This window comes from Stenotrophomonas maltophilia group sp. RNC7, assembly GCF_030910085.1.
Classification (GTDB): Bacteria; Pseudomonadota; Gammaproteobacteria; order Xanthomonadales; family Xanthomonadaceae; genus Stenotrophomonas; species Stenotrophomonas sepilia.
Map to the genome: position 1 here is coordinate 1 of NZ_JAVFVN010000624.1, position 45,167 is coordinate 45,167.

The 45,167-nt window shown below is 68.0% G+C and carries 36 protein-coding genes and 1 pseudogene; 20 read left to right on the forward strand and 17 right to left on the reverse strand.

Features of this window, described 5'->3' with window-relative positions; all coding sequences use genetic code 11:
* Positions 1-225 precede the first annotated feature (225 nt).
* Together RCF13_RS11795 and RCF13_RS11800 are read right to left on the reverse strand one after the other, a co-directional pair.
* The gene (locus RCF13_RS11795; protein WP_308141214.1) at positions 226-1,440 is read right to left on the reverse strand and encodes an SGNH/GDSL hydrolase family protein; all 1,215 of its coding nucleotides are present in this window, start codon (positions 1,438-1,440) and stop codon (positions 226-228) included.
* A gap of 151 nt (positions 1,441-1,591) precedes the next feature.
* On the reverse strand, positions 1,592-1,915 hold the full coding sequence (locus RCF13_RS11800) for an I78 family peptidase inhibitor (protein WP_005421020.1): 324 nt from the start codon (positions 1,913-1,915) through the stop codon (positions 1,592-1,594).
* A 184-nt stretch (positions 1,916-2,099) separates the two neighbouring features.
* On the opposite strand from RCF13_RS11800, the gene RCF13_RS11805 reads away from it, so the two are divergent.
* Positions 2,100-2,651: a hypothetical protein gene (locus RCF13_RS11805; protein WP_134969465.1), complete on the forward strand. Its 552-nt coding sequence runs from the start codon at positions 2,100-2,102 to the stop codon at positions 2,649-2,651.
* A gap of 27 nt (positions 2,652-2,678) precedes the next feature.
* Here RCF13_RS11805 and RCF13_RS11810 read toward each other — a convergent pair.
* Positions 2,679-3,578, reverse strand: a pseudogene (locus tag RCF13_RS11810) (ribonuclease H-like domain-containing protein); the annotation flags it as partial.
* A 134-nt stretch (positions 3,579-3,712) separates the two neighbouring features.
* Complete coding sequence (locus RCF13_RS11815; RefSeq protein ID WP_134969401.1) at positions 3,713-6,208, reverse strand: DEAD/DEAH box helicase; 2,496 nt, start codon at positions 6,206-6,208, stop codon at positions 3,713-3,715.
* Positions 6,209-6,420: 212 nt separating this feature from the next.
* Between RCF13_RS11815 and RCF13_RS11820 the strand changes: the two genes are divergently transcribed.
* Complete coding sequence (locus RCF13_RS11820) at positions 6,421-6,939, forward strand: hypothetical protein (protein WP_061479909.1); 519 nt, start codon at positions 6,421-6,423, stop codon at positions 6,937-6,939.
* Between the two features lie 40 nt (positions 6,940-6,979).
* Positions 6,980-7,654, forward strand: coding sequence for a hypothetical protein (locus tag RCF13_RS11825; RefSeq protein WP_134969400.1), 675 nt, complete (start codon positions 6,980-6,982; stop codon positions 7,652-7,654).
* A 99-nt stretch (positions 7,655-7,753) separates the two neighbouring features.
* On the opposite strand, the gene RCF13_RS11830 is transcribed toward RCF13_RS11825, so the two are convergent.
* The 9 genes from RCF13_RS11830 to RCF13_RS11870 are packed head-to-tail and all read right to left on the reverse strand — an operon-like array spanning position 7,754 to position 20,104.
* Positions 7,754-9,562, reverse strand: coding sequence for a hypothetical protein (locus RCF13_RS11830; RefSeq protein WP_231352431.1), 1,809 nt, complete (start codon positions 9,560-9,562; stop codon positions 7,754-7,756).
* A complete protein-coding gene (locus tag RCF13_RS11835; protein ID WP_231352432.1) occupies positions 9,559-11,727 on the reverse strand; it encodes a hypothetical protein in 2,169 nt (722 codons plus the stop codon). Before RCF13_RS11835 ends, RCF13_RS11830 begins: the two co-directional genes overlap by 4 nt.
* Positions 11,724-12,845: a BatA domain-containing protein gene (locus RCF13_RS11840; protein WP_231352434.1), complete on the reverse strand. Its 1,122-nt coding sequence runs from the start codon at positions 12,843-12,845 to the stop codon at positions 11,724-11,726. The genes RCF13_RS11835 and RCF13_RS11840 overlap by 4 nt, the downstream gene beginning before the upstream one ends.
* On the reverse strand, positions 12,842-13,738 hold the full coding sequence (locus RCF13_RS11845; RefSeq protein WP_231352435.1) for a DUF58 domain-containing protein: 897 nt from the start codon (positions 13,736-13,738) through the stop codon (positions 12,842-12,844). The genes RCF13_RS11840 and RCF13_RS11845 overlap by 4 nt, the downstream gene beginning before the upstream one ends.
* Before the next feature lie 7 nt (positions 13,739-13,745).
* A complete protein-coding gene (locus RCF13_RS11850) occupies positions 13,746-14,729 on the reverse strand; it encodes a MoxR family ATPase (protein ID WP_180870082.1) in 984 nt (327 codons plus the stop codon).
* 16 nt (positions 14,730-14,745) lie between these two features.
* Complete coding sequence (locus RCF13_RS11855; protein ID WP_061479902.1) at positions 14,746-15,453, reverse strand: DUF4159 domain-containing protein; 708 nt, start codon at positions 15,451-15,453, stop codon at positions 14,746-14,748.
* Entirely contained in the window at positions 15,453-16,787 is a 1,335-nt protein-coding gene (locus RCF13_RS11860; RefSeq protein ID WP_061479901.1) for a TldD/PmbA family protein, read from the reverse strand. Before RCF13_RS11860 ends, RCF13_RS11855 begins: the two co-directional genes overlap by 1 nt.
* A 20-nt stretch (positions 16,788-16,807) precedes the next feature.
* Positions 16,808-18,442: a TldD/PmbA family protein gene (locus RCF13_RS11865; protein WP_061479900.1), complete on the reverse strand. Its 1,635-nt coding sequence runs from the start codon at positions 18,440-18,442 to the stop codon at positions 16,808-16,810.
* Positions 18,443-18,472: 30 nt separating this feature from the next.
* The gene (locus RCF13_RS11870) at positions 18,473-20,104 is read right to left on the reverse strand and encodes a TldD/PmbA family protein (RefSeq protein WP_181357858.1); all 1,632 of its coding nucleotides are present in this window, start codon (positions 20,102-20,104) and stop codon (positions 18,473-18,475) included.
* A gap of 677 nt (positions 20,105-20,781) precedes the next feature.
* Between RCF13_RS11870 and RCF13_RS11875 the strand changes: the two genes are divergently transcribed.
* The gene (locus RCF13_RS11875) at positions 20,782-21,396 is read left to right on the forward strand and encodes a DUF938 domain-containing protein (protein ID WP_061479391.1); all 615 of its coding nucleotides are present in this window, start codon (positions 20,782-20,784) and stop codon (positions 21,394-21,396) included.
* 72 nt (positions 21,397-21,468) lie between these two features.
* Here the strand turns inward: RCF13_RS11875 and RCF13_RS11880 are convergent, their stop codons facing one another.
* Positions 21,469-25,155 carry an indolepyruvate ferredoxin oxidoreductase family protein gene (locus RCF13_RS11880; protein WP_308141215.1) on the reverse strand — a complete coding sequence of 1,229 codons (3,687 nt, stop codon included), beginning with the start codon at positions 25,153-25,155 and terminating at the stop codon, positions 21,469-21,471.
* A 168-nt stretch (positions 25,156-25,323) separates the two neighbouring features.
* On the opposite strand from RCF13_RS11880, the gene RCF13_RS11885 reads away from it, so the two are divergent.
* Positions 25,324-25,959, forward strand: coding sequence for a tetratricopeptide repeat protein (locus RCF13_RS11885; RefSeq protein WP_061479389.1), 636 nt, complete (start codon positions 25,324-25,326; stop codon positions 25,957-25,959).
* Positions 25,960-26,138: 179 nt separating this feature from the next.
* On the opposite strand, the gene RCF13_RS11890 is transcribed toward RCF13_RS11885, so the two are convergent.
* Entirely contained in the window at positions 26,139-27,623 is a 1,485-nt protein-coding gene (locus RCF13_RS11890; RefSeq protein WP_005420987.1) for an AAA family ATPase, read from the reverse strand.
* Positions 27,624-27,746: 123 nt separating this feature from the next.
* Here RCF13_RS11890 and RCF13_RS11895 point away from each other — a divergent pair, with 123 nt between their 5' ends.
* The 9 genes from RCF13_RS11895 to RCF13_RS11935 all read left to right on the forward strand — a co-directional run bounded on the left by RCF13_RS11895 (position 27,747) and on the right by RCF13_RS11935 (position 36,720).
* Positions 27,747-28,376 carry a ParA family protein gene (locus RCF13_RS11895; RefSeq protein ID WP_005420986.1) on the forward strand — a complete coding sequence of 210 codons (630 nt, stop codon included), beginning with the start codon at positions 27,747-27,749 and terminating at the stop codon, positions 28,374-28,376.
* Positions 28,377-28,425: 49 nt separating this feature from the next.
* On the forward strand, positions 28,426-28,902 hold the full coding sequence (locus RCF13_RS11900) for a histidine phosphatase family protein (RefSeq protein ID WP_061479387.1): 477 nt from the start codon (positions 28,426-28,428) through the stop codon (positions 28,900-28,902).
* Positions 28,903-28,906: 4 nt separating this feature from the next.
* Positions 28,907-29,524, forward strand: a complete 618-nt coding sequence (locus RCF13_RS11905; RefSeq protein ID WP_005420984.1) for a YceI family protein — start codon at positions 28,907-28,909, stop codon at positions 29,522-29,524.
* Entirely contained in the window at positions 29,521-31,575 is a 2,055-nt protein-coding gene (locus RCF13_RS11910; RefSeq protein WP_088496480.1) for a phospholipase D family protein, read from the forward strand. Before RCF13_RS11905 ends, RCF13_RS11910 begins: the two co-directional genes overlap by 4 nt.
* A gap of 10 nt (positions 31,576-31,585) precedes the next feature.
* Positions 31,586-32,020: a hotdog fold thioesterase gene (locus RCF13_RS11915; RefSeq protein WP_061479385.1), complete on the forward strand. Its 435-nt coding sequence runs from the start codon at positions 31,586-31,588 to the stop codon at positions 32,018-32,020.
* Between the two features lie 118 nt (positions 32,021-32,138).
* Positions 32,139-32,930: a lysophospholipid acyltransferase family protein gene (locus RCF13_RS11920; protein ID WP_061479384.1), complete on the forward strand. Its 792-nt coding sequence runs from the start codon at positions 32,139-32,141 to the stop codon at positions 32,928-32,930.
* Positions 32,931-32,982: 52 nt separating this feature from the next.
* Positions 32,983-33,972, forward strand: coding sequence for an alpha/beta fold hydrolase (locus RCF13_RS11925; RefSeq protein ID WP_061479400.1), 990 nt, complete (start codon positions 32,983-32,985; stop codon positions 33,970-33,972).
* Between the two features lie 56 nt (positions 33,973-34,028).
* A complete protein-coding gene (locus tag RCF13_RS11930; RefSeq protein WP_072167383.1) occupies positions 34,029-36,098 on the forward strand; it encodes a tetratricopeptide repeat protein in 2,070 nt (689 codons plus the stop codon).
* A gap of 10 nt (positions 36,099-36,108) precedes the next feature.
* Complete coding sequence (locus RCF13_RS11935; protein ID WP_134968123.1) at positions 36,109-36,720, forward strand: YbhB/YbcL family Raf kinase inhibitor-like protein; 612 nt, start codon at positions 36,109-36,111, stop codon at positions 36,718-36,720.
* A gap of 130 nt (positions 36,721-36,850) precedes the next feature.
* On the opposite strand, the gene RCF13_RS11940 is transcribed toward RCF13_RS11935, so the two are convergent.
* A complete protein-coding gene (locus tag RCF13_RS11940; protein ID WP_134968124.1) occupies positions 36,851-37,678 on the reverse strand; it encodes an META and DUF4377 domain-containing protein in 828 nt (275 codons plus the stop codon).
* Positions 37,679-37,751: 73 nt separating this feature from the next.
* Complete coding sequence (locus tag RCF13_RS11945) at positions 37,752-38,546, reverse strand: undecaprenyl-diphosphate phosphatase (RefSeq protein ID WP_061479399.1); 795 nt, start codon at positions 38,544-38,546, stop codon at positions 37,752-37,754.
* 223 nt (positions 38,547-38,769) lie between these two features.
* Between RCF13_RS11945 and glnA the strand changes: the two genes are divergently transcribed.
* From glnA to RCF13_RS11975, 6 genes are all read left to right on the forward strand, one after another.
* Entirely contained in the window at positions 38,770-40,179 is a 1,410-nt protein-coding gene (gene glnA / locus RCF13_RS11950) for a type I glutamate--ammonia ligase (protein WP_005420964.1), read from the forward strand.
* Between the two features lie 320 nt (positions 40,180-40,499).
* Positions 40,500-40,838, forward strand: a complete 339-nt coding sequence (locus RCF13_RS11955) for a P-II family nitrogen regulator (protein ID WP_004134334.1) — start codon at positions 40,500-40,502, stop codon at positions 40,836-40,838.
* 22 nt (positions 40,839-40,860) lie between these two features.
* Complete coding sequence (gene amt / locus RCF13_RS11960) at positions 40,861-42,291, forward strand: ammonium transporter (RefSeq protein WP_134968126.1); 1,431 nt, start codon at positions 40,861-40,863, stop codon at positions 42,289-42,291.
* A 220-nt stretch (positions 42,292-42,511) separates the two neighbouring features.
* Positions 42,512-43,258 (forward strand): N-acetylmuramoyl-L-alanine amidase, encoded by a 747-nt coding sequence (locus RCF13_RS11965; RefSeq protein ID WP_134968127.1) that lies wholly within the window; start codon positions 42,512-42,514, stop codon positions 43,256-43,258.
* Between the two features lie 67 nt (positions 43,259-43,325).
* Entirely contained in the window at positions 43,326-44,492 is a 1,167-nt protein-coding gene (locus RCF13_RS11970) for an MltA domain-containing protein (RefSeq protein WP_134968128.1), read from the forward strand.
* 107 nt (positions 44,493-44,599) lie between these two features.
* The gene (locus tag RCF13_RS11975; protein ID WP_049435786.1) at positions 44,600-44,914 is read left to right on the forward strand and encodes a hypothetical protein; all 315 of its coding nucleotides are present in this window, start codon (positions 44,600-44,602) and stop codon (positions 44,912-44,914) included.
* The last annotated feature ends 253 nt before the right edge of the window (positions 44,915-45,167 follow it).

The following is a 45,167-nucleotide window of genomic DNA, read 5'->3' on the forward strand; positions in this document are numbered from 1 at the left end:
CTGGCTGCAGCACTGATTGCCCCAGGGTAGTGGCGGGGGCCGGGCGGGGCCCCCCCCCCCCCCCCCCCCCCCGGCGCCCCCCCACACCCCGGCGCCGGGGCGGGGCGCGGCGCCCCGGCGCCGCGCCCCCGCCCCGCCGCCCGCGCGCCCTTTGTGGTGGGTGCGGGGGGGCGGGGGCGGGGTCGGGGGGGGCCCCCCCCGCCCCCCGCCACTACCCTGGGGCAATCAGTGCTGCAGCCAGCGTATCGGGAACGCGTCCGCCATCGCTGCATAGCCGGCATCACTGGGATGCAGATGATCCCCGCTGTCATAGCTGGGAAGCAGATGGGTCGGGCGCTGTGGATCGCGCATGATGCGATCGAAGTCGATGACACCATCGACGCCCTGTGCTGCCCTGATCCAATCGTTCACGGCTTGCCGCTTGGTTTCTCCGGCGGCGTCGAAGTAGCCTGATCCTCCGTAGGGCAGCAACGTTCCAAGCATCACCCTGATCCCACGTTGCCGGGCTCGCTGCACCGACGTGCGCAGGGCGTCGATCAACTGCGCTGCAGACACCGCCTGCGGCGGATGCAGCTGGCCGATGCCGATATCGTTGATGCCCAGCAGCAGCACGGCATGGCTGGCACCGGACACCGCCAGCACATCGTGCCCGAAGCGCGACACGCCTGCTGGCCCGACTCCATCATGCAGCCAGCGATTGCCGGCAATGCCGCCATTGACCACGCTGACCTTGCGCAGGCCTGCACTGCGGACACGGTCATCGAGCAGGTTGGGCCAGCGGAAATTGCGATCCACTGTAGAGCCGGCACCATCGGTGATCGAGTCACCGAAGGCGACCATGACCACCGGCTTGCCGCCAGCTGCTGGTACCGCCGATGGCTGGTTTCCGGCAACGTCAATGGCGTCCAGCCAATAATAGGCCCGCATGGGGTCGGCGGAGCGCAGCAGGGCCGCGCCGACCTGGTTGCCGGGCGCGCGGTAGTTGGTCTGCAGGCCGACCGAATGCGTGGTGACCACCGGCGTCGGTGCCATGACGTACAGGCTGACGGACAGCTCCGTCTGGTCAGCCACATGCAGGTTGATCCGATCACTCCAGCGCTCTTCGCCGGGGGCGAGCGTCAAGCGTGCTGCACCACTGAAACGCAATGAGCGCTGCTTGTGGAGGACGACACCATCGGCGCCCATGCTTGGCGCAATACGGAGGTCCTCCAATGTGACCGGGGCCTTGCCGAACCGGTTGGAGAAGCGAACGCGCAGTGTTTCTCCGCCGCGCGAAAGACGTACGGTCATGCGTACGGTCTGGTCGGCCAGGGTGACGGGTGGGGGCGGGGGAACGATGTTGTCCGGAAAGGTAACGCCGTAGTCCTGCTGGGCGGCGAACCAGGTGGCGGACCATGGGGGCCGGCCCTCATGTGCCGCCAGCGGGGGGGCGGGGGCCACGCACAGCAGAGTGGCGAACAGACAGCCCAACCACCGTCGATACGGTTTCCTGTTGCGGAACCTCGGCATACAGCACTCCTTGCAGTGTGGCTGGAACCTTATCCCGCTGGCGCGGGTGGATACCCGGTGCCAGCGGGATCGGTAAGGAACATCAACCGCAGCTGGCGCGCTCGATGCGGTTCTGCGCATCCACCTGCACGGTCACGCGGTCCTGGCGGAAGTCCATGGTCACCGCCATGCCGGGTTTGACTACCCGTGCACCGCGCGCGCCGCTGTCAGCCACCAGTTTCTTGATCGTGGCTTCGTCGGCGGTTTTGCCGGTGAACGCTTCCAGCGCCTCGGGGCGGCATTCGTGCGGGCCATCGGAGACTTTGGCCGGCAGGCTGCCGGTATCGGCGGTGCCGTTGGCATCGGCATGGCTGCAGGCCGCGAGCGGCAGGATGCTGGCCAGCAGCAACAGGGTGGTAGGGCGCATGGGCACGGCTCCGGTGAAGGGACAGCGGGCAGTGTCGCCGCTGCGCGTCTCTGTGGTGTCAACGCGGCCTGAATCCGTGCCTGGCAAGCGCCACAGTGTGTGAAGTCGTCGAAGAGCAGCGGATTGATGCCTGTGCGGGCAGCGGTTAGTGTCTTGCACCCAGTCAACTCAAGGCGCATGTCCGATGGTTGAGCGCGTTCAACGCCTGATCAATGCGGTTTCGTCCATTCCAGGCGTGCGCACCGCTTCTGTGACCAAGCAGGATTTGTCGGAGCTGGCCGTAGACGAATTGTCGCTGTTGCCCTACGCGGATCTACCGCTGGCCGTATTGCGGCGTAGCGAAGGTGCTCTGTCGCATGAGGTGCTGATTGGGATCGAGTTTGAACTGGACGGCGGCCCGGCAGGCTTGCTGGCGCTGGAGTTTCTGTCGTGGTGGGTGCGTGACGCTGCGCGCAGTGGAGCGCTGATGCAGTTGCGCAGCCTGGCGTTGCCCCCCCTGGAGCAGCAGTTTGGCCAGACCCTGAAGTTCACCGTCGACTGGTTCCATGCTGACCCACAGCAGGACCTGGAACGGCTGCTGATCGCCGTAGACGAACGGGCCGCAAACCTGGAAGCGACCTTGGATCACTTCGCCATTGCCGAGCGCATCAAGGCCGCCGCTGTCGATTCGTCCAGCAGCGACGTGCCCGCGCCCAGTGCGTTTGCTGGACGACTGCGGAAGTTCTTGACTGCGTGAATCGCGGGGAAAAGCGGGGCGCTGCGGTCAACGCGAGTCGTCCTGCCTGGCGACCAGAGCCAGCGTTTCGCGCTCACGCTGTTCTTCGCGGATCAGCCGCTGCAGCAGCAGGGCCAGGGTCACCACGTCCTGGTGATTGTGGTCGGCCACCCGGCGCAGGTTCACCGCGTCGCCGCCGCGCAGGAAGCGCAACCACGCACCGGGTGCCTCCGAGCCCGGCAGATCGTCCTCGCGCACCACGCGCAGCAGCTGGCGTTCGATGGTGGACAGCTTGCAGTTCTCCCACGTGCCGCGATAGCGGCGGCGGGTGGGGTAGAGCAGGTCGACATGGTCCAGCGCGCTGATCGGGTCGCGTTGCCGGGCAAGCCGGTAACGCGCTTTCAGCAGCGGTGCGTCATAGCTGCGGCCGTTGTAGCTGCAGAACACGGTGGACGGTTGCAGCCAGCCGGCGAAGGTGGCCAGCATCGCGTCCTCGGCGGCCATCGTGGCCATCAGCAACTGGCGGATGCGCAGGCCTTCGCCACGCTGCGGGCACACATGCCAATCGGCCGCGCCGATCATGAAGGCACGGGTGCCGGTGCCGCCGGCCAGGCCGGTGGTCTCGGTGTCGAAGAACAGCAGATCGCGTGCAGTCACGTGCTCGCCGTCGCGACGGGCGAAATCAAGCGACAGCGGTTGTGCCGGGATCGCCTGCGGCTGCAGCGATTCGATCAGGAACAGGCCCGGTGCGATCTCCTCACCTGGCAACTGACGGTCCTGTGCGCTGGCGCGAGCAGGAGCGGGGCCGCCGCGCGTGCGCAGGCCGAGCAGGCGATGCAGGCTGCCCACTTCGGGCCGACGCAGCGCGGGCGGCGTCGTGGCAGGTGCCGCCGCGCCGGTCGGCTTGTGGCGGATCTCCTGCTCGACCCAGGCGAACACCGAACGCTCGGCCGGTGGTTGCCGCGCATCGTTGGCGGCCACGGGTGCCGGTGGCGCAGGGGGCACGTCCGGCACGGCCGGTGTGCTTGCCTTCGGGTCGCCGGCCTGCCTGCGCAGCAGGCGCAGCTTGTCCAGGCTCAGGCTCACGGTGCCAGCAGCTCCATCGGATCGCGCGTGGTCACCACCACGTCGGGCACATGCTGGCAGGCATCGGCATCGGCATCGAACAGGTCGAGCACGCGCAGTGCCAGTGCGCGCGGCGAGGTCTCATCCTCTTCCTGCGCGGCCAGCACCGGGCCGACGCAGGCCGGGCAGCCGGCCTTGCAGTCGCAGCGCTGCACCAGTTCGCGCGCGCGCTGCACCAGTTCGGCCTGGCGCTGCCACAGCGGTTCGCTGAGGCCCACGCCACCAGGGAAGTTGTCATACAGGTACACGGTGGGCACGAATTCCTGCAGCAGTTCGACAACCCCAGGATCACCCTCGCTGCCGCGCAACTGGCCACGGCCGCTCTGGTCGGCGATCGCAAACCAGGAGCCATCGCCGTTACCGACCGACTTCTGCAGGTCGCGCGCATCGGCCATCACCGCCACGGTGGCGACGATGTGCAGCGCATACGCCGCACCGAGGAAGCCATCGAGCGCATCCTGCCTGCTGGCGAACGCGCGCAGCAGCAGTGCCTGCGGCAGCTGCCACCACACTGCGGTGGTGTGCAGTTCCTGGTCGGGCAGGTTCACCGGCCCGTAGCCGATGTTTTCGTGGGTGTAGTAGCGGATCTTCTTGTAGCCGGCCACGCGCCGCACCACGTGCACTTCGCCATGGTGCGAATCACCGCGCCCGGCCACGCCACCATCGAAGCGGTCCAGCACCTTGAGCTTGGTGAAATCGATGCTGTCGGTGTAGTAATCCACATGCGTGCGGGTGACGTAGGCCTTGCGGCCCTCCCAGTCGAGCGTCTCCACCTGGTAGGGCGTGGACTGCACCATGTGGATGGCGCCTTCATACAGCGTGAGCGCGGCGGCGGAGTAATCGACCTCGGCGATGATCTGCTGGCGGCCGTCGCTGCGGTCGACCACCACGAAGTTGCCATCGGCCACCGCGCGCAGGCTGACCGCGTTGGCCGGATAGCTGTCGGCAATCCATTCCCAGCGCTCGCCTTCGCGGTGGATGACTTCGGTTTCGGCCAGCGCTTCCAGGAACACTTCCGGGTCGATCGGGCCGAAGCCATCGCCGACCCGGAACGGCAGTTCAAAGGCCGCGCAGCGAATGTGGTCGAACAGGATCAGCGGCTGGTCTGGCGCAATGCGCGCATGTTCGGGCGAGGCTTCGGCGAAGAAGTCCGGATGCCGCACCACGTACTGGTCCAGCGGCTGCGAACTGGCCACCATCACGCCGAGTGCGGGTTGCTGGCGGCGACCGGCACGGCCGAAACGCTGCCAGGTGGCGGCCACGCTGCCGGGGTAGCCATTGAGGATGACCACGTCCAGGCTGCCGATATCCACGCCCAGTTCCAGCGCCGAGGTGCTGACGATGCCGTCGATGTTGCCGGCACGCATCGCACGCTCGGTCTCGCGGCGTTCGGTGGGCAGATAACCGCCGCGGTAGGCGCGGATGCGCGGCGGCTTGCGCGGGTCGTGGTCGAAGATGTCCTTCAGGTACTTGGTCAGCACCTCGACCATCAACCGGGTCTGCGCGAACACCAGGGTCTTCAGCCCGGACTTGATCGCGATGCGCGCGATGCGGTTGCTCTGCGAGCGCGCCGAGGCACGCAGGCCCAGGTCGGGGTTGATCACCGGCGGGTTCCACAGCAGCACCTGCTTCGGCCCGGTGGGCGCGCCGGATTCGGTGACGGCGGTGACCGGTGCCTCGATCAACGCCTCGGCATGCGCCTGCGGGTTGCCGATGGTGGCCGAGCACAGGATGAACTGCGGTTGCACGCCATAGAACGCGCAGATGCGCTTGAGCCGGCGCAGCACGTTGGTGACGTGGCTGCCGAACACGCCGCGGTAGGTGTGTACTTCGTCGATGACGATGTAGCGCAGGTTCTCGAAGAACTGTGCCCACTTGGTGTGATGCGGCAGGATGGCCTGGTGCAGCATGTCCGGGTTGGACACCACGATGTCGCCATGCAGGCGGATCGCCTGGCGCGCATCGCCGGGGGTGTCGCCGTCGAAGGTGAAGGCCTTGACGCCGAGATCGCCGGCACGATTGAGTTCCAGCAGCTCGGCCACCTGGTCCTGGGCCAGTGCCTTGGTCGGGAACAGGTACAGCGCCTTGGCCTTGTCCTGCATGGCCGCGCTGACCACCGGCAGGGTGTAGCACAGCGACTTGCCGCTGGCGGTGGGGGTGACGATGGCCACGTGCTCGCCGCGCTGGCTGGCCTCCCAGGCTTCGGCCTGGTGGCTGTAGAGCTGCTCGATGCCACGTGCCTTCAGTGCTGCGGCCAGCGCCGGTGGTACCGAGTCGGGAACGGGCGCGTAGCGGCCTTCGCGGCCGGGAATGGCGAAGCTGCCGGTGATGCGGTCCTGGTAGCGGCGCTGCAGGCGCGCGCTGAGCAGCGCGCCGTCGCGGGCGGGCAGGCCATCGCGGGTGGCGAGCTTCTGCTCGGCATCGGCGGTGCGCTTGGCGAGTTCGTAGGCCATGGAAGAGGAAGCGGGGACGGATTGCGAGGGGTCGCATGGCACCACATCCATGTCTCAGGATGTGAGACACCGCACACGGCGGGCGTGAACCGTTCAGTGCTCGCGTCCCGTGGCGTCGCCGCATCTCCCTTGGCTGAACAGCTGCCGGTGCAGCAACGAAATCTGAAGCCGGCATCCGTATCCTTGGGCGCTGGACGCAACCAACAGGGTGGATGGCTGTGGCACGACGTGGAACGCAGGGAGCACTCCTGGCCGGCATGCTGCTGACCGGCATCGTACAGGCGCAACAGGCTGCGCCGGTGGCGGTGCCCGATCCTGCACCCGTTCCCCCTGAAGATGCGCCGCCTGCCCCGACCGCACCGATCTCCACCACCTTGCCGCAGGACAACGTCACCACCCTCGGCGAAGTGCGTGCGCTCAAGCCCGATGACGAGCCGCTGGACCTGTACCGCTTCAAGAACCCGGTGAAGTTCGGCGATAACCGCTTCAGCCGCGACTGGAGCGAACCGCCATCGCCGGAGCAGGTCAGCATGGGCGGTGGCTACATCATGATGGGTGTGGTCAAGGGTGTGCTGGCGGCAGCCAAAGGCATCAACAAACTCACCGGCGGTCCCGACCAGATCCAGGCGGCCGTGGCGCGGCCACCCCCAGAGCTCAGTGCCGAACAGCAGCAGCGCGCGCTGCGGTTCTCACAGGAGCAGGATGCCGGCGACACAGCGCCAGTGAAGTAGGCCGGTATATCCTGCGGGCTCCCCCACCGCTAATGCTGTCATGTCCCTGCGTTCGATCTGCCTGCTGTCCGCGTTGCTGCCGGCCTCCGCCTTCGCGTCCGATATCGCCGATGGCGGCGCCTGCCGCAATGGCGCGTTCCCCTCCCAACAGAGCCGGTTCGCGCTGGCGCGGGTGGTCGATGCACCGCGCCTGTACCTGCTCGGCGACATGGAGGGCTGCCCCGCCAAGGGCGAACCGGCCTGCCGCCAGCGCAGCTATGTGGTCAACGGCGATACGGTGGTGACCGGTCGCGACCTGGGCCGTTACCGCTGCGCGTTCTTCCCGAACAGGGTGGGCGGCAGCGCCGGCTGGGTCGACCGCAGCAAGCTGCAGCCGTTGCCGGTGGCCGTGCCCACGCTGCAGGACTGGACGGGCCACTGGAAAGATGGCGACAACGGCCTGCGCATCACCGTGCAGGGTGGACAACTGCATGTGGATGGCGACGCCTACTGGCCCTCGGCCAACCCCACGCCGGAACAGCGCCCGTACGGGCCGAACCTGGGCCAGGTGGAAGCGCGTGCCACACCGCAGGGTGCCGATGTCGAGTTCGCCGAGGATACTTGCCGGGTGCGTGTGCACTCGCTGGGTGAGGTGCTGATCGTGGCCGACAACAGCGAATGCGGTGGCATGAACGTGCGCTTCAATGGCGTGTACCGGCGCGCGGGAACGCGTTGACCCCGCCGAAAGACGCCAGCCAAGGTTGGCGTCCATCAGGGCAACCGGCCAGTAGATCCACGCCATGCGTGGATGCCGCCCGCGATCCCATCGTCGCGGTCAGCGCCGCCGCTCCAACCACCACAGCAGCGATGCGCACAGCACGAACGCCAGCCACCACGGCCAGCGCGATCCCGGCACGGGTTGCATCACCGACGCGGTTGCCGGGGAGCTGCCCGCCAGCGCCTGCGTGGTTGCATCGATCATTGCCTGCTGATGCAGCGCGGGCGCGTCCTTCGGGTCGAATGCATAGCGCCAGACGGTAGCGTCGCCGTGCTGCAGGCGCTGCCAACCCGCCTCGCGCGGCCACCAGCCCGCGCAACGCAGGTCTGACGTCGCGCCATCGACGATCAGCGGCGTGCCTTCGCCGCGTGCGTTGAAGGCCTGCAGCGGCGCCTGCACGCCGCACAGCGCCTGCCGTTCGCCCGCCCAGCTGATCGGCTGTGGCGACCACAGCGCCTCAGCGCTGCCCTGCGCCCGCGCCAGCGTGGCAACCACGCCGCTCCACAGTTCGCCGTGGCGGTCATCGCGGCCGGCCAGCACCCAGCGCCAACTGTCGGTGATGGGCAGCAGGCCGATGCGGCCTTTGCCGGTAGCGCGCCAGCCGCCGACAGCCTTGCCGGTGCGATCGTGCAGCAGCGCGTTGCTGCCAGGTACCTGCAGCGCCAGTGTTTCCAGTGTGGGCAGCGCGGCGTCGTGCGAACTGCGGTCTGCCTCTTCGCCGTAGCCGGTCGGCAGCGTACCCGCGGCGAGCGGGCCACGTCGTGCGGCGAGGACCGCGCTCTCGCCGTCGCCGGGAAGTTCGAGGACCTGGCTGCTGCCATCACCCCGCAGCGGCAGACCCAGATCGTGCAGGCGCTGGCGCGCGCTGGCCGAAGGCGCGCCCGCACTGCGTACCAGCACGCCCAGTCCTTCGCGCAGCGCCTGCCGCACAGCGGCCAGCTGGGCGGCATTCAATGCCGCCAGGCTGCGCTCGTCCAGCAGCAGCAGATCGCTGCGCGCCAGCGACGCCGCGTCCAGCGGCAAGGCGCCGTCGCCGACGCTCAGGCCGGCACCGGTATCGGCCTGCACCTGCACGCGGATGCCGGCATCGGCTGCCCAGCGGCGCAGGTACTTCAGTTCGGGGCCCGGCGCGCTGGCGCGTACCTGCAGGCGCAACGGCGCCGCCGGCAGGGTCTGCTGCGGCACCGGCACGTTGTCCACCACATGGCCGTCGGCATCGAGCAGGCGCAGCTGGAACACGCTGCGGCCTTCGGCGCGGGTGATGCCACTCAACTGAACGTGGCCATCGTCGGCAACATCCGCGCGATCGACCACGCTGCCGGCCGGGTCGAGCAGTTCCGCCTTTGCCCTGGCAACGCCACGCGCCTGTGCCTGTACCTCGAAGCGTGCGCCGGGCGCGGCGTCGGCCGGTGGCTGCAAGGCGACCCAGCCGCGCGGCGGTGCTGCCGGCTGCCAACGTACGTCGCGTGGCAGTACCGCATCGCGATCGCGTGCGACCAGGCCGGCACCGACCAGGGTGAGCGTGGAGGCCGGATGCTGCCGCAGCGCGGTGGCCAGGTCGGGTACGCGCTTTGCGCCGGGCACATCGGCAGCTTCCGGCAACAGCCACAGCGGACCTTCGCTGGCCGGGAACGCGCCGGCCCTGCTGGCATCGATTCCGAGCACAACCAGCCCGCCTGCGGGTTGCTGGCGGGTGGGCGGCACCAGGCAGAAATACAGCAGCGTGGCGACGATGACCTGCAGCCCGATCACCCCCCAGCGGCGGCCACGGTGCGTGGTGTTGCCGTGCGACTGGCGAACGCTGGCGATCGCCACGATCACAGCGAGTGCCAGGGCGATCCACAGGTTCAGGCCGGAGGGGTTCATGGCTGCGCCTCCAGCGCGTCCAGGTAGCGCTGGCCCATCGCATCGGCGGCACTGCGCCGCATCGCCTGCGGCAGTGGACGCTGCAGCGCCCGCCACAACTGAGCGCGCAGGCGCAGGCGGCAGTCGCGGCAACCGGGCTCGATGCGCAGCTGCTCGATGGCGGCAGCCAGATCAAGGGCATCGGGCAGGTAGGCGGCATTGCGCTGCTGCCAGGCAGCGAGTGCGTCGAGGTCGGGCACACTGGTGTCATCACCGAGGCGCTGCCAGGCTTCGATGATGGTCGGGTCGGGCGGCGCTCGTGCGGCCAGCGGCAGTTCGCGACTGGCCAGTCCGGTGCGATCGCCGCCGAGGCGACGGCCTTCATCGATCGGCGGCAGCTCCGGTCCCACCCGCGCCAGATAGATGCGTTCGGCCTGCTGCACCTGCTTGATGAACGCCAGTGCCTTGTAGGCGAACGGCAGTGCCTGCTCCGGACGGCCCTGGCGCAGCTCGCCTTCGGCCGACCACATCTGGTCCAGCGCGGCCTTCAGCGTGGCCCGGGTCTGCGGGTCGAGCAGGGTCGCGGCCTCGGCATGGTCATGGGTGTGGCCGTATTCGGAGAGCACATCGGTGGCGCTGCCGAACACCGGTGGGGCATCGGCATTGGCCGGCTTGCCGCCGTGATCGTGGCCATGCTCATTGTGTGCCCCGGCCTCGGCGCCATGGTCGTGCTCGTGCTCGTCGTCGTGGCTGCCTGCAGCTGGCGCATCGCTGGTGGGCAGGTCGCTGGTCGGCGGCGGCTTCGGTGCGCCTTCGCTTTCCTCACCCAGGAACTGGCCGTAGCGCAGACGCAGGATGCGCTGGTCGACACCGATCGCATCGCTGCGCTTCACGAAGTCCTCGGCGGCCAGGCTGCGTCGCTGCCGGATCAGCGCTTCGGCATCGATGATGATCTGCCGCTGGCTGCGGAAGTAGGCCGGCAGCGTCTTCTTGATGCGGCCTTCCAGTTCGGCACCGAGTGCAACCTCGGCGCTGGGCAGGCGCAGGATCACGCTGCTGCTGCGCCCGGCCTGCGGTGTTGGCGCGTGGTTGTCGCGTACTTCCAGCTGGGCGATGACATCGCTGCCTGGCTGCGCGCCCAGCGCAGCCAGGTCGAGGCTGTGCGCGAAACGCCGTGCAGTCGCTTCGCCGCTGCCGGTGAGGCCGACACTGCGGCGAACGAAGGTGATGTTCTCGCCGCTGCCCTGGGTAATGGTGATCGACAGCGTTGCCGGCGTGGCCACGGCGTAGTCATCGCTGGCTTCGAAGCGCAACGACCACTGGCGTTGCCCGGGCGTGCCCAGCACCAGGGTCGCGGCGGGCTCCAGCACGCGCACGCTGGGCGCACGATCAGCGACCACATCCAGGCGATGCAGGCGGGTCTGGGCCAGTGCAGGTTCGCTCACCACGCGGTACAGCACAGGCACGCGCGCCACATCCTGCGCCAGCCACTGCCCATCCTGCTCGCTCAGCGGCAGCCGGCGGCCGTCGTGGAACTGCAGCCATGCCTTGTCCGGCGCGCGATCGAAGCGCAACGACCACGACAGCCGGCTGTCCGCGGCGACCTTGGCATCCAGCGCGTTCTGGGTGCGCGTGGCCTGGCCGGTATAGGCCGGTGCGTCGATCCGCAGGCGGGTGGACTGAAGGTGCAGCGGGCCGGCGGCAGCCGTGCTGACAGGCGCCAATGTGCGGGCCGGCGCGGAGCCGGGGCCGGAACGTGGCCAGCCGAATGCCAGCGCAGTGATCGCCAGGCCTGCGACCCAGCTCAGGGCCAACGCCCTGCGCGGCCAGCGCGGACGCAGGTCCGGTGTCGCGCGCTCCAGCGTGGCCAGCACATGCGCGCGCTGGCGCTGCTGCAGCGGATTGAGCAAGGCGGCATCGGCGAACAGCAGGTCGGCACTGTCCTCGCTGGCACCGCTGGCATCGAGCTGGCGCTGCACCCACTGTGGGTCCAGCTGGCGGGCACGTGCCGTGGCGAGCGCTGCGCAGGCGAGCACGCTGACCGTGCCGACCACGCAGGCGATATCGAAGCCCGCCAGACGCAGCACCAGCGTCGTCGCGGCCAGCGCCCATGGCAGGCCCAGCAGCAGGGTAACGAGTGCACGTCGACGGCGTGCGCGTTGCCAGGCGTGCTGCAGGGTGTTCATGTGGCCACCCTGCGCCGGCGACTGCTGGCCATCCAGCACTCCAGCGCGAACAGCAGCACGATGGCCAGCAGCAACCACGTGGTTGGCTCACGCGCGGGGGGCGCTATGGCGGGCAGTGCGGCTCGGCGTGGTGCCTGGTCCTGTGCATCGCCGAGGCGCGGTGACGCTGGCGGTTGCAGCGCCAGCAGCAGGGCACGCGGCAACCGCGGGTCGCGCAGCGCAGCGTTGCCTGAGGCATCCCAGTCGCCGGGTAGTGACAGCAGGACGCCGTGGCCGATGCGCTGTTGCCACAGCACTGGTGAGCCGTCGGCGTTGCGCAGCAGGATGCCGGCGTCGCCAGCAGGCTTGCCGGCGCTCACTGCACGACCGCCGTCGCGCAGCCACGCCTGCCAGCTCGCCGGCAGTGCATCGCTGCGGCTCCATACGCCGATCTCGCCGCGTTCGGGCAGGGCATCGGCCGACAGAGGAGCGAGCGGCGCCTGCATGCCCCACGCGCGCTGCAGTGCGTTCACCCAGTGCTGGGCGGCGGCGGACGCATCGCTGTGCACGCGCAGACGCGGCACCGTCGCGGCACTCGGTTGCGGAGTGGCCGGTATCGGTTGCGGCCGCCACGTTACTTCGCGCGACAGCTGCAGGCGGACGCCATCCAGACCGGGCAGGGGATCGGGAACGTGCACGGTCAACGCGGTGCCCGCGGGCAGCTGTGCGTCCAGCTCGCGCAGCAGGCTGGGCAGCGATGCGCTGGACGCAGGTGGTGGGTGGTCGATAGCGGGGAAGCCGGGTGCCAGCCAGTGCCAGTTGCCCGCTTCGGCGGTGCCGCGCAGTGCGGTCGCGTCCAGTCCGGGAGCCACTACCGTCCAGGCAGTGGGGACCGGGGCAGGGCCGACCAACGCAGGTCGTGCCAGCAGCAAGGCCAATGCGGCCAGCAGCAACAGGCGCACCATCAGCAACGGCCAGTCATCGAAACGGATGCGCTGGCGCGGGCGGATCTGTGCGCGCAGCCAGCGCAGCGCGGCGAAATCCAGCGGCGTGTACGGATGGCGCCGGGCCAAATGAATCAGCAGCGGCAGCAACCCTGCAGCGAGCGCGGCCAGGCCCAACGGGAACAGCAGGGTCATGCACCGCCCCCACGGCCGAACAGCGCCTGCAGTGCCTGGTCCAGCGGCTGGTCGAGCCAGCTGGTGGCACTGGCGATGCCGCTGGCCTGCAGGCGCGACTGCAATGCGTTGCGTGCGTCAGCGAAGCGCTGCAGGTAGTCGGCGCGGATCGCCGCGCCATCGCCCAGTAGTTCCTCGCCGGTCTCCGGATCGCGGAAGCGATGGCCGGCGTCGAACGGGAAATCGCGCTCGTCGGCGGTCAGGATCTGCAGCAGTGCCACTTCACGGCGTGCGCTGGCCAGTTGCTCCAGCAGCACGATGCAGGCCGCATCGAAGCCATCACCCATCGCCAGCAGCAGGTCGCCCGGGCGCACGCGCTCCCACAGCGGGCGCAGGCGTTCGGCCGCGGGCCAGGTGCCGCGCGCCTGCAGGGCATGCAGCTGCAGATGCACGCGGTCACGCTGGCGTGCGCCGTCCGCTGCGGCCACCAGCTGCAGTCCATCGCCATTGATCGCCAGCAGGCCGAAACGGTCGCCCTGCTGCAGCGCCAGTTCCACCACGCAGGCGGCCACGCCGCGCATGTGATCCAGGCGCGTGCGCTGAGGTGCCGCGCGATCGGCCTGGCCGGCCGAGGCGGTGGCATCGAGCAACAGCCAGACCATGATCGGGCTTTCGCGTTCGGATTCGCGCACGAAGAAGCGGTCCGAACGCGCGTACAGCTTCCAGTCGATCTGGCGCAGCTCGTCGCCCGGTTCGTAGGCCCGGTACTGGGCGAACTCGAGGCCGGCACCGCGGCTGCGGCTGGCGTGCTGGCCGATGCCACTGGCGCCGCTGGCCAGGCGCGGCCGCAGCCGCAGCAGGCGCAGGCGCGCACGCAGTTCCGGAGGCAAGGTCAGCGGGGTACCGGCGTTCACGCGTGGCTCAACCCGGGAACGGCACGGCCTGCAGAAGGGCGGCGACCACGTCGTCGGCACGCTTCTGCTCGGCCTCGGCGGCGAACGACAGCAGCAGGCGATGACGCATCACCGGCGCGGCCAGTGCCTGCACATCCTCGCGGGTGGCGGCGAAGCGGCCCTGCAGCAGTGCGCGCGCCTTCGCCGCCAGCACCAGCGACTGCCCGGCGCGCGGGCCTGCGCCCCACTTCACCCACTGGTTGATCGCCGCCGGTGCGCCTTCGCCCGGACGGCTGGCGCGCACCAGGCGGGTGATCCAGGCCAGCACATCAGGGCTGACATGCACCTGGCGTACTGCCGCCTGCAGGGCGATCACCGCCTCGGCATCCATCACCTTCGGCACCGCGTCGGTGGCACCGCCGGTGGTCTGTTCCAGGATCCGCCGTTCCTCGTCTTCGCTGGGGTAATCCACCAGCACATGCAGCAGGAAGCGGTCCAGCTGCGCTTCGGGCAGCGGGTAGGTGCCGGCCTGCTCGATCGGGTTCTGCGTGGCCAGCACGAAGAACGGCGCGGGCAATGCGTAGGTGGTGCCGGCGTAGCTGACCGTGCGCTCCTGCATCGCTTCCAGCAGCGCGGCCTGGGTCTTGGGCGGGGTGCGGTTGAGTTCGTCGGCCAGCAGCAGGTGGGTGAAGATCGGGCCCTGCTGGAAGCGGAAATGGCGATGGCCGGTGCCATGGTCTTCCTCCAGCAGCTCGGTGCCGAGAATGTCGCTGGGCATCAGGTCGGGGGTGAACTGCACGCGCCGGAACTGCAGTTCCAATGCCTGGCCGAGTGAGCGCACCAGCAGGGTCTTGCCGAGCCCCGGCGCACCTTCCAGCAGGCAGTGGCCACCGGCCAGCAGGCCGATCAACAGCTGCTCGACCACCGTGTGCTGGCCCACCACCGCGCGTGCGAGCGCGGCGCGCAGTTCATCCAGGCGCGGCAGCAGGGATTCGAGGTCGGAGGAGTTCATGGGCGTGCAGGTCCTGTCAATTGTTCAACGCGTACATCACGATGTTGACGCCAAAGCGGGTGTTGTCTTCGGCCAGGAAGCGCTTGTTGCGCCAGTCGTAGTCCCACTCGCAGCCGTAGTCCTTGTTGCTGTAGAGCAGGCCCAGCCGACCCTCGACCTCGATGCCTTTCAGATAGTCGTGCACCAGGTCGTCGCCCCAGCCGTTGAGTTCGAAGCTGGTGGCGGGCGGACCGTCCGGGAAGCGGAAGAAACTGCGGTACAGCGCGTGGCTGTTGGGCAGTTTCTGCAATGCCTTCGGGCCGAACAGCCGGCCCATCTGTGCCTCGAACGAGGTGGCGAACAGGCCGTCGATGTCATGGTTGCAGTCGTCGACGAAGACGAAGCCGCCATTGCGCACGTAGCGCACGAAGTTCTGCCGTTCGGCGGCGTTGAACTCCACCAGCGTGTGCCCGGCCAGGTAGCAGAACGGCGCTTCCAGCATGCGCGGGTCGGCCAGCGCCACCACGTGTTCCTGCGGGTCCACGCGCAGCGATGTGTAGTCGATCAGCGAGGTGATCAGGTTGGATGGCATGCGCGCGTCCACGTCCCAGTCACCGGAGTCGTACTGCAGGCGGGTGAACCAGAAGTCGTAGCGCGAACTGCGCGGGCCTGCCTGTGCCCAGGCCGGCAGCGCCGCCGCCGAAGCGGCAGCGGCCAACCAGCGCAGGCAGGCCCGGCGATCCATCAGACCGCGTCGGACAGCGAGGTGAAGGTGAAATCGCGCAGCTTCATCGGCGGGATCATCATCACGTAGCTGGATTCATCACCGGCCACACGCACCGGCTTGCCCAGCTCTTCGATGTTGTTGAGCATGATCACCGGCGACTCGTTGAAGCGGAAGTTCTTCACCGGGTGCTTGATCTGGCCGTTCTCGATGTAGAAGGTGCCGTCGCGGGTCAGGCCGGTCAGCAGCACGGTCTGCGGATCGACCATGCGGATGTACCAGGTACGCGTGACCAGGATGCCCTTCTGGGTGCCGCGCACCAGCTCGGCGGTGCTCTTGTCGCCACCGCTCATCAGCAGGTTGCCCGGCGAGGCCTTGGCGGTCTTGCCCTGCTTCTGCGCCCAGAAGCGCGAGTAGTCCAGATTGGCGATCCTGCCGTTCTCGATGATGGCCATGCGCTCGCGCGGCAGCCCTTCGTTGTCCCACGGCAGCACCGGTGCATCCGGATGCCACGGGTCGGCGATCATGGTCACGCGCGGGTCGTAGACCTGCTCGCCCAGCTTGTTGCCGCCGCCCTTCTTCGACAGAAAGCTGCGGCCTTCATCGGCCGAGCGTGCACTGAAGAAGTTCATCATGAAGCTGATCAGGCCTGCCGCTGCGGCCGGCTCCAGGATGACCGTGTACTTGCCCGGTTCCAGTGCCTTGGCTTCGGCCGATTCGGTGGCCTTGCGCATGGCGATGCGGATGTCCTGGTCAGCCTTGAAGTCCGCCGCGTCCTTCAGGTTGCGGCCGACCCAGCCCGAACCGCGGCCATCTTCGGTGCGCACAGTGCAGGTGTAATCGAAGTTGGTGGTGCGCTGGTAGGCGAAGTTGCCGTTGCTGTTGGCGGTGGCCTGGAAGCCCTGGCCGTCCTCCAGGAAGCCGGCGGCGACCAGGCCGTGGCCGCGGCACGGGGCGATCGAATCGGCAGCGACTTTGGCACGGAAGGCCGGATCGATCGCGGCGGTGGATTCGCTGAAGGTCGGGCTGGCGCGGTAGCTCTGCTTGCCGATGGCCGGCATGAACTCCGGGTTCTCCGGGGCCAGGCGGGCCAGGTCTTCGGCACGGCGTACCACGCGTTCCAGCGCGGCGTCGTCGAACTCGTTGATCGAGGCGGTGCCGACGCGCTTGCCGAAGGCGACGGTGACCGCCAGCTCGGTGTTGTCGACGATGCCGCTGGTGGAGACATTGTTCAGCGCGAAACGGATGTTGCCGCTGATCGCACCGGCCAGCACGGCGGTGCACTCGTCGGCCTTGGACAGGGCGATGACCTTGTCGAGGATGGCCTTGGCCTGGGCTTCGGTGAAGATACTCATGTGTAAGGGCTCCTGACCGGTCAGCCGAGGCTGCGTGCGGTGTTGATGACGTTGATGCCGTTGAAGCGCGCGGTGGACGAGCCGTGCGAGACCGCCGAGACCTGGCCCGGCTGGCCCTTGCCGTCGAAGAACGAACCGCCCAGGCGGTAGTCGCGCTCGTCGGCCACGGCGGTACAGGCGTTCCAGAATTCCGGCGTGCGGATCTGGTAGGCCACGTCTTCCAGCATGCGGGTGATCTGGCCGTTCTTGATCTCGTAGAACAGCTGGCCGCCGAACTGCGCGTTGTAGCGCTGCTGGTCGATCGAGAACGAACCGTCACCGATGATGTAGATGCCGTTCTCCACGTCCTTGATCAGGTCCGGCACGCTCAGCGGCTTCTTGCCCGGTGCCATCGACACGTTGGCCATGCGCTGGAACTGCACGCTGGACCACGAGTCGGCATAGCAGCAGCCGTCGGACTCGGTCTTGCCGAGGATGTGCGCCTGGTCGCGGATGGTCTGGTAGTCCACCAGCTTGCCGTTGCTGATCAGGTCCCAGCGCTTGCACTTCACGCCTTCGTCGTCGTATGCCACGGCGCCGAGGCTGCCCGGCTGGGTCTTGTCGGCGAAGATGTTGACCAGCTCGCTGCCGTACTGGAAACGCTGTTCGCGCTTGTCCAGGGTGGCGAAGCTGGTGCCGGCGTAGTTGGCTTCGTAGCCGAGCACGCGGTCCAGTTCCAGCGGGTGGCCGATCGACTCGTGGATGGTCAGCCAGGTGTGCGACGGATCGAGCACCAGGTCGTACTTGCCCGGCTTCACCGACGGTGCCTTCAGCTTTTCCTGCGCCTGCCGGGCGGCGGCGATGGCGTCTTCCTTCATGTCGTAGGAAGAACTGTAGTTGACCACGCCATTGGGGCTGACCACCTTGCCCGCGGCGGCACCGTCCAGGTACTCGTAGCCCAGGCCCATCGGCGAGGACAGGCCCGAACGGGTGCGGAACTTGCCGCTGGCCTTGTCGATGGCGGTGACCGTCATCGGCGCCCAGATGCGATGCACGTCCTGGTCGATGTAGGAACCGTCGGTGGAGGCGAAGTACTTCTGCTCGTTGACCAGGAACAGCATCGAGTTGACGAAGCTGGCACCGGCGCCCATTGCGGCGGCGTTGACGTCCAGCAGCAGGCCGACCTTGTCCTTGATCGGCACCTCCATCGCATTCTTGCGGATCGGCGTGCGCCAGCTCACCTCACCCACGCCCGGCGCCTTGGCCAGCTGCACCGGCGCGGTCTGCACGCCGGCATTGGCCTTGGCGATCGCGGCCGCCTGCTGCGCCGCCTTGGCCACGTCGGCGGTGCCCAGCGCATTGGTGGCGGCAAAGCCCCACGCACCATTGACGATCACGCGGATGCCGACGCCGGTGGACTCGGTGTTCACCACGTTCTGCACCTTGTCCTCGCGGGTGATCACGAACTGCCGCAGGTAGCGGCCGATGCGCACGTCGCAGTAGGTGGCACCGGCCTGGCGGGCGGCGGCCAGCGCCGCATCGGCCAGGCGCTTCTTCAGCCCCAGGTCCAGCGTGCTCTGCAGCTGCTCGGCGGCGATCACCTTGCCGAAGAAGGAGGGCACGATCAGCCCGCCCGCGGTAAGCCCGGTCAGGGCCAGGAAGTCACGTCTTTGCAAGGCTGCTCTCCATGTCGAAGGATGGGTGGCTCAAGCGCCGAGACTGCGCGCGGTGTTGATGATGTTGATGCCGTTGAAGCGGGTGGTGGATGAACCGTGCGAGACCGCCGACACCTGGCCCGGCTGGCCCTTGCCATCGAAGAACGAACCGCCCAGGCGGAAGTCGCGTTCATCGCAGATGGCGGTGCAGGCATTCCAGAATTCCGGGGTGCGGATCTGGTAGGCCGCATCCTCGACCATGCCGGCGATCTTTCCGTCCTTGATCTGGTAGTACAGCTGGCCGCCGAACTGCGCGTTGTAACGCTGCTGATCGATCGAATACGAACCGCGGCCGTGGATGTAGATGCCGTTCTCCACGTCCTTGATCATGTCCTCGACGCTGAGCGGTTGCTTGCCCGGCGCCAGCGAGACATTGGCCATGCGCTGGAACTGCACGCTGGACCAGGAATCGGCATAGCTGCAGCCATGCGATGCATCGCGGCCGAGGATGTGGGCTTCATCGCGGGTGGCCTGGTAGTCGACCAGGATGCCGTCGCGCACCAGGTCCCAGCGCTGGGTCTTCACGCCCTCGTCGTCGTAGCCGACCGCACCGAGGCTGCCGGGCTGGGTCTTGTCGGCGAAGAAGGTGACGATGTCGCTGCCCCAGCGGAAGCCGGCATCGCGCTTGTCCAGCGTGGCGAAGCTGGTACCAGCGTAGTTGGCCTCGTAGCCGAGCACGCGGTCCAGCTCCAGCGGGTGGCCGACGTTCTCGTGGATGGTCAGGAACAGATTGGACGGGTCCAGCACCAGGTCGTACTTGCCGGGCTTCACCGATGGCGCCTTCAGTTTCTCGCGCGCGTGGCGGGCGGCCGCAATGGCGTCCTCGACCGGGTCGTAGGAATCGCGGTAGGCAGTGATGCCGCCGGGCAGCTGCACCTTGCCGCGCGCATCGCCATCGAGGAACTCATAGCCCATGCCCATTGGCGAGGACAGGCCGGCGCGGGTGCGGAATTTGCCGCTGGCCTTGTCGATGGCGGTGGCGGTGAACGGCAACCAGATGCGGTGGATGTCCTGGTCGATGAACGAGCCGTCGCTGGAGGCGAAGTACTTCTGTTCGTTGACCAGGAACAGGGTGGAATTGATGTAGTCGGCGCCCGCATCCAGCGCAGCGGCATTGAGGGCCAGCAGCAGCTGGACCTTGTCCTGGATCGGCACCGCCATCGCGTTCCTGCGGATGGGCGTCTGCCAGCGCACTTCACCGACGGACGGCGTGGGTGCCAGTTGCACTGGGCGGGTCTGGATGCTGGCGTTGGCGCGGGCGATTGCTGCGGCCTGCTCGACCGCTGCGCGCACGGCGGCCTCGGTCTGCTGATGGGTGGCAGCAAAGCCCCAGGCACCGTTGACGATCACCCGCACACCCACGCCGGACGATTCTCGGTTGGTCACATTGCCGACCTGGTGCTCGCGGGTGATCACCGACTGGTTGAGGTAGCGGCCGATGCGCACATCGCAGTAGCTGGCCTTGGCCGAGCGTGCGGTGGCCAGCGCGACCTCGGCCAAGCGCCGGCGCTGGGCGGTATCGACCGGCGCCAGCAGCTGCTCGGCGGCGATGGCACGGGAATGCGGCAGCAGCAGGCCGGCCAGGCCCAGGCCGGAAAAAGCCAGGAACTCACGTCGTTGCACAGCGTTTCTCTCTCTCGCTTGCGGTCGGCAACGCGCCGGACCGATCACGTCAACTCCTCGACTTTCGCCAGCGCGGCGCAACCGGGCAAGTGACTGCAGTCATGGTTGGGGAGGGTTTCGGCAGGGCTTGCAGCCCTGCACCTGCTCAATGCAACGGCAACGGCCAAAGCCAGAGCCAGAGCCAGAGCGGCATTCCGTGGGTGGGCGGGGCGGTGTCGGATTGCGGGGACGCCGTGAATCCGTCCATGGAGGCTTGGCAGCCGCATCCATGCGGCTGACACCCCGCAATCCGACACCGCCCCACCTCTGACAGATTCCTGCGGCTGTTGGTAGGTGTCGACCTTGGTCGACACATCTGTCAGGTATCGAAATGAATCCGGGGTCAGATCCGTTTTCCACAGGAAAACGGATCTGACCCCAAGAGCACTTCCGACAGATCGCGGAATCTGTCGAAGGCGGGGTGGGTCCGGTTGCGGGGGCGTGAGCCGCATGGATGCGGCGACCGAGCCTACAGGGACGTATTTACGGCGCCCCCCGCAACCGGGCCCACCCCGCCAACCCACGGAATGCCAGCTTTTGACGTTGCTCTGGTTCCGGCTCCTGCGGGTGCAGGGCTGCAAGCCCTGCAGACACCCCCTCGTGCACAATGGGGCCGACCCCGCCTGGACACCGTCCTGATGTCGAGCAAGCCGTATTCAGAAGCCTGCGAGCGAAACCGCGAACCCATCGCCACCGCACTCGACCCGTGGATGGGCGACCGCCATCGGGTGCTGGAGATCGGCAGCGGTACCGGCCAGCACGCAGCCTTCTTCGCCGAGCGCTGGCCGTGGCTGCGCTGGCAGCCCAGCGACCATCCGGACCATCTGCCCGGCATCGAAGCCTGGCGTGCGGAGGCCGCGCTGCTGAACCTGCTGCCGCCGGTGGCGCTGCAGGTGGAGCTGCCACCGGCAACGGGCCTGGACCTTCCAGAAAGCAGCACGTTCGACGCCGCATTCAGCGCCAACACGCTGCACATCATGGGCTGGGAGTACGTGCAGGTGCTGTTCGGCGCGCTGCCGCCGCTGTTGCGTCACGGTGCGTTGCTGGCGGTGTATGGCCCCTTCAACTACGGCGGTCGCTATACCAGCGACAGCAACGCGCAGTTCGATGCCTGGCTGAAGGCGCGCGACCCGCGCAGCGGTATCCGCGATAGCGAAGCGGTGCAGGCGCTGGCGGCGGACAACGGGTTTACCCGGTTGGGTGACGTGGCGATGCCGGCCAATAACCGGCTATTGCTGTGGCGGTTGGGGTGAACCACCGGCAGTGCCGGCCGTTGGCCGGCAACCGATTGCCAGGAAGATGCCGGCCAGCGGCCGGCACCACCTTCAAGCCACCTGCACGATATGCAGCGCCTTCGGATTGCGCCACTGCGCCAGCAGGGCCGCTTCGCGCGCCTTGGCCTGCGCGAAATGCGCTTCCTTGACATGGCCGAAGCCGCGGATGTGCTCGGGAACGCTGGCGATCTCCACCGCCAGCGACAGACGGTCGTCCTCCAGCCCGTCCAGCAGCACCTGCACCGTCGCCTCGTAATCAGCAATCAGCTTGCGTTCCATGCGGCGCTCCTCGGTGCGTCCGAACACATCGAAGCGGCCGCCACGCAGGAACTTCAGCTTCGCCAACAGACCGAAGGCCTTGAACATCCACGGGCCGTATTCCTTCTTCAGCAGCCGGCCCTGCTCGTCCTTCTTCGCGAACAGCGGCGGTGCCAGATGGAAGCGCAGCTGGTAGTCGCCCTCGAATTGCTGCTGCAGGCGACGCTGGAAGTCGCCGCTGGTGTACAGGCGCGCCACTTCGTACTCGTCCTTGTAGGCCATCAGCTTGAACAGGTAGCGCGCCACGGTCTCGGTCAGCGCAGTGGAACCGCCGATGCGGTCGGCTTCGGTGGCGCGTACGCGCGCTACCAGGTCACGGTAGCGCTTGGCGTAGGCGGCATCCTGGTACTCGACCAGGAACGCGGCGCGGCGCTCGATCATTTCATCCAGCGAGCGCGACAGGCGTGCGTCGTCCAGCGGCAGGAACGCCACGTCGCCACCGTGCGAGGGCAGGCCACGCAGTTCGCGTTCGTCGCCGGTGTTGCGCGGTGCCGCAGTGGCACCCCATTCATTGCCCTCCCACTCGCCTGGCGGCAGCGGATGCAGCGGGCCCGGGGTGGATTCGGTATCGGTATGGCGGTTGCGTACCAGGCCGACCGCCTGCTGCACGGCCTGCGGATCGACCACGGCCAGGCGGCCCCAGGCGAACGCCTGCTGGTTCATCGCCACGGCGGCGCCGTTGAGTTCGATGGCGCGCATCAGTGACTCGAACGACAACGGTACCAGGCCCTGCTGCCAGGCGTAGCCGAGGATGAACAGGTTGGCGGCAATGGCATCGCCCAGCAGCGCGGTGGCCAGCTGGGTGGCATCGAGCAGCAACGGCTCCTGGCCGCCCAGTGCCACGCGCACGCCGGCGATGATGTCGGCGGCGGGGAACTGCATGTCCGGGCGGGTGGTGAAGGTGCCTGGCATCGCTTCGTAAGTGTTCAGCACCACCTGCGAACGGCCGGCACGGACCTTCGACAGCGCCCAGTAATCGTTGACCACCACCATGTCGCAGCCCAGCACCAGGTCGGCCTCGCCAGCGGCGATACGCACGGCATGGATGTCTTCAGGGCGACGGGCAATGCGGATATGCGTGGTCACCGCGCCGCCCTTCTGCGCCAGGCCGGTCTGGTCGAGCACGGTCGCGCCCTTGCCCTCCAGGTGGCCGGCCATGCCCAGCAGCGCACCGATGGTCACCACGCCGGTACCGCCGACGCCGGTGATCAGGATGTTCCAGGGCTGTTCCAGGCTGTCGCGGAGGGTCGGCGCCGGCAGGTTGTCCAGCAGCGTGGACGCATCGCGCTTGCTGCCCTTGCGCGGCTGGCCACCGTGCACGGTGACGAAGCTGGGGCAGAAGCCGTTCACGCAGGAATAGTCCTTGTTGCAGTTGGACTGGTCGATCTCGCGCTTGCGTCCGAACTCGGTTTCCTTCGGCAGCACCGACACGCAGAAGCTCTTCTTGCCGCAGTCGCCGCAGCCTTCGCAGACCAGCGAGTTGATCATCACCCGCTTCTGCGGGTCTTCCAGCTTGCCGCGCTTGCGGCGGCGACGCTTCTCGGTCGCGCAGGTCTGTTCGTAGATCAGGATCGAAACACCCTTCACTTCGCGCAGGCGCTTCTGCACTTCGTCCAGTTCGCTGCGGTCATGGAACTCGACGTCGCTGGGGAAGTGCTCGCGCTGGCCGGTCCACTTGCCGATGTTGTCCGACAGCACCACGATGGTGTGGATGCCTTCGGCGCGCATCTGCTTTGCAATGTCCGGCACGCTCAGTGGGCCGTCCACCGGCTGGCCGCCGGTCATCGCCACCGCATCGTTGTAGAGGATCTTGTAGGTGATGTTGACGCCGGCGGCGACCGCCTGGCGGATCGCCAGCGAGCCGCTGTGGAAGTAGGTGCCGTCGCCGAGGTTCTGGAACACGTGCGGGGTATCGGTGAACGGCGCCTGCCCGGCCCAGGTCACGCCTTCGCCGCCCATGTGGGTGAAGGTGTCGGTGCTGCGGTCCATCCAGGTCACCATGTAATGGCAACCGATGCCGGCCAGCGCACGCGAGCCTTCCGGCACGTTGGTGGAGGTGTTGTGCGGGCAGCCCGAGCAGTAATGCGGTACGCGCGGGAAACTGGCGCGCGGCAACGCAAGCTCGGCTTCCTTCTCCTGCATCCACTGCAGCCGCTGCTCGATCGATGCGTTGTTGAAGAACTTCTGGATGCGGCGGCCGATCACGCCGGCGATGGTGGCCGGGGTCAGCTCGCCGGTGGACGGCAGGATCCATTCGCCAGTCTCGTCATACTTGCCGACGATGGACGGGCGCTGGCCCCAGCTGGCCGGCCAGTTGAAGAACTGTTCCTTCATCTGGCGCTCGATGAAGGCACGCTTTTCCTCCACCACGATGATGTCTTCCAGGCCCTGCGCGAAGCGCGCGATGCCCTGCGGCTCCAGCGGCCAGGTCATGCCGACCTTGTACACGCGGATGCCGATGTCGGCGCAGGCGGCTTCGTCCAGGCCCAGGTATTCCAGCGCCTGCAGCACGTCCAGGTAGCTCTTGCCGGTGGTGACGATGCCCAGCCGCGCGCGCGGCGCGTCCATCACCACCTTGTCGATGCCGTTGGCGCGGGCGAACGCCTGTGCGGCCTTCACCGCATAGCGGTGCAGGCGCATTTCCTGGTCCAGCGGCGGGTCCGGCCAGCGGATGTTGAGCCCGCCGGTCGGCATCTCGAAGTCTTCCGGCAGCACGATGCGGCGCGCCATCGGGTCGACCTCGACCGAGGCCGACGATTCGACCGTCTCGGCGATCGTCTTGAAGCCGACCCAGCGCCCGGTATAGCGGCTCATCGCCCAGCCCAGCAGGCCCATGTCGAGGATGTCCTGCACACCGGCCGGATTCAGTACCGGCATCATCGCGCTGACGAACTCGTCCTCGCTGCCATGCGGCAGGGTTGAACTGCGGCAGGCATGGTCATCGGCGGCCAGTGCCAGCACGCCGCCGTAGCGCGAGGTGCCGGCGGCATTGGCGTGCTTGAACACGTCGCCGCAGCGGTCCACGCCCGGGCCCTTGCCGTACCACATGCCGAACACGCCCTGCACGTTGGCGCCGGGGAACAGGTTGGTCTGCTGGGTGCCCCACACCATGGTGGCGCCCAGGTCCTCGTTCAGGCCGGGGGTGAACTTCACCTTGGCCGCGTCGAGGTGTTTGCGTGCGCGCCACAGCTCCAGGTCGAAGCCGCCCAGCGGGCTGCCGCGGTAGCCGCTGACGAAGCCGGCGCTGTCGATGCCTTCGTGCGCGTCGCGCAGCCGCTGCATCAGCGGCAGCTTCACCAGCGCCTGCACGCCACTCAGGTAGATCCGCCCCTCGTTGCGGGTGTACTTGTGGTCGAGCGTGTAGTCACGGTCGATCAGGTCGGTGGAGGAGGGCGACGTGAGTTGCGCGGTACTGGTCATGGCTGGCCCGGTCAGGATCGGCTGGCACCGGCCGCATGCAGGCACGCGGCGGGAAAGGCGCGAATTGTAGCAGCGAGGCCCGGCCGCCCCGGCACTCGCGCCGGCGGCCATGCTGGGGTTAGGATCGGGGAGAGAGAGGGGGCTGCGGTTGCGGCCTGGGGAGAAGGGATGTCAGTTGCAGGAAAGATCCTGGGCAGCATGTTGCTGGTCTCGGGAACGGCCCCGGTGTGGGCCGCGCCGGCGGTGCCGGCACCACAGGAGTTCTACTTCGACAGCGATGCGGCCGCCGTGCCCATGATCGTGGTCCAGTCCGACGGGGATGAGCTGGTGGCGCAGCTGCTCAAGCAGCGCGAGCGCGGCCGGCGGACCGTGGAGGCCACCGTGCAGCTGGCGTCGGTGGCCATTGCCCAGGGCCGTACCGAACTGGGTGAACAGCTGTATCGCGAAGCGCTGAAGGATGCGCCGGTGCAGGGCAGCCTGGGCCGTGGCGTGCGCTGGAACTACGGCTGGGACCTGCTGCGTCAGGGCCAGCCCGAAGCCGCCCTGGAGCAATGGCAGGCCGCTGCCGGTGGTTCGCTGAGCAAGCCGGGCTGGTTGCCACCGACCTATGCGCTGGCGCTGTGGCGGGCCGGGCGGAAGCAGGAGGCGGTGCAGTGGTATGCCGCCGCAGTGCGTACCGAGCCGACGCAATGGAGCGACAGCAGCCGCTATGCGCAGTTGTTGCCGTTGTGGCGAGACGACGAGCGTGCCTCGCTGGCGGAAGTGCAGCAGGCGTGGGCGGCCGCGCCGCCGGCCTGGCCCTGAGGGTAGGGGGCGGCCGGGTTGCACCCGGCACCCGCAGAGGCAACAGCGGGCTTCCTTAGGATGGCGGGGTACTGTGGATTTGCGGGGCCGCCGTAAACCCCCAGTCCGGCCAAGCGCGGCTTTTGATGTTCACAGCCAACCAGCCGCCACGAGGGGCTGCGCCGTTCGCTGGAAACCCCTCAGTCGTCTGCAGAAACCGTCCGCCCCGACGCCCATGCCCGCAGTGCCTCTACCTGCTCGGCCATCAGCACCGACAGCGGCCGCGTCGCACGGATCTCGTTCATCAGCAGCTCGGTATCCAACGGCCGGCCTTCGGCGTGCGCTGCATACAGCCCGGCCACGATCGCCTGCTCGATCTCCGCGCCGGAGAAACCATTCGCCGCGGCCGCCAACGCCGGCAGCGCAAAGTCGTCACCATTGAGCTGGCGTCGCCCCAGATGCAGCCGCAGCAGTTCCACGCGCACTTCGGGGGTGGGCAGGTCGACGAAGAAGATCTCGTCGAAACGCCCCTTGCGCAGCAGCTCGGCCGGCAGTTCGTGCACCTGGTTGGCGGTGGCGACGATGAAGACCGGCGCCTTGCGTTCGGCCATCCAGGTCAGCAGGTAGCCGAGCACGCGGCGCGATACGCCACCGTCCTCGCCACCACTGGCCAGGCCCTTCTCGATCTCGTCCATCCACAGCACGCAGGGCGCCAGCTGCTCGGCCGAGGCCAGCGCCTGGCGCAGGTTGGCCTCGGTTTCGCCGTGGTACTTGTTGTACAGCGCACCCACGTCCAGGCGCAGCAGCGGTACACCGAAGCCGGCGGCGGTGGCCTTGGCCAGCATTGATTTGCCGCAGCCCTGCACGCCCAGCAGCAACATGCCGCGCGGCGGGTCCAGGCCGGCCGGTGCCGAGCCGGCGATGAAGGCCACCCGGCGCTGGCTGATCCAGCGCTTGAGCCGGTTGGCGCCGGCCACGTCGCCGAAGCGTGCGCTGTCGTGCTCGAAGAACAGGTGGCCGCTGCGGTTGAGCAGCTCGAACTTCAGCCGTGCCAGCTGCGGCAGGTCGTCGTCGCGCAGCGCGCCATCGGCGTAGATCAGCTGGCGGGCGATGCGGCGGGCATCGACCAGGCTCAGGCCCTGCAGGTTCTTCAGGATCTTCTTCACCGCCTCGCTGTCGACCTCGACACGGCGGCCGCCGTGTTCGCGCGCATAGGCGTCGGCCTCCTCGCGCAGCATCTTCAGCAGGGCGTTGGCATCGGGCAGGCGCGGGTTGAAGCGCACCGCCAGTGCTTCCAGCTCGGCCGGCAGCTCGACCTTGGCGCCGATCAGCACCAGCACGTGCGGTTCGCTGTGGCGGCGCTGGATCAGGTCGCGCAGTGCGCGCTGGTGGCTGGCATAGCCCAGGTAGGGGTGGAAATCGAGCAGCAGGTAGACACCGCGCTGATCAGCCTGGCGGATCATCTGCAGCGCGGCGCTGGCATCGGGCGGGCCGACCGGCGGATCCTCGCGGTCCAGGTCGATGCGGCGCAGGCCCTCGGTGATGGACCAGCGGTGCAGGGCCCGCCACACGTGCATCAGCGTCTGCCGGAACAGTTCGACGATGCGCCCCTCATCCTGGGTCTCGATCACGATCAGGGGGGTATTGGCGCGGATCAGTGCGCTCAGGTCCTGCAGTTCGCTCATGCCGGTTCGATCCTTCGGGGGCGCCACGATAGCAAAGGCGATGGCCACGGGTTCAGCACGGCGCTACCTCCCGTCACCACCGCCGGTGTACGCTCGGGGCACGTACCCGGAAGCGAGGCTGGCATGAAGACGATCCTGGTGGCCGGTTCCAAGGGCGGGGTGGGCAAGACCACCGTCGCCACCCACCTGGCCGCGTACGCGGCATTGCAGGGCAAGGCCACGGTGATCGCCGATGCCGACCCGCAGGGCTCCAGCACCCGCTGGGCACAACGGCGTGCCGGGCTGGAAAGCGCGGTGCTCCCCATCGATGTGTATCGGAAGAAGCAGTGGGCGCAGAAGCTGCCCGACGGTACCGATACCGTCATCATCGATGCACCCGCCGGTGCGCTGGCCGACGATATCCCCCATTTCCTGGACGCGGCCGACGCCGTGGTGGTGCCGGTGCTGCCCTCGGCGCTGGATATCGAAGCCATCGTCGGCTTCCTCAACAGCCTGGCCCAGAACCCGCGCGTGCACAGCCGCAAGCTGCCGGTAGGGCTGGTCCTCAACCGCACCAAACCCTGGACCCAGACCTCGCAGCAGGCATTGCAGATGCTGGCCGAATGGCCGTACCCGGTGGTCGCGCAGCTGCGTGACAGCCAGAGCTACGTGGTCATGACCGGCCTGGGCCGCAGCCTGTTCGACTATCGCTCCGCCCAGGTGCGCGAACACCAGGCCGACTGGGAACCGCTGCTGTCCTGGCTCAAGCTTTGATGCCTGCCTCACTTCTCCTGCTGCATCCTCTTCTCCATGGAAACCCGCGATGCGTGAACTGATCCTGCTGCGCCATGCCCATGCCGAACCCGCCGTTTCCGGCCAGGCCGACCTCGACCGGCCGCTGTCGCCGGTAGGGCTGGCCGAAGCTGAAGCCGCCGGCAAGTGGTTGAAGGAAAACAAGCTGCTGCCGGACTGCGTGCTGTGCTCGCCGTCGCGACGTACCCGTGAGACCCTGGAAGCGGTGATGACGGCCATCGGCTATGTCGAGAAGCGCCTGGAAGACCGGATCTACGAAGCCACCCCGGGCACCCTGGCGGCGCTGGTTGACGAGCGTCGCGACCTGGACCGGGTGCTGATCGTGGGCCACAACCCGGGCCTGGAGCAGCTGGTGGCCCTGATGACCGACGGCACCAGCAGCGACTACCGCGGCATGCCGCCGGGCGGCGTGGCCGTCCTCGGCTTCCCGCGCGAGGTCTCGATCGAGCCGGGCGTGGCCAGCCTGAACGCGTTCTGGTGGCCGTGATCCGATGAGCCAGGCGCGGCGCAGCCGCTTCCTGCTGCCCGCGTTGCTGGCGCTTGGCCCGGCCTGGGCCGCTGTACCCCCACCAACCCCGTTGCCGCCGGTGTCCGCCGAAGCACCGCGGGTACTGCGCCTGGATACCCAGCGCTCGCGGATCGGTTTCGAGGTGCGGACCCGTTTCGGCCAGCGCATCGAAGGCGTATTCCCGCACTTCGAGGGGCGCATCGAGATCCTGTCCGACGGGCGCCACCAGGTGCACCTGAAGATGTTCACCCGTTCGGTGGAGATCCCTGGCAAGGCGCGCTACACCGGCTGGATGCGCGGCGAAGAGTTCTTCGATGCAGGGCGCCATCCGGTGGTCGAGTTCGACTCGCTGCCGTACTGGCCGGAGACGGTGGAACAGGGCGGCGACATCAACGGCCGGCTGACCCTGCGCGGCGTCAGCCACCCCGAGTCGCTGCGGGTCGAGAAGGCGGAGTGCGCCCGACCCGGCTATGATTGCGATGTCGTCAGCCGCGGTACCGTGCAGCGAGGCCGGTATGGAATGGACAGCTGGCAGTTAGCCCTGAGTGACCGAGTGACCTTCGTATTACGTGCGCGCCTGAGCGAGGCGCCGAAACCGTGAACCTCCTGCTGCGTTTACTGGCGCTGGCAACGGTGTTGCTGGGCAGCGGCTGCGCGTCGCTGTCGCATGCCGAGCGCGACCGTGCCGAGGCGATCGCCGTGCAGGCGCGCTCGACCGTGGTCGGCTGCCAGCGCGCCGACCGCTGCGCGCAGGACTCACCGCTGCGAGCGCTGGCCGGCCGGGCGTTCACCGAATCCACCCCCGAACAGCCGCGCCACTACGCCACCCTGCTCGACGAGGGCGAAGGTGCGCTGGTGGCGCGCCTGAACCTGCTGCGCAGCGCTACCCGCAGCATCGACCTGCAGACCTACATCTTCGACAAGGACGACAGCGCCCGGCTGGTCATCGACGAGCTGCTGGCTGCATCGCGGCGCGGGGTGAAGGTGCGCGTGCTGATCGACCAGCTCTCGGCGATCTCCGACCTGCAGATCCTCGGCGCGCTGTCCGGCGCGCACCAGAACTTCCAGCTGCGGGTCTACAACCCGACCTTCGGCAAGGCCCGGCTGAACTACTTCGACTATGCCGGCAGCGTGCTGTGCTGCTTCCGCCGCTTCAACCAGCGCATGCACAACAAGCTGCTGGTGATCGACGATGCGATCGGCGTGGTCGGTGGCCGCAACTACCAGGACGACTATTACGACTGGGACCGCGAGTACAACTTCCGCGACCGCGACGTGCTGATCGCCGGCCCGGAAGCGCGGGCGATGGCCGCCAACTTCGATGCCTTCTGGCATGCCAGGCGCAGCGTGCCGGCCGAGCGCCTGAACGATGTCGGCCGCACCCTGCTGCGCGAGGGCGTGCCGACCCTGCCGCCGGCCAGCTTCCGCCGCCCCGAGCGGGTGCAGCGGGTCAGTGCCGAAGCCAATGACATGGACTTCGTCAGCCGTTCCTTCGTCGATACCGCCTTGCCGGTGGCCTCGGTGCGCTATGTCGCCGACCTGCCACGCAAGCACCGGCGCGAGAAGGCCGATGCGCCGCTGGCGGGCCAGCACGTGACCGAGCCGCAGCTGGATGCGCTGATCGCCGGCGCGCAGGAGGAAGTGATCCTGCAGACGCCGTACCTGGTGTTGTCCAAGCCGGCGCAGAAGCTGTTCCGCGAGCTGCGCAAGCGCCCGCAGCCGCCGCGGGTGGTGGTGTCCAGCAACAGCCTGGCGGCCACCGACAACCCGATCGTGTATGCGCTGTCGTACAAGTACAAGCGGCGCAACATGCGCGAACTGGGCTTCAACATCTTCGAGTACAAGCCGTTCCCGCTGGATGCACCGGTCGACTACCGCAACCTGCTGCCTGATCCGATCGCCGCGCCCGGGGGTGACGACGACGGCGGGCGCAATCCGCTGATCGGCGGCAGCGCCGCGGGCAGCAATGCCGGCGACAGCCGCGATCGCGATGAGCATCCGGCACCCACCGGCAAGCAGCTGGCGGTGAACCCGCGCACTGGCAGTGCCTACCAGAACGCGCGCGAGCGCCGCCGCGCGGCCGGCAGCGAGGTCGAGACCCGCCTGCTGCGCACCGAGACCCGGCCCTCCTTCCTGGGCAGCAAGGCGGTCAACAAGCCGTTGCCGGTCACCCGCAAGGGCGCGCGCATGGGCCTGCATGCCAAGTCGCTGGTGGTCGACCGCCGCATCGGCGTGGTCGGCACCCACAACTTCGATCCGCGCAGCGAGAACTACAACACCGAGGGTGCGGTGATCATCGATGACCCGGCCTTCGCCGAGCAGCTGGCCGAGAGCATCCTGCGCGATATCCACCCGCAGAACTCGTGGACGGTGGCGCCGCGGGCCAAGCCGCCGGTGCTGTCGGGGCTGAACTACAGCGTCGGCAAGGCCTCCGAAGCGCTGCCCATCCTCGATTTCTGGCCGTGGCGCTACGCCACCGACTACGAGTTCAAGCCCGGCCCGGACTGCCCGCGGCCGCTGCCTCGGCAGGACCCAGACTTCCACCGCTGCTATGTCGCCGTGGGCGATTTCCCCGAGGTCAATGTCGGCCCGAAATGGCTGCTGGTCCGCATGCTCACTGCATTCGGCGCCGGCCTCGTTCCCATCCTCTGAAGGTGCCCGCATGAGCCTGGTGTTCCGCGAAGCCGTTTCCCTCGAGAAGCTCAACACGCTCAGCCGCAACACCGCGATCGAGTCGCTGGGCATCGTCTTCAGCGCGGCCGGCGACGATTGGCTGCAGGCCACCATGCCGGTGGACGAGCGCACCCGCCAGCCCTACGGCATCCTGCATGGCGGCGCGTCGGTGGTGCTGGCCGAGACCCTGGGCAGCAGCGCCGGCAACCTGTGCGTGGATACGGCCAAACAGATCTGCGTAGGGCTGGAGATCAACGCCAACCATGTACGCGCCGTTCGCTCGGGCACCGTGACCGGCACCGCACGTGCACTGCACGTCGGCCGCAGCACCCAGCTGTGGGAGATCCGCATCGAGGACGAGCAGGGCCGCCTGGTGTGCATCTCGCGGCTGACCCTGGCGGTGGTGGCGGCCGGCCACGGCTGAGCCCCGGACGGCCGGTGACGGCAGCGGAACCCAGCGTTCCCCGCCGATTGCCCCGGTCGATGGGTGTTATGGCCTAAATCGGCTGGCAGCGATGACGGCCCTCCGGTATCGTGCGCGGATGACTTCCCCCACTCCGGCCCCCCGCGGCGGCGTGGCGCGTGTGTGCCGTTACCTGTACCGCGTACCGCTGCTGTTGGTCCACATCGTTGTGTTCCTGCCGCTCATCCTGATCGGCATGCTTCGGCCGTGGGGCGAACTGCGCGTGGGCGAGGCGACCCTGGGGGCCAAAGTGGTCAACTGGTGGCAGGGCGGGCTGATGTGGATCTTCGGCTTCCGCCTGGTGCAGATCGGTACGCCGTTGCCCGGCGCCGTGCTGTTCGTCGCCAACCACGTCAGCTGGGTCGACATCTGCATCCTGCACAGCCAGCGCATGATGGGCTTCGTCGCCAAGCGCGAGATCGCCAGCTGGCCGTTGGTCGGTTGGCTGGCCGCGCGTGGCCAGACCATCTTCCACCAGCGCGGCAACACCGAATCGCTCGGTGGCGTGATGCAGGTGATGGCCGATCGCCTGCGCGAAGGCAAGGCGGTGGGCGTGTTCCCGGAAGGGCGCACCCGCGGCGGCCACGAAGTAGGCCCGTTCCATGCCCGCATCTTCCAGGCCGCGGTTGAAACCGGCGTGCCGGTGCAGCCGGTGGCACTGGTGTACGGGCTCAAGGGCGATGCGCAGACCATTGTCGCGTTCGGCCCCGGTGAGAGTTTCTTCGCCAATTTCCTGCGCCTGCTCGGTGAGCCGGCGCGGCGTGCAGAAGTGCACTTCCTGGCACCGATCGGTGCGCAGGACCTGGAAGGCCGTCGGCGCATCGCGGAGACGTCGCGCGCGCGCATCGTGGCGGCCATGAGCTCCGAGTGAGGGTGCGGTGGCCCTGATCCCGCCACCCGTCCTGGACGCCGGCACGCCGACGCTGCACGCGGCTGACTACCAGCCCCCGCGCTGGCTGCGCAATCCGCATCTGCAGTCGATGCTCAGCTCCAGCCGCATGCGCCTGCAGCGCGGCCTGCTGCTGCTGGCCGCGACCGGTGCGATCAGCGAAGAACTGATCCTCGACGGCGGTGATGGCGTGCGCCTGCAGGGCTGGCACAGCCACATCGAAGGCCGCGAACCCAAGGGCATGGCCCTGCTGCTGCACGGCTGGGAAGGCAGCGCCGAATCCAGCTACATGCGCATGGCGGCCGCGCGCATGCTCGAACAGGGCTTCGACGTGGTGCGGCTGAATTTCCGCGACCACGGCAATACCCATCATCTCAACCCCGGCATCTTCCACTCCAACCTGATCGACGAAGTGGTGCATGCCGCGGGCGATATCGCCCAGCGCTGGCCGCAGTTGCCGCTGGTGGCCGCCGGTTACTCGCTGGGCGGCAATTTCGTGCTGCGCCTGGCCCAGCGCGCGCCAGCGGCCGGCGTGCCGCTGCTGCGCGTGGCCTCGGTATGCCCGGTGCTGGACCCGGCGCTGACCATGGAGAGCATCGAGAACGGCCCGGCAATGTACGACTGGTACTTCCGCCGCAAGTGGGCCGGTTCGCTGCGGCGCAAGCGCGACCTGTTCCCCGAACTGAGCGACTGCGACGACCGCGTCCTGAAACTGGACATCCGCGCGCTGACTGCCTGGCTGGTCGAGCGCCACACCAGTTTCGGTTCGTTGCAGGCCTATTTCGATGGCTACTCGATTGCCGGCGATCGGCTGTCCACGTTGCAGGTGCCGGCCGACATCCTGATGGCGCAGGACGACCCGGTGATCCCCTACGCGACCTTCAGCGACTGGCAGCTGCCGCACCAGGCGCATCTGGAAACCGCCAGCTGGGGCGGACACTGTGGCTTCCTGGAAAACTGGCGCGGTGACGGCTTCTCCGAGCGCTGGGTGGCGCAGCGCCTGCAGCGCGTGCTGCAAGGCTGAACCGGCACGGGCGCGCAGGCCGCTACAATGCGGGTTTGCCCTTGAACCGGACCGCCATGCAAGACCAGATCATCCAAGCGTTGCGCCAGAACGAGGCCGACCAGGCCGTGCAGCTGGCCCAGGCGTGGACCCGTGATGAACCCGGCCAGGCCGAGGCCCACCGCTGGCTGGCGCTTGCGCTGCAGCAGCAGGGCAAGGCCGAGGACGCGATGGAGGCCCTGCAGCAGGCGCTGCAGCTGGCCCCGGACAACGCCCAGCTGCACCTGCAGCACGCTGGCCTGCTGCTGGCCCTGCGCCAGTTCGACGGCGCCGGCGAAGCACTGACGCGCACCACCGGGCTGGACCCGAACGCGTTCGCCGCGTACCTGATGCAGGCCCACCTGGCGATCGGTCGCAACGATTTCGATGAAGCGCAGCGCCTGTCCACGCTGGCCTCGCGTGTCGAACCGGACCACCCGGAGCTGCTGACCATCGATGGCATGATCGCGCTGCGCCGCGATGATGCCGATCGCGCGCTGACGCTGCTGTCGGCCGCCAACCAGGCCCTGCCCAACGACATCCGCGTGCTTTACGCACTGGGCTTCGCCTACCTGGGCAAGAACATGCTGGCCTTCGCCGAGCAGGCGTTCCGCCGCGTGCTGGAACTGAACCCGACCATCGCCTCGTTGCATGGCCTGGTGGTGCAGCTGGCCATGCGCCAGGGCAACCTGGAAGCTGCGGCAGAGGCGATGCAGATCGCGCTGCAGCAGGAAGGCCTGGATACGCCTTCGATGCGCCGCCTGGCCGGCGAACTGGCACTGCGCAGCGGCCAGCCGCTGCAGGCGCTGGAGCACCTGCTGCCGTTGCTGGAATCGCTGCCTGATGACCGCGACGTGCTGCAGCTGCTGCTGATGTCCTGGCAGCGCCTGGGTCGCGAAGACGAGGCCCGCGCACGCCTGGATGCCGCCCTGGAGCAGCACCCGCAGCTGCACGACCTGTGGCTGGCACGCCTGGCGGTGGAGGAGGTCGGCAGTGCCACCGCCGCCGCCACGGTCGAGCGCTGGATGGACGCGATGCCGGGCCACCTGCCGGCGCTGGAAGCGCGCCTGCGGCTGCACGACATGGTGGGCGAACACGCGCAGGCCGAAGCGATCGCCGAGCGTATCGTCAGCCTTGAACCGGGCCGCGTCAGTGGCGAAACCCGCCTGGTCGAAGGCCTGCTGCAGCGCGATCCGGCCGCTGCCGTCGCCCGCGTGCAGGCGCTGATCGGCATGGCGCCGGAAGGCCACCGTGCCGACCTGCGCACCTGGCTGGGCGAGATCCAGGATCGCGCCGGGCAGCACGAAGACGCGCTGCAGACCTGGCTGGCCCTGCAGGCCGACCAGGCCCCACAGCGCCTGCCGCTGCCGCCGCAGGCCAAGGCACCGCCGAGCTGGCCGGACAAGGGCGAGATCGACGGTGATGCCACTTCCGCGCCGATCTTCCTGTGGGGTGCGCCCGGGTCGGGCGTGGAGCGCGTGGCGACCGGCCTGGCTGCGGCCAGCCCGGTGCTGCGCAGCGACCGCTATACCTCCAACGCACCCGACGACGCGTTCCAGAACTACCACACGCTGCAGGACCTCGCTTCGGGCGTGTTGACGCCGGAGCGGCTGGTGCAGCGCTGGCGCGAACAGCTGCCGTCGCGCGGCGTGCAGGACGACGCGATCATCGACTGGCTGCTGTGGTGGGACAACGCGCTGCTGTGGGCGCTGCGCCCGCAGTTGCCGCAGGGCCGCCTGCTGGTGGTGCTGCGCGATCCGCGCGACATGCTGCTGGACTGGGTGGCCTACGGTGCCGCCGCACCGCTGGCGATGACCTCGCTGGCCGAAGCCAGCGAATGGCTGGCGCGCGCGTTGGCCCAGGTCGCCGCCCTGCACGAGGACGATCTGTACCCGCAGGTGCTGCTGCGCATCGACCAGATCGGCAACGATCCGCAGGCGATGGCCGAACTGCTGGGCCGACTGTTCGAGCGGCCGATGCCGCCGGCCGCGCAGCTGGGCGCGCCGCGCTTCCCGCCGGGCCACTGGCGCAACTACCGCGACGTGATGAGCGCCGCCTTCGCCAAGCTCACCCCGATCGCGGTGCGCCTGGGTTACCCGGAAGAGTGAGGACACGCCGATGCAACTGAGCAGCCACAGCCTGACCAACGGTGCACCGATCGACCGCGAATTCGCCGCAGGCGATGCCGCGGGCTTCGCACCGGACCGCAATCCGCACCTGGCCTGGAGCGATGTGCCGGAGGGCACCCGTTCGTTCCTGCTGGTATGCGTCGATCCGGACGTGCCGACCGTGCCGGAGACGGTCGGCCGCACCGACATGAGCGTGCCACGCGACCAGCCGCGCTGTGATTTCGTGCACTGGGTGATGGTCGATATTCCGGCTTCGGTGCGCGAGATTGCCGCAGGCAGCTGCAGCGACGGCTTCGTGGTGAAGGGCAAGACCACGCCGGCCGGGCCGGCCGGCAGCCGCCAGGGCCTGAACGACTTCACCGGCTGGTTCGCCGGCAACCCGGACATGGCCGGTGACTACCTGGGCTACGACGGCCCCTATCCGCCGTTCAATGACGAGCGCGTGCACCGCTACTTCTTCCGCGTGTTCGCGCTGGACGTGGCATCGCTGCAGCTGCCGGCACGCTTCAGCGCCGCCGACGCGTACCGGGCCATGCACGGCCACGTGCTGGCCGAAGCGGCACTGCACGGTACCTACACCTTGAACCCCGCATTGGCCTGAGCGGGCAATGTGCTTCTGTAGAGCCGAGCCCATGCTCGGCTGCTTTTCCCGATAGACAGCAGCCGAGCATGGGCTCGGCTCTACAACGCACAATGAAGAAGGGCGGCCTTTCGGCCGCCCTTCTGTCGTTTTACTTCTTCTCGATGGCCGACTCGACCACCATGTCCAGCACATACGCCTGCGACGGCGCATCGGCCGGCGGGTTCTTCACTTCGTAGCGCTTCACGCGCACCACGTTGCGCACGCCGTCTTCGTGGGTGTAGCCCTCGATGTTGCCGTAGAAGTTCTCGAACTTGCCCGGCTCACCCTGCTTCAGGCCCTTGTCGTCGAACTTCACTTCGCGCACCTGCAGGCACTGGTAGTCCGGAATCAGCGGGTGCGAGCACTTCTCGGTCTTCGCGGCCACTTCCAGGAACACGGTTTCGCCGGCGCCGCCGTAGCGGGTTTCAGCGGTCGGTTCCGGGTTGAACACCAGCACGTCGCCCTTGGCGTTGGTCAGGGTCAGCTTGCCATCGGCATCCTGCTCGGCCTTCAGTTCGCCCTGCAGGCGGCTCGACACGGCTTCGTCCAGCGCCATCAGCGCCTTGTCGGTGCAGGCCATCATGGTCGAGGCCATCGCACTGACCGTCAGCTTGCCGTCGGCCAGGGTGTAGCCGCCGCCCATGCGGTTGCAGGTGTTGCTGACCGACAGGCGGCCCTCAGCGAAGTCCAGGGTGACCGGCTTGTCTTCGCGGGCGAACAGCGCGTCGATGCGCTTGCCGTCGGCGCCGGTGGCCTGCTGCAGCAGCCAGTGCTGGCTCTGCAGGCGCTGCGCATCCAGGTGCGCCAGCGTCTGCTGGTCCGCTGCCTTGGTCGCGGCCGGGGCCACGTCGTCGCCGCCATTGCCGGCCGGGGCCGGGGTCTGGCTGCAGGCGGCCATCAGGGCCAGCGGGAGGAGCAGGGTGAGCTTGCGGTTCATGGTGATTCTCCTTGGGGAACCGTGGGGGAAACGGGGTGGGGCCGGCCATGGGGTTACCGTGCCCCAGTGCTGTTCAGCTGCCGGAGGGCAACCACAGCAGCAGCGCCGCGCCCAGCGCGATGCGGTAGAGGGCGAAGGCGGTGAACCGGTGCGACTTGATGTAGCCCATCAGCCACTTCACTACGACGAAGCCGGTGACGGCCGCGGCAAGGAAGGCCACGCCCACCTCGGTCCAGTTCTCGCTGCCCAGCTGCCCGTCCCTGGCCAGTTCCAGGAAGGTGTAGGCGCTGGCGGCGAACATGGTGGGAATGCCGACCAGGAACACGAACTCGGCGGCAGCGGCGCGGCGGCTCAGGCCCAGCAGCATGGCCAGGAAGATCGCCGAGGCCGAGCGCGAGGTACCGGGGAACACGCCCGCCACCACCTGCGCCAGGCCGACGCCGATCGCCACGGTCCAGGTCACCTGGTCGCGGTCGGGCAGGCGCGCGGTGTAGGCCTCCACCAGCAGCATCCAGGCGCCACCGATGATCAGTGCCCAGGCCACCGGGCTGACCGTCTCCGGCAGCGACCAGCCGGCCTTGCGCACCACCAGGCCGACCACGGCGGTGACCAGGAAGGCGGCGCCCAGCTTGAACAGGTACTCACGGTTCCCGCGTTGGTTGAAGCCGGTGGCCAGCTGCAGCAGGCGCTGGCGGAACACCAGCACCACGGCCACGATCGCGCCAGCCTGGATGACGATGTTGAAGAAGTCCGAGCGGGCACCCAGCCAGTGCTGGGCGATGAGCAGGTGGCCGGTGCTGGAGATCGGCAGGAATTCGGTCAAGCCTTCGAGGATGCCCAGCAGCAGGGCGGAGAGCAGGTCGGACATGGACGGTGCGGGCACGCGCGGCGGAAGGAAGAAGGTCGAGAGGATAGACGATCCCTGCTGCACCAAACGGGTGCGTCTGATGGCGGGTGCACCGGTTTGGTGCGCACCGTTCTGCACCAGCGCGGGGCAGCCATATTGAAATCAACAACTTGCGGGTATCAAAAAGTTGGCACGGTCATTGCTGTACCTCAGCAGGCATTCATCCCCATCCGAGGTCGTACCGATGTCCGTGGAAAACGTTGAGAAGCTGATCAAGGACAACCAGATCGAGTTCGTCGATCTGCGTTTCGTGGACATGCGTGGCGTCGAGCAGCACGTCACCTTCCCGGTCAGCATCGTCGAACCGTCGCTGTTCGAAGAAGGCAAGATGTTCGACGGCAGCTCGATCGCCGGCTGGAAGGGCATCAACGAATCGGACATGGTGCTGCTGCCGGATCCGTCCAGCGCCTACGTCGATCCGTTCTACGCCGATCCGACCATCGTGATCAGCTGTGACATCCTCGATCCGGCCACCATGCAGGCCTATGGCCGCTGCCCGCGCGGCATCGCCAAGCGTGCCGAGGCCTACCTGAAGTCCTCCGGCATCGCCGAAACCGCGTTTTTCGGCCCGGAGCCGGAATTCTTCATCTTCGACTCGGTCCGTTTCGCCAACGAAATGGGCAACACCTTCTTCAAGGTCGACTCGGAAGAAGCGGCGTGGAACAGCGGCGCCAAGTATGACGGCGCCAACAGCGGCTACCGTCCGGGCGTGAAGGGCGGCTACTTCCCCGTCCCGCCGACCGACACCCTGCACGACCTGCGCGCGGAAATGTGCAAGACCCTGGAACAGGTCGGCATCGAAGTGGAAGTGCAGCACCACGAAGTGGCCACCGCCGGCCAGTGCGAGATCGGCACCAAGTTCAGCACCCTGGTGCAGAAGGCCGACGAGCTGCTGCGCATGAAGTACGTCATCAAGAACGTCGCGCACCGCAACGGCAAGACCGTCACCTTCATGCCCAAGCCGATCGTCGGCGACAACGGCAGCGGCATGCATGTGCACCAGTCGCTGTCCAAGGGCGGCACCAACCTGTTCTCCGGTGACGGCTACGGTGGCCTGAGCCAGCTGGCGCTGTGGTACATCGGCGGAATCTTCAAGCATGCCAAGGCCATCAATGCCTTCGCCAACTCGGGCACCAACAGCTACAAGCGCCTGGTGCCGGGCTTCGAGGCGCCGGTGATGCTGGCCTATTCGGCCCGCAACCGTTCGGCGTCGTGCCGCATTCCGTGGGTCTCCAACCCGAAGGCGCGCCGCATCGAAATGCGCTTCCCGGATCCGATCCAGTCCGGCTACCTGACCTTCACCGCGCTGATGATGGCCGGCCTGGACGGCATCAAGAACCAGATCGACCCGGGTGCACCGAGCGACAAGGACCTGTACGACCTGCCGCCGGAAGAAGAGAAGCTGATCCCGCAGGTCTGCTCCTCGCTGGACCAGGCGCTGGAAGCACTGGACAAGGATCGCGAGTTCCTGAAGGCCGGCGGCGTGATGAGCGATGACTTCATCGACGGCTACATCGCGCTGAAGATGCAGGAAGTGACCAAGTTCCGCGCGGCCACCCACCCGCTGGAATACCAGCTGTACTACGCCAGCTGACCGGGCGCGATGGCGGTGGGTTCCCCCTCCCACCCGCCGCCATCGCCTCCGTTCTCGCGGCTGGGGAGCCGCGGTTGTAGGGGGTCAGATCCGTTTCGCGCCGCGAAAGGGCTCTGACTCCACCCAGGGGCAAGAGAGAGACCGGATACGCGACCAGGGCCGCCCTCCCTCCCGCGTCGGTCGTGCAAGGAGAGAGGCACGGCCGTCCCGGCCCTGTACGTGTCCGGTGCAACAGCCACGGTCATCACCCTGATGACCTGTGGTTGCCTGATGCCAACGCGCGCTGGCGCGCTGGCCCCATCCACCATCGGGACATGCGCATGAAACTGATCTCCGCCATCATCCGACCGTTCAAGCTCGACGAGGTCCGCGAGGCCCTGTCCGATGCAGGCGTGTCGGGCATCACCGTGACCGAAGTGAAAGGTTTCGGTCGCCAGAAGGGCCACACCGAGCTGTATCGCGGCGCCGAGTACGTCGTCGATTTCCTGCCCAAGATCAAGATCGAAACGGTGGTCACCGACGAGCGTGCCGACGCGGTGATCGAAGCGATCCAGTCGTCGGCAGGCACCGGCAAGATCGGTGACGGCAAGATCTTCGTCACCGCCGTTGAACAGGTCATCCGCATCCGCACCGGCGAAATCGGTGCCGACGCGCTGTAACCCCCTTCCGGAGATTCCCCCCATGAAGATGCGCCTTCTCACCGGGTGGCAAGCCCGGTTCCACCTGGTGTGCCTGCTGATGCTGCTCAGCGCGCTGGCCGCCGGTGCCTGGCCGGGCAGCGCCCACGCCCAGGCCCAGGTCTCGCCGTTGCCGAGCGAAAGCGTGGCGGTCGAGCCGCTGCACGATCCGGCCGCCAGCGCCGCTGCGCCGGCCGTGGCCGAAGCGGCCGCCGCCTATGATCGTGGCGACGTCGCCTGGATGCTTACCTCTACGTTGCTGGTGCTGCTGATGGTGGTGCCGGGTCTGGCCCTGTTCTACGGCGGACTGGTGCGTTCGAAGAATGTGCTGTCGGTGCTCAGCCAGATCCTGGTGGTGTTCTCGCTGGTGCTGCTGCTGTGGGTGGCCTACGGCTACAGCGCGGTGTTCAGCGCGGGCAATCCATTCTTCGGTTCGTTCACCGAGTTCGCCTTCCTCAAGGGCTTCACCCCGGATTCGGTGGGCAACACGCCGATCAAGGGCCTGCCGGATTACCTGTTCGTCGCCTTCCAGTCGACCTTCGCCGGCATCACCACCGCGCTGATCGTCGGTGCCTTCGCCGAGCGCATCAAGTTCCGTGCGGTACTGCTGTTCTCGGCACTGTGGTTCACCCTCAGCTACATCCCGATGGCACACATCGTCTGGGGCGGCGGCTACCTGGGTGAACTGGGCGCGATCGACTTCGCCGGTGGCACCGTGGTGCACATCAATGCGGGCGTGGCCGGCCTGGTCGGCGCGTGGTTCGTCGGCAAGCGCCTGGGCTACGGCCAGACCGCGCTGAAGCCGCACAACGTGCCGTTTACCTACATCGGCGCGATGCTGCTGTGGGTGGGCTGGTTCGGCTTCAATGCCGGTTCCGCCGCCGCCGCCGATACGGTGGCCTCGCTGGCCTTCCTCAACACCGTGCTGGCCACCGCTGCTGCCGTGCTTGGCTGGACCCTGGTGGAGGCGATCGGCAAGGGCAAGCCGTCGGCGCTGGGTGCGGCCTCGGGTGCGGTGGCCGGGCTGGTCGGCATCACCCCGGCCTGTGGCACCGTCGGGCCGCTTGGCGCGATCGTGATCGGCTTTGTCGCCGGCGTGGTCTGCGTGTGGGGCGTGACCGGTCTCAAGCGCCTGCTGAAAGTGGACGACACGGCCGACGTGTTCGGTGTGCATGGTGTCGGCGGCATCGTCGGCGCGATCCTCACCGGCGTTTTCAGTGCACAGTCGCTGGGCGGTACCAAGGCCGATCTGGATATCGCCCATCAGGTGTGGGTGCAGGTGGTCAGCGTCGGCTTGACCGTACTGTGGTCGGCGGTGGTGACCGCGGTCATCCTGCTGGTGGTCAAGGTCGTGGTCGGCCTGCGCGTGACCGAAGAGGCCGAACGCACCGGCCTGGATGTGACTTCGCACGGCGAGTCTGCCTACGAGGCCTGAGGCAGCGGTGCACGGACGGGGTGGGTGCCGGCCGTTGGTCGGCACTTCCCCGTCCTGGTTCTGATAGTTGCCAAGCTTGCTTGGCACAGGGTCTGGGTCTGCTCTGGTGAGTGCCGACCGTTGGTCGGCACAGCCCGAGTGGCGCATCCACGCCTGGCGCGGATCAACAGAATCTATCTTGTGGCATGCATCATCGCGCCTGATCACGCACAATCAGGCCATGCACCCGATCCGCACCACTGTGATGCTCTCGGCCTGCCTGCTGCTGGCCGCCTGCGCTTCCACGCCACGAGAGACGCGCAACCCGCTCGCCACCTGGGTGCCGTCACCCAACCAGAACGCGCGCACGCCGGTCATCATCGTCATCCACCATACCGATCAGAAATCGGTGCAGCAGAGCCTGCGTACGCTGCGCACCGCCAACAGTGGCGGGCCGGTCAGCGCGCACTACCTGATCGGCGCCGATGGCCATCGTTACCAGCTGGTCGCTGATGAACGCCGTGCCTGGCATGCCGGCGCCGGGCGCTGGGGCACCATCACCGATCTCAACTCGGCCTCGATCGGCATCGAACTCGACAACGATGGCCGCAGCCCGTTCAGTGCGGCACAGATCGAATCGCTGATCCTGCTGCTGCGTGATCTCACCACGCGCCTGAACATCCCGCCGCGCCAGGTGATCGGCCATGCCGACCTGGCGCCGACGCGCAAGCAGGATCCGAGCCGCTTCTTCCCGTGGCAACAGCTGGCCGAGGCCGGTTTCGGCGTCTGGCCGCGCGCGGCCGACGGCGCGGCACCGGAAGGCTTCGACGCGTGGAATGCGCTGGCCCGCTTCGGTTATCCGCTCGACAACCGCGAAGCCACCGTCGCCGCCTTCCACCGCCGCTTCCGTGGCCGCGACGACCTGCCGAAGACGCTGGATGCCGAGGACGCCCGTATCCTGCATTCGTTGCTGCTGCAGATGCCGTGACCCCGCGCATGAACGCTTGACCCCGCGCTGGGTTGCCGCCCAGCGGCCAGCACTCCACCATGGCGGCATGATCGATTCCGCTACCTTCTTCAAGCGCAAGCACTGGACCCTGTTGGCAGCGGCGGTGCTCGCCGGTTGCGCCACCACCGCTCCCCGCACGGGCTCCGAAGCGCCGACGCCGACCTCGTCGCCGGCGGCCACCTACGCCAAGGGCGACTGGAAAGCCCTGCCAGCGGTCTCGGACAGCGATCTGCAGGCCGGCTTCGTTGCCTGGCGCAGCAGCTGCACCCGCCTGAAGAATGATGCGGTCTGGGCCAAGCCATGTGCCACCGCCGCGACGGTGGCGGACAAGGACCCGGCCGCGATCCGCCAGTTCCTGCAGCGCGACCTCGATGCCTACGCGCTGCGTGCCGGTGGCCACCAGGCCGACGGGTTGATTACTGGCTACTACGAGCCGATCTACCCCGGCAGCCTCACCCGCACCGACAAAGCGACGGTGCCGGTCTACGGCACGCCGGATGATCTGGTGGTGGTGCAACTGGACAGCCTCTACCCGGAACTGAAGGGCAAGCGCCTGCGCGGTCGCGTCGAAGGCAAGGTGCTCAAGCCCTATGACGACGCCGGTACCATCGCGGCCAAGGGCGCCAAGGCGCCGGTACTGGCCTGGCTGACCGACCCGATGGACCTGCAGCTGCTGCAGATCCAGGGGTCTGGCCGCGTGCGCCTGGCCGATGGCAAGCAGGTGCGGCTGGCCTATGCGGAACAGAACGGCCACCCGTACCGCGCGATCGGTCGCTGGCTGGTGGACCAGGGCCAGCTGAAGAAGGAAGACGTCACCATGGACGCGATCCGCGCCTGGGCACGGGCCAACCCCGCGCGCGTACCGGAACTGCTGCGCAGTAACCCCAGCTACGTGTTCTTCGTGCGCAACCCGGACAGCCCGGAGGGGCCACGGGGTTCACTGAACGTGCCGCTCACCGCGGGCTACAGCGTGGCGGTGGATCGCACCGTGGTGCCACTGGGCAGCCTGCTGTGGCTGTCCACCACGCGCCCGGACGGCACCCCGGTGGTGCGCCCGGTGGCTGCGCAGGACACCGGCGGCGCCATCGCCGGCGAAGTGCGCGCCGACCTGTACTGGGGCAGCGGCGATGCCGCCGGCAAGCTGGCTGGCGACATGAAGCAGAAGGGCAACATCTGGATGCTGTGGCCGAAGGGCGTGCCCCTGCCCAACTGAACCGGCAAGGGTCGGATCCCTTCCAAAGGAAAGGGCTCTGACCCCGGATGCCTGATAATGGCGCCATTCCGTACTTTCCGGCCGCGCCTGCGGCCAGGGCTCCTGCAATGACCTACGCAAAGCACAACGCAAGATCCGGCGCGAAATCCGCCGCAAAGAAGTACTACAAGCACTGGGCCGAATCGGGCCTGGGCAAGGGCAATGTGCTGATGGAAGCGCGCGGCGAGAAGATCGTGCGGCAGGTGGAAATCTACGGGACCAAGATGGTCTGGGCCGACGAGCATGCCCACAGCGACGACCGCTTCCTGCTGGCCGACCAGCCAGTGTCGTTCCTGGATTTCGACGAGGACGACGAAATTTCCGCGCGTGAATTCGAAGCCGCCTGGAAGAAGGCACGGGAAGCCACCGGCTACCCGGTGTAGTCCCCCTCGCCACCCGTCTTTGTAGAGTCGAGGGCCCCCCCCCCGGCCGGTTGCCGCACCCCACGGGCGGGGGGCCCCACCACACACCCCAAAAATGAAAAGAGTATTAAAAAAAAAATATATTTAATTATAAAAAATTTTAACCTGCGGGGTGTGCCCCCCCGCCCCCGGCGGGCCGGCGGGCCCCCCGCGGGGGCGGCGGGCCCCTCGACTCTACAAAGACGGGTGGCGAGGGGGACTACACCGGGTAGCC

Coding starts and splice junctions, on each gene's coding strand:
- RCF13_RS11800 (WP_005421020.1), bottom strand. CDS start 1,915: ATGCGCCCTACCACCCTGTTGCTGCTGGCCAGCATCCTGCCGCTCGCG.
- RCF13_RS11805 (WP_134969465.1), top strand. CDS start 2,100: ATGGTTGAGCGCGTTCAACGCCTGATCAATGCGGTTTCGTCCATTCCA.
- RCF13_RS11815 (WP_134969401.1), bottom strand. CDS start 6,208: ATGGCCTACGAACTCGCCAAGCGCACCGCCGATGCCGAGCAGAAGCTC.
- RCF13_RS11820 (WP_061479909.1), top strand. CDS start 6,421: ATGGCTGTGGCACGACGTGGAACGCAGGGAGCACTCCTGGCCGGCATG.
- RCF13_RS11825 (WP_134969400.1), top strand. CDS start 6,980: ATGTCCCTGCGTTCGATCTGCCTGCTGTCCGCGTTGCTGCCGGCCTCC.
- RCF13_RS11830 (WP_231352431.1), bottom strand. CDS start 9,562: ATGAACCCCTCCGGCCTGAACCTGTGGATCGCCCTGGCACTCGCTGTG.
- RCF13_RS11835 (WP_231352432.1), bottom strand. CDS start 11,727: ATGAACACCCTGCAGCACGCCTGGCAACGCGCACGCCGTCGACGTGCA.
- RCF13_RS11840 (WP_231352434.1), bottom strand. CDS start 12,845: ATGACCCTGCTGTTCCCGTTGGGCCTGGCCGCGCTCGCTGCAGGGTTG.
- RCF13_RS11850 (WP_180870082.1), bottom strand. CDS start 14,729: ATGAACTCCTCCGACCTCGAATCCCTGCTGCCGCGCCTGGATGAACTG.
- RCF13_RS11855 (WP_061479902.1), bottom strand. CDS start 15,453: ATGGATCGCCGGGCCTGCCTGCGCTGGTTGGCCGCTGCCGCTTCGGCG.
- RCF13_RS11860 (WP_061479901.1), bottom strand. CDS start 16,787: ATGAGTATCTTCACCGAAGCCCAGGCCAAGGCCATCCTCGACAAGGTC.
- RCF13_RS11875 (WP_061479391.1), top strand. CDS start 20,782: ATGTCGAGCAAGCCGTATTCAGAAGCCTGCGAGCGAAACCGCGAACCC.
- RCF13_RS11880 (WP_308141215.1), bottom strand. CDS start 25,155: ATGACCAGTACCGCGCAACTCACGTCGCCCTCCTCCACCGACCTGATC.
- RCF13_RS11885 (WP_061479389.1), top strand. CDS start 25,324: ATGTCAGTTGCAGGAAAGATCCTGGGCAGCATGTTGCTGGTCTCGGGA.
- RCF13_RS11890 (WP_005420987.1), bottom strand. CDS start 27,623: ATGAGCGAACTGCAGGACCTGAGCGCACTGATCCGCGCCAATACCCCC.
- RCF13_RS11895 (WP_005420986.1), top strand. CDS start 27,747: ATGAAGACGATCCTGGTGGCCGGTTCCAAGGGCGGGGTGGGCAAGACC.
- RCF13_RS11900 (WP_061479387.1), top strand. CDS start 28,426: ATGCGTGAACTGATCCTGCTGCGCCATGCCCATGCCGAACCCGCCGTT.
- RCF13_RS11905 (WP_005420984.1), top strand. CDS start 28,907: ATGAGCCAGGCGCGGCGCAGCCGCTTCCTGCTGCCCGCGTTGCTGGCG.
- RCF13_RS11915 (WP_061479385.1), top strand. CDS start 31,586: ATGAGCCTGGTGTTCCGCGAAGCCGTTTCCCTCGAGAAGCTCAACACG.
- RCF13_RS11920 (WP_061479384.1), top strand. CDS start 32,139: ATGACTTCCCCCACTCCGGCCCCCCGCGGCGGCGTGGCGCGTGTGTGC.
- RCF13_RS11930 (WP_072167383.1), top strand. CDS start 34,029: ATGCAAGACCAGATCATCCAAGCGTTGCGCCAGAACGAGGCCGACCAG.
- RCF13_RS11935 (WP_134968123.1), top strand. CDS start 36,109: ATGCAACTGAGCAGCCACAGCCTGACCAACGGTGCACCGATCGACCGC.
- RCF13_RS11940 (WP_134968124.1), bottom strand. CDS start 37,678: ATGAACCGCAAGCTCACCCTGCTCCTCCCGCTGGCCCTGATGGCCGCC.
- RCF13_RS11945 (WP_061479399.1), bottom strand. CDS start 38,546: ATGTCCGACCTGCTCTCCGCCCTGCTGCTGGGCATCCTCGAAGGCTTG.
- glnA (WP_005420964.1), top strand. CDS start 38,770: ATGTCCGTGGAAAACGTTGAGAAGCTGATCAAGGACAACCAGATCGAG.
- RCF13_RS11955 (WP_004134334.1), top strand. CDS start 40,500: ATGAAACTGATCTCCGCCATCATCCGACCGTTCAAGCTCGACGAGGTC.
- amt (WP_134968126.1), top strand. CDS start 40,861: ATGAAGATGCGCCTTCTCACCGGGTGGCAAGCCCGGTTCCACCTGGTG.
- RCF13_RS11965 (WP_134968127.1), top strand. CDS start 42,512: ATGCACCCGATCCGCACCACTGTGATGCTCTCGGCCTGCCTGCTGCTG.
- RCF13_RS11970 (WP_134968128.1), top strand. CDS start 43,326: ATGATCGATTCCGCTACCTTCTTCAAGCGCAAGCACTGGACCCTGTTG.
- RCF13_RS11975 (WP_049435786.1), top strand. CDS start 44,600: ATGACCTACGCAAAGCACAACGCAAGATCCGGCGCGAAATCCGCCGCA.